Annotated in this window: 44 protein-coding genes (1 of these 44 cut by a window edge); 23 read left to right on the top strand and 21 right to left on the bottom strand. The window is 66.4% G+C overall.

From position 1 onward, the window contains the following. Positions 1-44 precede the first annotated feature (44 nt). Positions 45-1,730, bottom strand: a complete 1,686-nt coding sequence (gene purH, locus FHJ30_RS06235) for a bifunctional phosphoribosylaminoimidazolecarboxamide formyltransferase/IMP cyclohydrolase (RefSeq protein ID WP_139028437.1) — start codon at positions 1,728-1,730, stop codon at positions 45-47. A 142-nt stretch (positions 1,731-1,872) separates the two neighbouring features. On the opposite strand from purH, the gene FHJ30_RS06230 reads away from it, so the two are divergent. After that, positions 1,873-3,225 carry an MFS transporter gene (locus FHJ30_RS06230; RefSeq protein WP_139028436.1) on the top strand — a complete coding sequence of 451 codons (1,353 nt, stop codon included), beginning with the start codon at positions 1,873-1,875 and terminating at the stop codon, positions 3,223-3,225. An 85-nt stretch (positions 3,226-3,310) separates the two neighbouring features. Here the strand turns inward: FHJ30_RS06230 and FHJ30_RS06225 are convergent, their stop codons facing one another. Both FHJ30_RS06225 and purN read right to left on the bottom strand, forming a co-directional pair. Then, a complete protein-coding gene (locus FHJ30_RS06225) occupies positions 3,311-4,150 on the bottom strand; it encodes an endonuclease domain-containing protein (protein ID WP_240793615.1) in 840 nt (279 codons plus the stop codon). A 247-nt stretch (positions 4,151-4,397) separates the two neighbouring features. After that, on the bottom strand, positions 4,398-4,970 hold the full coding sequence (gene purN / locus FHJ30_RS06220) for a phosphoribosylglycinamide formyltransferase (RefSeq protein WP_139028434.1): 573 nt from the start codon (positions 4,968-4,970) through the stop codon (positions 4,398-4,400). A gap of 39 nt (positions 4,971-5,009) precedes the next feature. On the opposite strand from purN, the gene FHJ30_RS06215 reads away from it, so the two are divergent. Continuing rightward, entirely contained in the window at positions 5,010-5,441 is a 432-nt protein-coding gene (locus FHJ30_RS06215; RefSeq protein WP_139028433.1) for a hypothetical protein, read from the top strand. A 34-nt stretch (positions 5,442-5,475) separates the two neighbouring features. Here FHJ30_RS06215 and FHJ30_RS06210 read toward each other — a convergent pair whose 3' ends face one another. Next, entirely contained in the window at positions 5,476-6,789 is a 1,314-nt protein-coding gene (locus FHJ30_RS06210; protein WP_139028432.1) for a DUF6350 family protein, read from the bottom strand. Between the two features lie 156 nt (positions 6,790-6,945). Here FHJ30_RS06210 and FHJ30_RS06205 point away from each other — a divergent pair, with 156 nt between their 5' ends. Beyond that, complete coding sequence (locus FHJ30_RS06205) at positions 6,946-7,407, top strand: DUF4383 domain-containing protein (protein WP_139028431.1); 462 nt, start codon at positions 6,946-6,948, stop codon at positions 7,405-7,407. 258 nt (positions 7,408-7,665) lie between these two features. On the opposite strand, the gene FHJ30_RS06200 is transcribed toward FHJ30_RS06205, so the two are convergent. Continuing rightward, a complete protein-coding gene (locus tag FHJ30_RS06200; protein ID WP_139028430.1) occupies positions 7,666-8,508 on the bottom strand; it encodes a YsnF/AvaK domain-containing protein in 843 nt (280 codons plus the stop codon). A gap of 261 nt (positions 8,509-8,769) precedes the next feature. Here FHJ30_RS06200 and FHJ30_RS06195 point away from each other — a divergent pair, with 261 nt between their 5' ends. Then, positions 8,770-9,927, top strand: coding sequence for a glycosyltransferase family 1 protein (locus FHJ30_RS06195; protein WP_179997633.1), 1,158 nt, complete (start codon positions 8,770-8,772; stop codon positions 9,925-9,927). Further along, entirely contained in the window at positions 9,924-11,303 is a 1,380-nt protein-coding gene (locus FHJ30_RS06190; RefSeq protein WP_139028429.1) for a UDP-glucose/GDP-mannose dehydrogenase family protein, read from the top strand. The genes FHJ30_RS06195 and FHJ30_RS06190 overlap by 4 nt, the downstream gene beginning before the upstream one ends. Here the strand turns inward: FHJ30_RS06190 and FHJ30_RS06185 are convergent. Next, positions 11,300-12,166: an HAD family hydrolase gene (locus FHJ30_RS06185; protein WP_139028428.1), complete on the bottom strand. Its 867-nt coding sequence runs from the start codon at positions 12,164-12,166 to the stop codon at positions 11,300-11,302. The genes FHJ30_RS06190 and FHJ30_RS06185 overlap by 4 nt on opposite strands. Positions 12,167-12,331: 165 nt before the next feature. Here FHJ30_RS06185 and FHJ30_RS06180 point away from each other — a divergent pair, with 165 nt between their 5' ends. Continuing rightward, positions 12,332-12,601: a GlsB/YeaQ/YmgE family stress response membrane protein gene (locus FHJ30_RS06180; RefSeq protein ID WP_139028427.1), complete on the top strand. Its 270-nt coding sequence runs from the start codon at positions 12,332-12,334 to the stop codon at positions 12,599-12,601. Positions 12,602-12,784: 183 nt separating this feature from the next. Further along, on the top strand, positions 12,785-14,926 hold the full coding sequence (locus FHJ30_RS06175; protein WP_139028426.1) for a bifunctional diguanylate cyclase/phosphodiesterase: 2,142 nt from the start codon (positions 12,785-12,787) through the stop codon (positions 14,924-14,926). A 22-nt stretch (positions 14,927-14,948) separates the two neighbouring features. Here FHJ30_RS06175 and FHJ30_RS06170 read toward each other — a convergent pair whose 3' ends face one another. Beyond that, the gene (locus FHJ30_RS06170) at positions 14,949-15,434 is read right to left on the bottom strand and encodes a hypothetical protein (protein ID WP_139028425.1); all 486 of its coding nucleotides are present in this window, start codon (positions 15,432-15,434) and stop codon (positions 14,949-14,951) included. Positions 15,435-15,643: 209 nt separating this feature from the next. On the opposite strand from FHJ30_RS06170, the gene FHJ30_RS06165 reads away from it, so the two are divergent. Then, entirely contained in the window at positions 15,644-16,195 is a 552-nt protein-coding gene (locus FHJ30_RS06165) for a dihydrofolate reductase family protein (protein ID WP_139028424.1), read from the top strand. A 38-nt stretch (positions 16,196-16,233) separates the two neighbouring features. Continuing rightward, on the top strand, positions 16,234-16,455 hold the full coding sequence (locus tag FHJ30_RS06160; RefSeq protein ID WP_139028423.1) for a hypothetical protein: 222 nt from the start codon (positions 16,234-16,236) through the stop codon (positions 16,453-16,455). A gap of 9 nt (positions 16,456-16,464) precedes the next feature. Here the strand turns inward: FHJ30_RS06160 and FHJ30_RS06155 are convergent, their stop codons facing one another. Continuing rightward, complete coding sequence (locus FHJ30_RS06155; protein WP_139028422.1) at positions 16,465-19,428, bottom strand: BTAD domain-containing putative transcriptional regulator; 2,964 nt, start codon at positions 19,426-19,428, stop codon at positions 16,465-16,467. Between the two features lie 241 nt (positions 19,429-19,669). On the opposite strand from FHJ30_RS06155, the gene FHJ30_RS06150 reads away from it, so the two are divergent. Next, positions 19,670-20,161, top strand: coding sequence for a hypothetical protein (locus tag FHJ30_RS06150; protein ID WP_139028421.1), 492 nt, complete (start codon positions 19,670-19,672; stop codon positions 20,159-20,161). A 3-nt stretch (positions 20,162-20,164) separates the two neighbouring features. Here FHJ30_RS06150 and FHJ30_RS06145 read toward each other — a convergent pair whose 3' ends face one another. Beyond that, positions 20,165-21,577, bottom strand: a complete 1,413-nt coding sequence (locus tag FHJ30_RS06145) for a PLP-dependent aminotransferase family protein (protein ID WP_139028420.1) — start codon at positions 21,575-21,577, stop codon at positions 20,165-20,167. Here FHJ30_RS06145 and FHJ30_RS06140 point away from each other — a divergent pair. Continuing rightward, positions 21,576-22,565, top strand: a complete 990-nt coding sequence (locus tag FHJ30_RS06140; RefSeq protein WP_139028419.1) for a DMT family transporter — start codon at positions 21,576-21,578, stop codon at positions 22,563-22,565. The genes FHJ30_RS06145 and FHJ30_RS06140 overlap by 2 nt on opposite strands. A gap of 4 nt (positions 22,566-22,569) precedes the next feature. Continuing rightward, on the top strand, positions 22,570-23,187 hold the full coding sequence (locus FHJ30_RS06135) for an FMN-binding negative transcriptional regulator (RefSeq protein ID WP_139028418.1): 618 nt from the start codon (positions 22,570-22,572) through the stop codon (positions 23,185-23,187). Positions 23,188-23,293: 106 nt separating this feature from the next. Here FHJ30_RS06135 and FHJ30_RS06130 read toward each other — a convergent pair whose 3' ends face one another. Continuing rightward, positions 23,294-24,118 (bottom strand): SDR family NAD(P)-dependent oxidoreductase, encoded by an 825-nt coding sequence (locus FHJ30_RS06130; RefSeq protein WP_139028417.1) that lies wholly within the window; start codon positions 24,116-24,118, stop codon positions 23,294-23,296. Between the two features lie 195 nt (positions 24,119-24,313). Here FHJ30_RS06130 and FHJ30_RS06125 point away from each other — a divergent pair, with 195 nt between their 5' ends. Then, positions 24,314-24,700 (top strand): TfoX/Sxy family protein, encoded by a 387-nt coding sequence (locus FHJ30_RS06125; RefSeq protein ID WP_139028416.1) that lies wholly within the window; start codon positions 24,314-24,316, stop codon positions 24,698-24,700. 94 nt (positions 24,701-24,794) lie between these two features. Then, entirely contained in the window at positions 24,795-26,384 is a 1,590-nt protein-coding gene (locus FHJ30_RS06120; RefSeq protein ID WP_139028415.1) for an alkaline phosphatase, read from the top strand. 66 nt (positions 26,385-26,450) lie between these two features. Here the strand turns inward: FHJ30_RS06120 and FHJ30_RS06115 are convergent, their stop codons facing one another. From FHJ30_RS06115 to FHJ30_RS06105, 3 genes are all read right to left on the bottom strand, one after another. Further along, positions 26,451-27,188: a hypothetical protein gene (locus FHJ30_RS06115; RefSeq protein ID WP_139028414.1), complete on the bottom strand. Its 738-nt coding sequence runs from the start codon at positions 27,186-27,188 to the stop codon at positions 26,451-26,453. 261 nt (positions 27,189-27,449) lie between these two features. Next, positions 27,450-28,853, bottom strand: coding sequence for a GntP family permease (locus FHJ30_RS06110; RefSeq protein WP_139028413.1), 1,404 nt, complete (start codon positions 28,851-28,853; stop codon positions 27,450-27,452). Positions 28,854-28,894: 41 nt separating this feature from the next. Further along, positions 28,895-29,440, bottom strand: coding sequence for a gluconokinase (locus FHJ30_RS06105; protein ID WP_139028412.1), 546 nt, complete (start codon positions 29,438-29,440; stop codon positions 28,895-28,897). Positions 29,441-29,629: 189 nt separating this feature from the next. Here FHJ30_RS06105 and FHJ30_RS06100 point away from each other — a divergent pair, with 189 nt between their 5' ends. After that, positions 29,630-30,364, top strand: coding sequence for a FadR/GntR family transcriptional regulator (locus FHJ30_RS06100; protein WP_139028411.1), 735 nt, complete (start codon positions 29,630-29,632; stop codon positions 30,362-30,364). A 112-nt stretch (positions 30,365-30,476) separates the two neighbouring features. Beyond that, the gene (gene ctaD, locus FHJ30_RS06095; protein ID WP_139028410.1) at positions 30,477-32,231 is read left to right on the top strand and encodes a cytochrome c oxidase subunit I; all 1,755 of its coding nucleotides are present in this window, start codon (positions 30,477-30,479) and stop codon (positions 32,229-32,231) included. Between the two features lie 33 nt (positions 32,232-32,264). On the opposite strand, the gene FHJ30_RS06090 is transcribed toward ctaD, so the two are convergent. The 3 genes from FHJ30_RS06090 to FHJ30_RS06080 form a co-directional block, all read right to left on the bottom strand. Then, positions 32,265-33,113, bottom strand: coding sequence for a triacylglycerol lipase (locus FHJ30_RS06090; RefSeq protein WP_139028409.1), 849 nt, complete (start codon positions 33,111-33,113; stop codon positions 32,265-32,267). Between the two features lie 240 nt (positions 33,114-33,353). Further along, positions 33,354-33,551, bottom strand: a complete 198-nt coding sequence (locus FHJ30_RS21980; protein WP_171058943.1) for an IS1096 element passenger TnpR family protein — start codon at positions 33,549-33,551, stop codon at positions 33,354-33,356. An 88-nt stretch (positions 33,552-33,639) separates the two neighbouring features. Beyond that, a complete protein-coding gene (locus tag FHJ30_RS06080; protein WP_009372930.1) occupies positions 33,640-33,843 on the bottom strand; it encodes a cold-shock protein in 204 nt (67 codons plus the stop codon). A 243-nt stretch (positions 33,844-34,086) separates the two neighbouring features. On the opposite strand from FHJ30_RS06080, the gene FHJ30_RS06075 reads away from it, so the two are divergent. The 5 genes from FHJ30_RS06075 (at position 34,087) to FHJ30_RS06055 (ending at position 39,503) form a co-directional block, all read left to right on the top strand. Beyond that, on the top strand, positions 34,087-35,397 hold the full coding sequence (locus tag FHJ30_RS06075; protein ID WP_306669372.1) for an NAD(P)/FAD-dependent oxidoreductase: 1,311 nt from the start codon (positions 34,087-34,089) through the stop codon (positions 35,395-35,397). Beyond that, positions 35,394-36,194 (top strand): alpha/beta fold hydrolase, encoded by an 801-nt coding sequence (locus FHJ30_RS06070; RefSeq protein ID WP_139028408.1) that lies wholly within the window; start codon positions 35,394-35,396, stop codon positions 36,192-36,194. The genes FHJ30_RS06075 and FHJ30_RS06070 overlap by 4 nt, the downstream gene beginning before the upstream one ends. Before the next feature lie 351 nt (positions 36,195-36,545). Then, on the top strand, positions 36,546-37,622 hold the full coding sequence (locus FHJ30_RS06065) for a tellurite resistance/C4-dicarboxylate transporter family protein (protein WP_139028407.1): 1,077 nt from the start codon (positions 36,546-36,548) through the stop codon (positions 37,620-37,622). Positions 37,623-37,798: 176 nt separating this feature from the next. Next, entirely contained in the window at positions 37,799-38,704 is a 906-nt protein-coding gene (locus FHJ30_RS06060) for an SRPBCC family protein (protein WP_139028406.1), read from the top strand. Between the two features lie 61 nt (positions 38,705-38,765). Continuing rightward, positions 38,766-39,503: a hypothetical protein gene (locus tag FHJ30_RS06055; RefSeq protein ID WP_139028405.1), complete on the top strand. Its 738-nt coding sequence runs from the start codon at positions 38,766-38,768 to the stop codon at positions 39,501-39,503. Here the strand turns inward: FHJ30_RS06055 and mgtA are convergent. The 3 genes from mgtA to FHJ30_RS06040 all read right to left on the bottom strand — a co-directional run bounded on the left by mgtA (position 39,427) and on the right by FHJ30_RS06040 (position 44,179). Continuing rightward, entirely contained in the window at positions 39,427-42,126 is a 2,700-nt protein-coding gene (mgtA, locus tag FHJ30_RS06050) for a magnesium-translocating P-type ATPase (protein WP_139028404.1), read from the bottom strand. The genes FHJ30_RS06055 and mgtA overlap by 77 nt on opposite strands. A 23-nt stretch (positions 42,127-42,149) precedes the next feature. Beyond that, positions 42,150-42,833, bottom strand: a complete 684-nt coding sequence (locus FHJ30_RS06045; protein WP_139028403.1) for a hypothetical protein — start codon at positions 42,831-42,833, stop codon at positions 42,150-42,152. A gap of 92 nt (positions 42,834-42,925) precedes the next feature. Then, positions 42,926-44,179 carry a S8 family serine peptidase gene (locus tag FHJ30_RS06040; protein ID WP_139028402.1) on the bottom strand — a complete coding sequence of 418 codons (1,254 nt, stop codon included), beginning with the start codon at positions 44,177-44,179 and terminating at the stop codon, positions 42,926-42,928. A gap of 172 nt (positions 44,180-44,351) precedes the next feature. Here FHJ30_RS06040 and FHJ30_RS06035 point away from each other — a divergent pair, with 172 nt between their 5' ends. Continuing rightward, positions 44,352-44,804, top strand: a complete 453-nt coding sequence (locus FHJ30_RS06035; protein ID WP_139028401.1) for a DUF4383 domain-containing protein — start codon at positions 44,352-44,354, stop codon at positions 44,802-44,804. 102 nt (positions 44,805-44,906) lie between these two features. Here the strand turns inward: FHJ30_RS06035 and FHJ30_RS21640 are convergent, their stop codons facing one another. Then, the gene (locus FHJ30_RS21640; RefSeq protein ID WP_240793614.1) at positions 44,907-45,578 is read right to left on the bottom strand and encodes a hypothetical protein; all 672 of its coding nucleotides are present in this window, start codon (positions 45,576-45,578) and stop codon (positions 44,907-44,909) included. Positions 45,579-45,693: 115 nt separating this feature from the next. Then, positions 45,694-46,500, bottom strand: coding sequence for a CPBP family intramembrane glutamic endopeptidase (locus tag FHJ30_RS06025; RefSeq protein WP_171058942.1), 807 nt, complete (start codon positions 46,498-46,500; stop codon positions 45,694-45,696). 213 nt (positions 46,501-46,713) lie between these two features. Between FHJ30_RS06025 and FHJ30_RS06020 the strand changes: the two genes are divergently transcribed. Next, positions 46,714-47,067, top strand: partial view of a hemerythrin domain-containing protein gene (locus tag FHJ30_RS06020; RefSeq protein ID WP_139028399.1) — the start only. The gene runs 372 nt beyond the window's last position; the window shows 354 of its 726 coding nt (coding positions 1-354); its start codon is at positions 46,714-46,716; its stop codon lies off the right edge, out of view.

Raw genomic sequence — 47,067 nt, 5'->3', positions numbered from 1 at the left:
CTTCGCGGGGGCGGGCGCCGTCGTCGTTAATCCATCATCGGACCCTAGTGGAAGAAGTGGCGGGCTCCGGTGAAGTACATGGTGATTCCAGCGGCGTTGGCTGCTGCGATGACTTCCTCGTCCCGGACGGAACCGCCGGGCTGGACCACGGCGCGCACGCCGGCGTCGATCAGGATCTGCAGGCCGTCGGCAAACGGGAAGAAGGCGTCGGAAGCAGCCACTGCGCCGCGGGCCCGCTCGGGGGCGCCTGTTGCGTCGGCGTTCGAGGCGCCGCCGGCACCATCAACATCCGAGTCCACAGATACGCCCAGCGTGTTGGCCCGCTCCACTGCCAGGCGGCAGGAATCCAGTCGATTGACCTGGCCCATGCCGATGCCCACGGCGGCGCCGTCCTGGGCGAGGAGGATCGCGTTGGACTTGGCGGCGCGGCAGGCGGTCCAGGCGAAGTCGAGGTCCGCGAGCGTCTTCTCGTCCGCAGCCTCACCGGCAGCGAGCGTCCAGTTGGCGGGGTTGTCGCCGTCGGCATCAACCTTGTCCGCAACCTGCACCAGCATGCCGCCGGACACCTGGCGGAACTCCGTGGGGTAGCGGCCGTAGCCCTCAGGCAGGGCGAGCAGGCGAATGTTCTTCTTCTTGGACAGGATCTCCACGGCCTCCGGCTCGAAGCCCGGGGCGATGACCACCTCGGTGAAGATGTCCTTGACCGTGTTCGCCATGCCGGCAGTGACCGTGCGGTTGGACGCGATGACGCCGCCGAACGCGGACACCGGATCGCAGGCGTGGGCCTTGGCGTGGGCGTCGGCGATGGGGTCGGCCGCATCTGCGGAACCGACGGCCACGCCGCACGGGTTGGCGTGCTTGATGATCGCCACGGCCGGCTCGCTGAAGTCGTAGGCGGCGCGGAGTGCGGCGTCGGCGTCCACGAAGTTGTTGTAGCTCATGGCCTTGCCGTGCAGCTGGTCCGCCTGGGCGATGCCCACCGGCGCCGCCTTGTCCACGTACAGCGCAGCCTGCTGGTGCGGGTTCTCGCCGTAGCGCAGCACCTCCGAACGCTCCAGCGAAAGGCCTGCGTAGGCGGGCCAGTCGATGACGCCGTCGCCGTCTTCATCCAGGAACTGGCTGGCGGTCCAGGTGGCCACCGCGTTGTCGTAGGACGCCGTGTGGGCGAACGCCTTGGCAGCCAGCCGCCGTCGTGTCTTCAGATCAAAGCCGCCTTCCGCAGCTGCGGTGACCACCTGCCCGTAGAAGGACGGGTCCACCACAATGGCGACGGCGGCGTGGTTCTTCGCTGCGGAACGCACCATGGCGGGGCCTCCGATGTCGATCTGTTCAACGACGTCATCCTGGGCTGCGCCGGACTTGACGGTCTCCACGAACGGGTAGAGGTTCACCACCACCAGGTCGAACGGCTCGATTTCCATCTTGGTGAGGGTCTCCATGTGCGCCGGGACGCGGCGGTCGGCCAGGATACCGCCGTGGACACGGGGGTGCAGCGTCTTGACGCGGCCGTCCAGCATCTCCGGGGAGCCGGTGACTTCCTCGACCTCCTGAACGGGGATACCGGCGGCGGCGATCTTCTTGGCCGTGGAACCGGTGGAAACCAGCTTCACGCCCGCAGCGTGCAGGCCCTGGGCGAGCTCCTCCAGACCTGTCTTGTCGTAAACCGAGATCAGCGCCCGGCGGATGGGAACACGGTCAATGGATACGCGCTCATGCTGCGTGAAGCTCACAAATGTCTCCGTCTTATCTCGCGGAACAATGCCGCGGTTGGTGGGGATAGGGCCCAGTTTATCCCGAAGCGGAGGTTGCCCGGCGTGTCAGCGGGAGTGTGAACGCCGGCGGGCCCGGCTAGAGTTTTCCCAGGAGGCTGCGATGAATACTTACACCACTGTGCCAAGCGGCGAACAGGTGGTCCAGGAACTGCCCTGGCGATGGAAAGTCCAGGGCAGGATCTTTTTGATCGGCGGCCTCGGCTTTATGTTCGACGCCTGGGATGTGACCCTCAACGGGATCCTGATTCCCTTGCTTTCCACGCACTGGGCGCTGACGCCTGGCGAGGTGGCTTGGGTGGGCACGTCCAACCTGATCGGCATGGCGCTGGGCGCGTTCGTCTGGGGTACCATCGCGGACACCATCGGACGCAAGAAAGCCTTCACGGCCACGCTGCTGATCTTTTCCTTGTTCACCGTCCTGGGCGCCTTCTCCCCCGACTTCATCTGGTTCTGCGCGTTCCGGTTCATGGCCGGATTCGGCCTGGGCGGCTGTATCCCCGTGGACTATGCCCTGGTGGGCGAGTTCACGCCCCGCAAGCAGCGCGGCCGCGTCCTCACGGCGATGGACGGCTGGTGGCCAGTGGGCGCCGCCCTGGCGGGCTTCGTCTCCGCTGGGCTGGTAGCCGCTTTCGGCGACTGGCGGCTGACCATGCTGGTGATGGTCCTGCCTGCCCTGCTGGTGTTCTGGGTCCGGCGCAGCGTCCCGGAGTCCCCGCTGTTCCTGATCCGCAAGGGCAGGCGGGAGGAAGCCGCCAAGGTCATTGACGGGCTGGTGGCCGCCACCGGTGCGGAGCCGCGCGCCTACAGCCTGCCCGACGCCCAGGAAGTGCCCAGGTTGTCTGCCGGCAGCGCCTGGACCCAACTCCGCTCTGTGTGGCAGTTCAACTGGAAGATCACGGCGGCAGCGTGGGCACTGTTCTTCAGCATCCTTCTGGTCTACTACCTGTCCCTCACGTGGATGCCCCGGATCCTGATTGGGGCCGGCTTTGCCGAGTACAAGGCATTCGTCACCACGGCGTCCATGGCCGCCGTCGGGCTTCTCGGCGTCATCGTGGCCGCCCTGCTGGTGGAGCGCGTGGGCCGCAAATGGATCCTGGCCATTACCGGGCCGCTGTCCGCGCTGACCCTGGTAATTGTGGCGTTCGTGGTGGACATCCCCACGGCCGCGGTGTTCTGGCTGCTTGTGTTCGGGTTTGTGGTACAGGTGGCCATCCCGGTGCTCTACGCCTACGTATCAGAGCTCTACCCGACGGAGCTGCGCGGCACCGGCTTCGGCTGGGCGTCCACGTTCTCGCGGCTGGGGGCCGGCTTTGGCCCGCTCATTTTCGCGAACTACTTCTGGCCCGAGCTCGGCCTGGCCACGTCCTTCGCCCTGGCCGGCGGACTGGTGCTGCTGGCCGTGTTGTGGATGGCGTTCTTCTCCCCCGAAACCAAACAGCGCCGCCTCGAATAGCCCCGCCTCCCCTCCCAACCCTTCCCCTCCCAGCTAGGTAGCGCCAAGTGTCGTTTTGAGCCCTCGTAACGACACTTAGCGCTACCTAGGTTTCTTTGTTGGGGTACCAGCCCCGGCTCAGGAGCGCTGAACGTACCTTGGCCACCGCCGGCCGGGCATCCCTCTCCATGTGCCGCTTCGAAATCCTCACGAGCAGCCAGCCTGCACGGGCGAAATCCTCTTCCCGGGCGATGTCGCGGACGATCTGAACCGCCTCCGAGTGGCCCTCGCCGTCGTACTCCACCGCCACCTTCTGTTCCGGATAACTCAGGTCAGGTTGGCGAACGACGCCGGCGCCCAGTTCAGTAGGAACGTTCAGCAATGGTTCAGGCAGGCTTGCGTCCTCCAGTGCCAGCCGCAGCCTGGTTTCAGGGGCGGAATCGGACCCCACCCGTGCCCTGTCGAGGGCAACCCGGGCTTTCCTGATACCGGGAGTCCCCTTATGCCGGTCAAGCATGTCTTCGAGATCCTCCCGGGTTGCATAGGGCTCTGATCTGCCTTCGAAGTCGGGCCGCGGAATGCGAAGCAAGTGGTCTGCAACCACGGTCAGCTCTTCGATGCCCATCTTGCGGGAGCAGTCCAACCAGGTCCTCCCCCGCGAAGTGACCAGCAGTCCGGCATGATTCACGATCTCGTCAGCGAAAAACTGCCCGCGGTGTCCCTTCACACCGGGCCGGCGCATGATGGCAGCAGTGTCCGGCCGCGAGATGTGCAGCAGTGGCTCATCGCTGCCCGGGAGGAAGCCGGGAAATTCCCACAGGAGAAAGGCCGAGGCGTGCGAAGCGGCGGCAAACTCGGTGACCAATGTGTAGGGGCGGATGCGCGGGGCGAGGTGTGATATTTCGCCCGCATCCGGCACCCGGACGCCCCGGCTTGGCCACAGCAAGCCATGGTGACGCAGCCGCCGCCGGCTGATTCCGGCGTCGACCGCTTCCTGAAAAGTAAAAGGGAGGGACGCCAACTGGTCGGGTAACTGACTCGGTACCTTCATCCGCCCATCGTGCCAGGCGCGGCGGGATGCCGCAGAGGTTATCCACAGGCCTGCCCGCCCATGCCCAACTAGGTAGCGCTAAGTGTCGTTTTGAGGGTTCAAAACGACACTTAGCGCTACCTAGTTGGGTGGGGAGGGGGAGTCAGGAGGGGTGGGCCGCAGCCAGGGAGGCCAGGGTGGAGACGAGAAGGCGGCGCTCCACCACCTTGATGCGTTCGTGCAGGGTCTCCTCCGTGTCCGAGTCCTCGATGGCCACGGCTTCCTGGGCGATGATGGGGCCGGTGTCCACGCCGGCGTCTGCCCAGTGCACCGTGCAGCCAGTGACCTTAACGCCGTAGGCCATCGCGTCCCGTACGCCATGGGCGCCGGGGAAAGCCGGAAGCAGGGCGGGGTGCGTGTTCAGGTATTTCCCGCCAAAAGCTTCAATGAACTCCGGGCTGACAATCCGCATGAACCCCGAGGAAACCACCACGTCCGGCTCAAACCCTGCCACGGCCTCCGTCAGCGCTGCATTCCAGTGCGCCCGGTCCGGGTACGCCTTGAAGTCCACCACAAACGTGGGGATGCCGGCGGCAGCTGACCGCTCCACGCCGTACGTGCCCGGGCGGTCCGCCCCTACGGCAGCGATTTCCACGTCCAGGTCCCCTGCCTTGACCGCATCGATGACAGCCTGGAGGTTGGACCCGGTACCGGAAACGAGGACTACGATGCGCATGGCACTAGCTTATGGGCAGGCTCGCGTAGGCTGGAAAACATGAACACCACACCGGAACCGGCTGGGCGGCAGCGGACCAAACCGCAGCTCAGCGAGGCGGCCAAAGCCTCGCTCGCCAAGACCCACACCCTGTTCCGGATGTTCGTCGTCTCGGTGCTGGGCGCCTTCTTCGTCTACCAGCTGGACGTCACATACCTGTGGCTGACGGGCGTCCTGACGGCTGCCAGCATCGCCCTGGGAATCGTCCTGCTGGTGCGGGCGGTGCGCCTGAAGGAGTCCAAACTGGTCCTGGTGGGCACCATTTCCGGGCTGGTGGTTTCCGCGATCATGGTGCTGCTCATCCTGGTCACGGCAGTGTTCTTCGACGAAGTGCGCGAATACCAGGCATGTGTTGGCCGTGCGCTCACCGACAAGGCCCAGTCCGCCTGCCGGATCCAGCTGCAGGACTCACTGCCCCAGCAGATCCCCTAACGGCGGCAACAGCCGCGCCGGCAACGCCGGCAGCCTAGGAAACCAGCTCCATTTCCTGGTCCTTTTCCGCGTGCTCACGTTCCAGCCACGGTCCGGCTGCGTAACCGATGACGACGCCGGCACCCACCTCCGCGGCCAGCCAGACTCCCGTCCAGAACGGGTCCGGCCCGATCTCCGTCAGGCGTCCGATGCCGGCCGATCCGCGGGCCAGCCAGGCCAGCCCAAAGGCCAGCAGCCCCGCAGCCAGCCCAGCCAGCACTCCGAGCGCCAGGGTGGACAGGGTGGCCGTGAACCAGCGCGCGTGGATCTTGATGGCCAGCCATTCGTCAAAATGGTTTTCACCTTCGCGCAGGAACCACCAGCCGGCCAGGACTCCGGCGAGCACCGGGACGATCAGGGCAACAAAGGCGTAGTCGAGGGGCCCGGAGGGAATGGCGGCCAGCACCGGGATGGACGGCAGCGGTCCGACGGCGGTCCCCAGCGGGCCCACCTGGGAGCCGGCGCCCATGGCGAAGCCGGCCCCGGACGTCCAGGCCAGGGCGAAGACCGCGAGGTTGGGCAGGAACCCCAGCTGCGCGATGGTCAGGGCCGCCCCTCCGACGGCGCCGGCGTCGAGCGCTTCATAGACGGCGACCACCAGGTTCCAGTGAATGAACAGGTCAACGGCAAGCAACACCGCCGCCAGGGCTAGCGCGGAAACGGTGGCGACGAACCCGGCCTTCGCGGCGGAGCCGAGATAGGACCCGGCCCACCGCGAATGCTGGCTGGTGCGGGAGATCCAGTCCACCGCGTCGACGCCGATGAGCCGGCTCCAGGAGCCGGCCTCGCGCCGCGCGCCCACCACCATGCCCAGCGCGTAGGGAATCAGGGGTATGACCATGGCGTGCCAAGGATTGATGACGACGTCGGGCGTGCGGCAGACAAAGCCCGTGGCGGTGCCGAAAGCGGCGTAGACAACCCATGAGCCGAGCAGGGCCTGCCAGAGCTGGTCCGTGTAGGAGGCCCGGGCCAGCCGGCGTCCGGCCCGCCATGCCAGCAGGAACGGCAGCAGGGTCAGGCCCAGCGGAATGAGCGAGAGGACACCGGACTTCCCGTTCGCCGCGGCATTCGGACCGGCGGCAGTGAGTTCCAGCGGCACCCCGTGGACCAGCAGCCACGACTGTCCGGCCAGCCGGGCCAGGACATCGAAGGCACTGTCATGGAAGCCCGCGGTGGCCCAGACGGCAATGATCGGCGCAATCACAACCAACGCTGAAATGATGGCTGCCTGTGCCGTCTCGAGGGCACCCTGCAGCCACAAGGGCATGGGAAGGCCACGGTCTCCGGTCTGGTCAGCACGCAGTTTCATCGTGCCCCATGGTGTCACGGCCAGCCCGCCCGGGCCTGCAACGACAGGCTCAACAGCCTGATCAGGGGAAACTTCAGGAGTGCCTGCGGCGGCGCTTTTCGCTGTGGTCCGCCGTAAAATTTTAATTGTCCACAACGAGTGGATTGGAGGGAAAGAATGACTACCGCATCCCCACATGCACACGGCGTTCACTTTGGCCGGGCAGACGTCCAAAACGCTGGCATGGGAGTGGGAATTGTTTTGATGCTGGTGGGTATCCTGGGCTTCATCCCGGGTGTCACCACCCAATACAGCGAACTGATGTTCCTCGGACCGGCTTCACATGCCATGTTCCTGGGGCTGTTCCAGGTGTCCATGCTGCTCAACATCGTGCAGCTGGCCATCGGCGCAACCGGCTGGGCAATGTCCCGCACTGAACATGGAGCACGGAACTTTCTCCTGGGAGCGGGCGCACTGTACGTCGTCCTTGCCGTCTTCGGGCTGATTGTCGGCGTGGATTCTGCGGCCAACTTCCTGTCGCTGAACATGCTGGACAACTGGACCCACCTGGCCCTGGGCGCAGTGATGATTGTTGCCGGCTGGCTGTTCTCGAGGAACCTGGCGGCCGACAGGAGATAACCCGGAATCCGTAACCCGGGAAACAGGAGCCGCGAATGGGAGAAGAACCCTAAGTTCTGAAGATATTCGTCCTACTGGCCGGTGCGGTCGCCGCCGCGAGCGGGGGCTGCACCGGCATTTTTGCGAAGTTCCGCATGCACAACGACGCCGGGAGCCCCCAAGTGGACTCCCGGCGTCGTTCGCTGTGCTGCTGCCTCCGCGCCGGTCCGTTCAGCGGCGCGTCAGCCTCTGCACTGCATGTGCCTCACGGCAGAGTGCCTAGCGGCGAGCGTCCCGATCCACGCCGTCGGCATCAATGTGCTCCTTGCGGACTTCCTCGTTCACCGTCACGTCATCCTGGACCACTTCCTTGTCCAGGCGGACCCGCTCCACGGGGACTGCTTCCTTCTGCACCACGGGGCGTTCCTCGTGCAGGATCACCTCGTGCTCTTCCTCGCTGATGTCCGGACCGTTGAGGGCCGCGCCCCTGTTGGCATCCGTGATGGGCTCGCGTTCAAGGCGGACCTCTTCACGCTGCACGGGGACGGTCTTGGTGACGTTTTCCGTGGTGACGTACTTCCGCAGCCGGGCCCGGCCGGCGGCTTCCCGCTCCGTGCCGACATGGAGCTGTTCCTCGGAACGGGTCATGGCGTCATCCGTGGTGGGGCCGGAGGTGTCGTGGCCCACGGTGCCGCGGTCACGGTCGCCGTCAAAGTCGCGGTCAACGCCTGCCGTGGGAGTGCCGGCGTTCAGGTCGGCGTCACCTTGGAGGTCCACTTCATCGCGCGACTCGGAGTAGGTCCGGGCGCCGCGGTCATAGTACGTGTAGAGGCGGTCCTCTTCCTCAGGGGTGAGGTGGCCGTCAACGTCCACGCGAGGAGCGTCCTTGACGTGTTCCTTGCTGTAGGGAACCACCAGGTCGTCGCCCTGGTTGTGTGCCCCCTCGACGGGGACGAAAGACTGCGAGGTGCCAAAGAGGCCGGTCTTGACCGTGACCCACGTGGGCTCGCCGGTGTCGTCGTCCGCGTAAAGCTGGCCGATGGAGCCGATCTTCCCGCCATCTGAGCCGATGACGTTGCCGCCCTTGGTGAGCAGGTTTTCAATGTTTTCCCGGTTGAGCATGACGTCTCCTTGGATGTGTCGTTGCGCTGGGCTTAGCTAACAAAATGGATGTACCGGCGCCAGGGGATCCCGGCACTGGCCTCCGCCCCGGCTGCTTGAGGCTTCGCGTTAGCTGCCCCCATACCGTAAGCATGCTTAGCATCAAATGCCAAGCGTACTTAGTATTTTTTTTGAAATACGGCGGTTCCTGTTCACCCAGCCTTTTCCTCCGGGTAACGCTTTCTCCCCCGCCATTTCAAGCCTCCAGCACATCGTGGAGGGGTGAGGATCGCAATTGTTGCCGAATCATTCCTGCCACTGATGAACGGGGTCACCCATTCCATCCTGAGGGTGCTGGACCATCTCCAGGACCGGGGCGACGACGTCCTGGTCATCGCTCCCTCAGCGCAGGACGCCGAAGCGCCGGGCCACGTCAAGGGCGCCGAGATCCACCGGCTGCCGGCGGTTCCGCTGGCCGGGTACACGAACGTCCGCGTGGCGATGGGCGGTGTGTACCGGGTCAAGCGAATCCTTGCCGACTACGCACCGGACGTCGTCCACCTGGCCTCGCCGTTCGTCCTGGGCTGGCGCGCCGTGCAGGCGGCCCACCAGCTGGGCATTCCCACCGTTGCGATCTACCAGACCGAGGTTCCCAGCTACGCCGCGAAGTACGGGGTTCCGTTCCTGGAAAACTGGGCGTGGAACCGGGTGGAGAACATCCACCTGCTCGCCTCCCGCACCCTGGTGCCTTCCACGTTCGCGCTGAACCAGTTGCGCGGCCGCGGCATCCCAAGGGTTCGCATGTGGCGCCGCGGGGTGGATACCGCCAGGTTTTCCCCGGAAAAGCGCGACGACGGCTGGCGGGCCGAGGTGGCCCCCGGCGGCAGGCGGATCATCGGCTACGTGGGCCGGCTCGCGATGGAGAAGCAGGTGGAGGACCTGGCCGCGCTGGTCGGCGTCCCCAACGCCAGGCTTGTGATCGTGGGCGACGGGCCGCAGCGCGCGGCGCTGGAGGAAGCCCTCCCGGACGCGGTGTTCACCGGGTTCCTGGGCGGTGAGGAGCTGGCACGCGCCGTGGCGTCCTTCGATCTCTTCGTCCACCCGGGTGAGTTCGAAACCTTCTGCCAGACCATCCAGGAGGCCATGGCATCGGGCGTGCCGGTGGTGGCCACCGGCCGCGGCGGCCCACTGGACCTGGTGGAGAACTCCCGGACGGGATGGCTCTACGAACCCGGCGACCTGTCCGCCATGCGCAGCCAGGTGCTCGACCTGATGGGCGACGACGCCAAGCGCCGCGCATTCGCCGCCGCAGCACATGCCTCAGTGCAGGACAGGACCTGGCCTGCACTGTGCGCCGGGCTGGTGCGCCACTACGAAGACGTCATTGCCGGAGTCCCGGCTTCCCTGGGTTCAGGCAGCACCGAAGGAGCAGCATTATGAAAATCTCCGTGATTGGCTGCGGCTACCTGGGCGCAGTGCATGCGGCCACCCTCGCGTCCATGGGCCACACCGTGGTGGGCATCGACGTCGATCCCGGCAAAGTGGAGCAGCTGGCGCGCGGCGCGGCCCCCTTCCACGAACCCGGGCTGGACGAGCTGTTGCAGGACGGCCGGAATACCGGCAGGCTCACCTTCTCCACCAAAGCCGCCGATGCGAAGGGCGCGCAGGTGCACTTCCTGTGCGTGGGCACCCCGCAGGACAAAACGTCCGACGCCGCCGACCTCACCTTCCTGGTCTCCGCCACGGAAGCCCTGCTGCCGCACCTGGCGGCGGGCGCCGTCGTCGTCGGCAAATCCACTGTCCCCGTGGGCACCGTGGAAATGCTCCGCGGCGTGCTGGCCGCCCGGCCCGACGTGCTGCTGGGCTGGAACCCCGAATTCCTCCGGCAGGGAACCGCGGTAAAGGACTCGCTCGTCCCGGACCGTCTGGTGTACGGGGTGGAGGGCGGGCGCGCGGTTGCCTTCCATGCAGGCCCCGGCGCGCCGCGCGGGGTGACGGCGGCCCTGGACGCCGTCTACGAACCGCTTCTCCGGGCCGGGATTCCCCGGCTGGTGTGCAACTTCGCCACGGCAGAGCTCATCAAGTCGGCAGCCAACGCGTACCTGGCCACCAAAATCAGCTTCATCAATGCCGTCGCCGAACTGTGCGACGCCTCGGGCGCGGACGTGGCGGAATTGAGCGAGGCGATGGGCATGGACCCGCGGATCGGCGGCCGGTACCTGCACGCCGGGCTGGGCTTTGGCGGCGGCTGCCTGCCCAAGGACATCCGCAGCTTCCGGACCCAGGCCGCAGTCTTGGGCGTGACCGCGGTTGACGACTGGATGCGGCTGGTGGATTCGGTCAACCTGGGCCAGCGCGAACGCACAGTCAGCCTGACCGCCGGACTCTGCGGCGGCAACGTCGCCGGCCGCTCCATCACCGTGCTGGGCGCCTCCTTCAAACCCGACACAGACGACATCCGCGACTCCCCCGCCCTGGACGTGGCGGACCGGCTCGCCGCGGCCGGGGCTCACGTCACGGTCACTGATCCCAAGGCGGTGAACCACGCCTGGCGGCGCTACCCGCGCCTGCGGTTCGAGGCCGCCACCGGGAGGGCCCTGGAAGGCGCCGAGCTGGTCCTGCTGCTCACGGAGTGGGATGAATACCGGCGGCTGTCCCCCGCCGTTGCGGGTGCGGCCGTACGACGGCGGGTGCTGCTGGACGCGCGCAACGTGCTGGACGCGACGGAATGGCAGGCCCATGGCTGGGTGGTGCGCGGCCTGGGCACCGGGCACTCGGACGTGCAAGCTGTGGAGGGCGCCCTCCCCCGGCTTTAGCTCAGCAGGCCCAGTTCGGCGAAGGCGAGGGCCACACCGTTGCCTGCGGGGCCGGCTGTGAACCGGTCGGCAACAGCCAGCACGGCAGGGTGCCCGCCTTCCACGGCGATCCCCACCCCGGCGTACTCCAGCATCTCGATGTCGTTGGCGCTGTCGCCGATGGCCACGATGTCTGCCCGGTCAAGGCCCAGATGCTCCTCCACCACCTGGATGCCCACCGCCTTGTGGGTCCCTGCCATGAAGATCTCCCCGGCACGGTCTCCCAGGGCAGAGAGGGAACTGGGAATCAGACCCACCTGCGGACCAAGCCGGTCCACCAACTGCTTGAGCGGCACTGCCGAATCGAAACAGGAGATCTTGGCGTAGGACGTTCCCCGCAGGTCGTCGCTGTACTGCATGGGTCCCAGGATGTCCTCGAGGGGGTCCACGTCCGTGCCCAGGACCCCGTCATGCTGCGGGCGGCCTGCGAAGATGGGCCCAAGCACCTCCCTCAGCCGCTGGTCCACGCCCGTGCGTCCGTGAAGGGATTCCGGGGCTTCGAGGATGTAGGCCACGTCATGGGCATCCAGGGCGTCAACAATGCGGCCGGCCAGGTCCTGGTCGAAGCGCGTGTCCTTGAGGACCTCGCCGTCCAGCTCCACCCGGGCGCCGGCGCCGGTGATGGTGCCGTCAAAACCGGCCTCAAGGATGTGGGCGGGGACCATGGCCAGCGGCCTGCCGGTGCACACGAAGACGAGGTGCCCCAGCCGCCGCGCGGTCCGGACTGCCTCCACATGCGCGTCGGGCGCCAGCCCGTGGTCCGCGTACGTGCCGTCGATATCGAGGAAGACGGCACGCGGCCGGACGGTCTGCTGGCTGCACATGCCGGAGCTCCTTGGTTGGTGGCGGGAACACCCAATCCTATCCAAGCGGGAAAACTGACAGTCATCCCGTGACAATCAAACCCTTGCAGAGCAGTAAGCACGCTGATTGAATTATGGAACCGGAAATGGGGGCCCGGCACAACTTACTGATTAAGGAGTGGCAACATGGGTATTCTCGGATTTCTCATTTTGGGCCTGATCGCCGGAGCCATTGCAAAGGCCATCTTGCCTGGCCGCCAAGGCGGAGGCTGGGTGGTCACCTTGGTCCTCGGCGTTGTCGGAGCCCTATTGGGCGGCTGGATCGGCTCGCTGATTTTCGGCGGCGGACTGGCTGAGTTCTTCGATCTCCGCACCTGGCTGCTGGCAATTCTTGGTTCAGTCATCGTGCTCCTGATTTACGGTGCGGTCGCCAACCGCAGCGGCCGCCGGGTGTAGCAACCCCACATATTCGCTCAAACAAAAAAGCGCTGCCCTCCACCGGGGCGGCGCTTTTTGCGTTGCCTGGGAAGCTGGGTGATGGGGCCCCGCGCAGGCCGGGGGACAGCTCGCAGCCCATTCCTGCTGTTCCGCCACCAATTCAGCATCTTGCGCTTTATGATGTGCGAGGGGGGTGGTGCAATGACTGATTACTGGAGCCACAACAAAAATCCGGCAGCACAAATCTTCGGCACAGTCCTGGACGCCAGCCCGGACGCTCTCTTGGCTATTGCGGGCGATGGCACCATTACAACGGCCAACGCCGCCGCGGGGAGGATGTTCGGATACGCCAGCGGGGACCTGGCCGGGCGGGACCACCGGATGCTCCTGGCCGAGGGCTTCCGCGGCGAGGTGGAGCAGCTTTTCGCGACGCTCCTTGCCGGGCCCCGGGAGCATCTTCCCCCGCGCGAAATCTATGGGCTCCGCGGCGACGGGGCTGAGTTCCCCGCCGAAGCAGCCGGTTCCCTCATTCCAGGATCCGACGACGGCGTCCCCGCCGGGCCGCTGCTCCTCCTGTCCGTCCGGGGTACTTCCCACCGCCAGGCGGCGGATGCGGACCTGCGGGAGGCGATGTCCCTGCTGACCGCCACGCTGGAGTCAACCGCGGACGGCATCCTGGTGATGAGCTCCGAGGGCCGCGTGGCCGGTTTCAACGACCAGTTCCTTAGCATGTGGGGCATCCCGCCGGAGCTCATGAAGGGCGAGAGCGAGGAGCCGGTGATGGAGCTGGTCATGTCCCAGATCGCGGATCCGGTTGCCTTCAGCGCCCGGCTCGGCGAGCTGGAGGACAGCCCCTCCGCGGAGAGCCATGATGTTGTGGACCTGGCGGACGGCCGGACCTTCGAACGGTATTCGCGGCCGCAGCGGGTGGGCAATGACGTGGTTGGCAGGGTGTGGAGCTTCCGGGATGTTACCCCGCGCCGGAAGGCCCAGGAGCAGGCCCACCAGGCCATGATGGACCTCGCGGCGCAGGCGGAGAAGTTGCGCGCGATGGCATTCCAGGACCCCCTAACAGGGCTGGCCAACCGGGCGGTGTTCAACGACGCCCTGGCCGGATCCCTGGAGGAGCCCAGGCTGAAAGCCGTGGACGTCCTGCTCCTGGACCTGGACGATTTCAAGGAGGTCAATGACATACTGGGGCACCAGGCCGGCGACGACATGCTCATCGAAGTGGCCCGCAGGCTCCGCGGCTGCGCCCCTACTGCCGACGTCGTGGCGCGGCTCGGCGGTGACGAATTCGTTGTCCTCCTGACCGCCTGCCCGGATGCCGACGCCATTGCCGAATGCATCGTCCGGTGCCTGCACGTCCCGGTCACCATCCAGGGCACGGTCCTGCGGCCCAGCCTCAGCCTGGGGCTCGCGTCGCTGGCCCGGGACAATGTGGGCGCCTCCGAGCTGCTGCGCCAGGCCGATATCGCGATGTATGCCGCGAAGGCAGCCGGTAAGAACCGTTTCCTGCGGTTCCACCCGGATATGATGACGGCCCTGGTGCAGCGGACCCACATGGAGGGCGGGCTGCAGCTGGCCGTGGCTCGGGGCGAGATCTCGGTGGATTTCCAGCCCATCGTCTCCCACCGCATGGGGCAGGTGGTCACGTTCGAAGCGCTGGCAAGGTGGGACAGGGACGGCACCCGGGTTCCGCCGTCGGTCTTTATCCCGCTGGCGGAACGCACCGGACTGATCAACGAGATCGGTGCCGAAGTGATGGCGGGCGGCATGGCGGAACTGGCGCCGTGGCTGAGCCAGGACCCGTCACGCTCCCTCGCCGTAAACGTCTCAGGCGTCCAGCTGCAGGACCCGGATTTCGCCCAGACCGTCCTGCGGCTCGCGGAGGACAAAGGCGTGGCCGCCTACCAGCTGGTCCTGGAGGTCACCGAGAGCGTCTTCTTCGACGCCGACTGCAGCCTCATCAAACAGCTCAGCACCTTGCGGGACGCCGGCGCCAGGGTGGCCCTGGACGATTTCGGCACCGGCTATTCCTCGCTGGGCAGGCTCCAGGACCTGCCCGTGGACACGGTGAAAATCGACAGGACGTTTGTGTCCATGGTGCACACGGGCAATGAGCGGCTGCCCATCCTCAGCTCCATGATCAATATGGCCCACAGCCTGGGACTGACGGTCACGGCCGAAGGCGTGGAAACTGCGGCGCAGGCTGACTACCTCACGGCACTGGACTGCGACACGCTGCAGGGGTACCTGTTCTCGCTGCCCCAGCCTGCCCGGCGGCTGGACCAGGCGCTGCAGAATGCCGAGGAAGCCCTCAATACGCTGAAAGGACGGTAGGGCGGCCGACGGCGGTACGCAGCTAGGCGGCTTGCTTGCGGCCCGCCTGCTTTGGGCTTTTCTTCGGCTGGGATGCCTTGGCGGCGTGCGACGGCTGCGATGGGCGGGCAGGGTCCGCCTGCTCGGCGGCCGCTGCCGGTTCCACCTGTGCGGTTGGGGCGGCTGGCTGGGCCTCGTCCTTTTGGGCGTCGCCTTTTTGCGGTTCTTCCTCGTAAAGCTCTTCCTCCGGGACTGCCTGAGCATCGTACGTTGCCTGGGCTGCTGCGGCGGAGCGGTTGCGGCGCCAGCGCCGGATCAGGTCGGCGGCGGCGGCGGCCCCGGCAAGCGGGGTGAGCACCGCTGCCACGTAGACAAACAGCATCCACGTGAGCGTGGTCAGGGGCGGCTGGTTGTTGTTCAGGAGGGACAGCCCGCCCAGGAGTCCCACGGCCCAGAACAAAAGGACGGCCGTGAGCACGGCGCCGGCCGGGAAATACTGGTTGGTCACGATTTTTTTCAGGGTTTCCATGCACTTCCTCCTGCCTGGCCGGGGGCGCGGCAACGGCCGCTCACCACAAGTATGGGGCCCGGAATCGGCGAAACCGTGCAAGACGCCGCGGCGAGTGATGAACGTAACTGGCGCGGCCGCCGTCGTCCATTCCGGCAGGGATCTTCCGCTCGGCGGGAGGGCGCATTAGCGTGTTCCGTGTCCGCTCGAAAGCCCTTCTGGAGGTCCCCATGCGCAAAGTCACTGCCGGCCTGTTCCACTCCGTGGACGGGGTGGTTTCCGATCCCTTCAAGTTCCAGTTCGACAGCTTCGACGACGAGCTGGGAGTGGGCCTGACAAAGATGATGGAAACCGTGGACACGGTGGTGCTGGGCCGGGTGAGCTACCAGGAGTGGGCAGCATACTGGCCCAACGCGTCGGTGGACGAGGACTTCGCAGCCTTCATCAACCCGGTGGAGAAGTTTGTGGCGTCCCGGACGCTGGCGGAGCCGCTGGAATGGCAAAACTCACGGCTGATGGACGTGCCGCTGGAGGACTTCGTGGCGGGGTTGAAGGAGCGCGACGGCGGCGAGATCGCGGTGTGCGGCAGCATTTCGGTGACCCGGCAGCTGCTGTTCGCCGGGCTGCTCGACTCGCTAACCCTCATGACCCACCCGGTGATCGCGGGAACCGGCCGGCGCCTGTTCCAGGACGGCGACCCCACCACCAGACTGGTGCTGCAGGACGAGTCCCGGACCAGCAAGGGCAACGTGATCAGCACCTACGGGCGGCTCGAGGCGTAGGCCTACTCTCGGCGCCGGGACTGTGACAGGGTTTGAGTATGGGTGAAGAAACCAACAAACCTGACGACGAGGAAGTCCCCGGTACCGGCGTCAACGACCACGCGTGGGAACGGGAGCACCGGCATCCCACCCCTGAACAGGCCCGGTCCATCGGCTACCGGCGCCGGGATGCCGAAGCGAAACTTGAGCAGCACCAGCATGAGGCCCGGGAAAAGGCCGCGCACGCCGAGGAACACCACACCGGGGACAAGAAGGACTGAACCCACGGTTCAGGACCACGGGGCAGGGTCCACGACGCTCTCCGGGGTGGACGGCTCTGTTGGGCCTAGGGCAGCGCCCGGCGGCGATCCGGTGTGATGTGCGCCCTGCAGCACCTCATTAACCGCCTGACTGAGGGTAAGCCGTCTTCCGCCTTCCCAGGCGACACCGAACCGGATGGGACCTGCTTCCGCCCGGACCCGCGCGGTGATGGCTTGAACCCGTACAAGTTCTTCGCCGTAGAGGGGTGGTCCCTGTTCCGTGCGGTAAGAGTCAGCCGCAGCCAGCAGGCGCGCGGCCGGTTCCAGCCGCTTCTGCGCGGCATACACTCCGGCCAGCGATTCAAGGACTCCGACAAGGCTGCCTAGGGCCCCGAGCGGGACTACAACACTAATGGCTTCGAGCAGAAGACTTTCCGCCCGCTCCAGGTCGCCAGCTTGTTCTATGCTTTCGGCAAGGTTGGTGAGGACAGTACGCAATTGGTAGCTGTCGCGGAGGGGCTTGCTCAGTTCGACGCACTGCCGGGACAACTCCAGCGCGCGCTCGTGATCCCCAGCGTAGAACGCCAAGCGGGAGAGCAGAATCAGAGCGGACACGCGGGTAAGGTGGCTTGCATACGGGAGCGACAACACCTCCGCTGCGATCCGGTCCGCCGTACTCGTATCCCCGCGCTGCGCGGCCTGAACTGCAAGGCACATGGTTGTCCACGCGATGGCAGAATGATTTGCGCCCTCGCGGAACGCCTCAAGCGCCAAGCCGTGCAGGCGGGCCGCTTGGTCATAGCGTCCCGCAGCCCAGCTCAACGTGGCGGCCCCGCTCAGCGCTGGCCCTCGGAGCTCTGGTGAAGCGTCGAGTGCCGCCTCCACCAGCGCCGCGGCAGTCCGCTGCTGTTCGGCAAAGTCTCCGGTCAGCTCCCAGTAATGCCAGAGCTGCCCCACCAGGCGAAGTGCCAGTTCCGTCGAACCGCGCGGACCTGCCGCCCACAGCAGGGCCGCACGAAGGTCGAGTGCCTCTGAGTGCAGCGTCCGGAAAGCGTCCACCTGGCCCCGGCCCCACAGCAGCGGGCTTACGGCCTCGGCCAGGGCAACATAGTGCTCGGCATGCCGGCGGCGCACCTCCGGTTCCTCGGGAAACACCGCCAGCCGGTCACGGGCAAACTCACGGATGGACTGCAGGAGGGATACACGCCGCCGTCCTGCCTGGTCGGTGTAGCGCCGCAGCAGGCTGTGGTCCGCGAGCGCGGTCAGCAGTTCTTCAGTGGATGGCGCGCCGGAGGGGACCGGGCCGCGCACAGCGTCGATCGCTGCCACTGTGGGATCGTTGGCGAAAACACCGAGCTGGCACAAGAGCACGCGTTCAGGATCCGCAAGTAGTCGGTAACTCCATTCCATCGTGGCCGTGAGGGTACGCTGCCGGTCCGGAAGGTCCCTGAAATTCGAACGCAGCGCAGCCAGGCTGACCTCCAGGTCAGCGAGGAGATCGTGCTCGCTGACGTGGCGCAGTTGGGCGGCTGCCAGTTCGATGGCCAAGGGCAGGCCGTCCAGGCGGTGGCACAGCCGTGTTAAGACCGCGGCGTTTCCAGGGTCCACAGTGAAGTGCGGGCGGACGGCCGCGCCCCGGCTCAGGAGCAGCTTCATGGCGGGAACCTCCCGCAACTGCTGCGGCGGCAGGGGCGGGTCGAGGGGCGGCAGTTCAAGCGGCGCAAGCTCAAACTCGTGCTCGGGGCGCAACCCCAGCCGCCTCCGGCTGGTGGTAAGGATCCGCAGTTCAGGGGCTGCGGTGAGCAGGTCCAGCACCACGGGCCAGGCATTTTCCAGGTGCTCGAAGTTGTCCAGGACCAGGAGCAGGCGTCGGGCCTGCAGAAACTGGGTTGCAGTTTTCAAGGGGTCTTCGCCTGCTGGCGCTTCCAGTCCGAGTGCCGCCGTGATGGCACCCGGAACCTGCTCAACCTGGGTGAGCGGGGACAGACTCACCCAGCCCGCGCCGTCGGGCATGCGTTCCCCCAGGCGGGCGGCCGCAGCCATGGCAAGGCGGGTCTTCCCCGCCCCGCCGGCCCCCGTGACCGTGACAAGCCGGCATTCCTCCGAACGGTAAAGCGAGCAGACCTCCCCCAGTTCAGCGTCGCGGCCCACCAAAGGCGTGAGTGCGGCAGGCAGGTTGTTGAGCCGCGGCCTTGTTCGCTGGTGCCTGTCAGCGGTGGGCGGGGCAAGGGAAGGATCCTGCCGGAGCACCCGGGCTTCGAGCTCCCGCAGGCGCACCCCGGGATCAATGCCCAGCTCGGCAGCAAAGGTTTTCCGGGCCGTCCGGCAGGCGGCGAGGGCGTCCGCCTGCCGGTCGGAGCGGTACAGGGCGAGCACCAGGGACGCCCACAAGCGTTCCCGGAAGGGATGCTGCGATACCAGCCGCTGCAGCTCGGGCACCAAGGTGGCGTGGCGGCCTAGTGCAAGCTCGACGTCGAAGAGGTCCTGGTATGTACCCAGCCGGGCTTCCTCCAACTCTTCGAGGTCCGGGTCCAGCAACTCAACGTCGGCAAGGTCCGGGAAAGCGGGTCGCACGAACAAATCCAGGGCCTGACGCAGGCGGACTGCCCCGCTGGCAAGTTCACCGGCTTCTACCGCACGTTCGCCTGCGGCAACGTGGGCGCGGAACTGCAGCAGGTCGAGTTCGTCGTCGGCAGCAGCCAGAAGGTAGCCGCCCGGCTTGCTCGCCAGGCGGTGCGAGGCAACGCCCTTTGGACGGTTGGGCTCGAGCAGGTTCCTCAGATTTGCAGCGTAAACCTGCAACTGCGGGCCCGGGTGCGCAGGCGGGTGGCTGTCCCAGATAACTTCAGCCAGGAAGTCGGCTGCGACCACCGAGTTCGCCCGGAGCGCCAGGCATTCGAGGACAATACGCAGGTTGCGGCTGCTGACTGGAACCTGGGCGCCGTCAGCGATCACTTGCAAGGGACCCAGGACCCTGATCCACAGTGCGCTCATCGGCGAGCACCTCTCACTGACCTTCCACAGAGGCGGGCAACGCCCGTCCTGTGGAACTCACTCGACCAGCGACCCCCAAGCCCCCGCCCTGCCATTCAATGCGCCCTGTGGGGCGGCATCAAACCCCATCATGCTCCCGTGCACGCGGCGGGTCCAGAGTCTTACGACCGATTAAGGACCCGTTAAGTCCCCGGAGCCAGTCTTTAGTTGCCCAATGCGGTACTCCTGAAAGGAAGATCCAATGAAAACCACCATGACGCGCACGTTTGCCCCGGCCGCCCTTGCCGCGGCAGCGCTCCTCGCCCCGGCATCCGCCGCCGTTGGCGCGGCCGTCCCCGGCCCGATAGAAGGCACGTTCACACTCTCCTGCCCGGGCTTCAAGGTGGTGCTCAGCGCCGAAGGCAAGATCGGAGTCATCGGGCTGCCCGGCGACCGCGAAAAAATGATCTGGCCCGGCTTGAGCGTCACCGTCACAAACAAATCAGGAGAATCCGTCTCCTATACCGGCGCAGCCGGCGTAACCCACATCCAATACCTGGATGGTGGCGGCCAGTTCGTCACCGCGACCGGACCGAACCTCATCACCGTTCCACGGGCGAATGGACATCCTGTGGGGGTCTTCTTCACCACCGGCAACGTCAGCTGGACCCTTGACCCCAAGGGACGGGAAGTCGGGGACATGTTCTCCGGCAGCGGCACAGTGACCGACGTCTGCGCGGCACTGGCCGGCTGACTGCTAGCCCAGGTTCCGCTCCAGCGTCTGGCCGATGATCCGGGCGCCTTCAGGGAAGGCGCCCGGATTTGTCCCCGAGTAGTTGAGCCGGATGAAAGGACCCGCGGGTTCAGCCGGAAACCACTCGTCCCCTGGGGCGATGATGACGCCGGCCGCCTCGCAGTCCCGTGTCAGGCGCGCCAGGTCCGTCCCGTCAGGAAGCCGCAGCCACAGGTTGAGCCCGCCCTTCGGCACCTGCCCGATGTGTGCCTGCGGGACATGCTCACGCACGCTGGTGACCAGCAGGTCCCTCCGGGATTCAAGCTGGTGGCGGAGGCTGCGCAGGTGCGTCTGCCACCCTGGCTGCGTGACGACGTCGAGCGCTGCTGCCTGCAGCAGCCCGCTGACGTACATCGATTCGGCGGCCCGGTCCGCAAGGATGCGTTCCCGCGCCGGCCCGCGGGCAATGAGGGCTGCCACCCGGATGGCCGTGGACACACTCTTGGTCAGCGAGCGCAGGTAGATGACGTGCCCGGAATCGTCGCGGGAAGCCACGGGCACGGGGGTGGAGGTGATGCCAAAGTCATGTGCCCAGTCGTCCTCCACCAGGAACGCGCCCTTCGCCCGGAGCACGTCCAGGACCTCGTCGCGGCGTTCCGGACTCCATTGCGCGCCGGTTGGGTTTGCATAGTTGGGTTGCGCGTAGAAGACCCGGGCTCCGGACTCGTCAAAGGCGCGGGCAAGCTCCCCGGCACCCGGCCCTCCGGGACCACTGGGCACCGGGATCACACGGACGCCCGCCTGTGCAGCCGCGAGGATGGCGCCCCAGTAGGAGGGCGACTCCATCAGCAACGGCTGCCCCCTCCCCACCAGCGCACTGAAAATGGAGCTCAGCCCGCTCTGGCTGCCGGGGAGTACGACGACGTCGCTCGGGTTCGGCGGTGATATTCCGGCCGGCGTCGACGCGGCGAGCTCGTGGGCGAACCACGATTGCAGTTCCGGCAGGCCGGCCGCGGGCGGCCTGGACAGGGCCGCGTCGCCGCGGGCGGCGCGGGTAAGGGCTGCCCGCACCAGCCGCTCGGGCAGCAGCTCGCGGGCAGGGTAGCCGGAATGGAAGGTGATGGCGCCGAGCGGCACGTCCCGCATGGTGGACGAGGCCGGGGGCAGTGCCGCCAGCGGCGAGCGGAGTGCCGCCGTCTGCCAGCCGTAGTCGGACGGGCGCGCCATCCGGGCTGCCCGCACGAACGTCCCCACGCCCGGGCGGCTCTCAATCAGGCCTTGGGCCGTGAGGGCCTGCAGGGCCTTCTGGACAGTGACCGGGCTGGCCTGGTATTCGGCCACCAGGGTACGTGTGGACGGCAGTTTCGCTCCAGGGGCGGCTGCGGACAGCCAGGATTTCAGATGCGCCACTATGCGCGAACTGCTATCGTTGTTCATGAGAGACAATAGTAGCGCTACTCCTTCTGTGCGCACACCGATACTGCGGCCGCAACCGTCCGGACTTTGGCTCGGCCTGGTTGGCGTGGCAGCGTTTTCGTTGACCGTCCCCTTTACCAAGATTGCCGTGGCAGGCCTGTCCCCGCTGTTCATCGGTTCCGGCAGGGCTGTCCTGGCGGCAATTCTGGCGGCGTCCGCCCTGGCGCTCAGCAGGCAACCGCTCCCCCGAGGGACGCAGTGGCTGCGCCTGGCAGTGGTGGCGGGCGGCGTCGTCATTGGCTTTCCGCTGCTAACGTCCTTTGCCCTCACCAGCACCCCCGCCAGCCATGGCGCCGTGGTCATCGCCCTGCTTCCGGCCGCAACAGCCACAGCCGCGGTACTGCGCGGACGGGAACGGCCGCAGCGCGCCTTCTGGCTGGCCACAAGCGCGGGTGCGGTGGCGGCGATTGGCTTCGCGGCCGTGCAGTCGGGAGGATTCGGGCAGCTGCATGCGGCGGACCTGCTGCTCCTCGGGTCAGTGGCGGCCGCCGCCATAGGTTACGCAGAGGGCGGCCTGCTGGCCCGCGAGCTCGGCGCGTGGCAGACCGTCTCCTGGGCGCTGGTTATGGCAGCGCCGCTGATGGTTTTCCTGGCAGCGGTTTCCGTAACCCAGCAACCTCCGGTGGCCACCCCGGCGCAGTGGGCGGCGTTCGCCTACCTGGGCGTTGTGAGCATGTTCCTGGGCTTCTTCGCGTGGTACCGAGGACTGGCCATCGGCCCCATAGCCCGGGTAAGCCAGGTCCAGCTCATCCAGCCCGTACTCACCATCTGCTGGGCCGCGCTCCTGCTGGGAGAGGCCCTCACCTGGTCCACGGTCCTCGGCGGCCTGGCTGTCATTCTGTGCGCTGGCGCTGCGGTCCGCGTCCGGCTCCGGCCAGCGCCCGCCCAGGCAGCCGCCGTCCCCGGGTCCGCCCTCTCCAGCCCCGTCCTCCAGCCAGCAAAGGATTAGCAGCATGTACGTTCCAGCCCACTTCGCTGCCAGCCCCGAAACAGTCAAGGCCCTGCTCACCCGCCCGGGTTCGGCGAACCTGGTTACCATGACGGCGCAGGGCCTCCTCGCCACGCTCCTGCCTTTCGTCTACGATCCCGACGCCGGCGAGCATGGCGCGCTGCAGGGGCACCTTGCGCGGAACAACACGCAGTGGTCCCAACCCGCCGTCGGGGAGGCGCTGGCCATCATCCAGGGTGCGGACGCCTACATTTCGCCGTCCTGGTACGCGTCCAAGGCCGGGCACGGGCGCGTAGTCCCCACGTGGAACTACACCACCGCGCATGTGTATGGACGGCTGGTAATCCACGACGACCCCGCGTGGCTGGATCAGCAGGTCCGGCGCCTCACCGGGCTGCACGAGGCCGGCTTTGACCACCCTTGGGGCGTGGATGATGCGCCCGGCCGGTACATCGCCGGGCAGTTGCGGGCCATCGTGGGCGTCGAGCTGGTCATCACCCGGATCGAAGCCAAGGCAAAGCTGAGCCAGAACCGGCCCGGGGCCGACATTGACGGTGTGGTGGCAGGCCTGTCCGCGGCCGGACACGCGGCGGCGGCAGCAGATGTGCAGCAGGCGCGGTGACCGGATTGCGTGACTTACGGAGGCCGAAAGGGTCCCCGGGCCCGGAATGCGGCCGCCCGGGCAGCGAAGGCGGCTCAAAAGATACACATTCCGGCCCGGCACCACCCTAGGACGAAGCCTTCACCAGCTCCTCGCTGGCTTCCCACAGCCCCTGCGCCAGCCCGGCATCGTAGGCCTGGGGGTTGGCCTTGGCCAGGGCGCGCTTGTAGTAGTACGCGCCGGAGATCCAGTCCTTGCCCGCCGTGCCGTTGGCCAGCCAGAGCAGGGTGTCCGCACCCTCGTCCGGCGTCAGCATAAAGCGGTTCAGCAGCGTCTTGTAGACATGCCGCCACGGTGTTGTGGACTCTGCCGCGAAGTTGGTGCGGACCACGCCCGGGTGGAATGCCGCCGTCGTAATACCCTGTTCGCCGAAGCGGCGGTGCAGCTCGGAGGTGAAGAGGATGTTGGCGAGCTTGCCGGTGCCGTAAGCGCGGTTGGTGGAATACGTGTGTTCGGCGGTGAGGTCGAACAGGTCCAGCTTGCCGAAGTTGTTGGCTCCGCTGGAGGTGTTGATGACCTTGGCGTTGCTGGCAACCAGAGTGTCCATCAGCAGCGTGGTGAGCAGGAACGGCGCCAGGTGGTTGATCTGGAAAGTGGCCTCGTTGCCGTCCACCGTGAGGGCGCGCTTGCCCATGATGCCGCCGGCGTTGTTAGCCAGGACGTCGATGCGCGGGTAGTCGGACTCCAGCTGGGCGGCGAGGGTGCGGACCTGCGCGAGTTCCGAGAAATCGCTGACGAAGTAGTCGGCGTCCAGCTCCTTGGCGACGGCCCGGGTCTTCTCCGCGGAACGGCCGACGACGACCACCTGCTCCCCTGCCTTGGCCAGCGTCCGGGCGGCTGCTGCGCCGATGCCGTCGCTGGCGCCGGTGATCACGATGGTGCGAGGAGTCAAGGGGTGTCCTTTGGTTGGGGAAGTCGCGGCGCCCTGCCTGGGCGTGGTGGCACTATCGGAAACAACGACGGCGGCATGGCGGGTGTTCCCCGGCGCGGACAAGAGGGCATATCCTGCACAGACCGGCCGGCACGGCAGCAGGCCGCCACAGCTCAGCCAAGCACACACCAGCCAGCACAGCCCAGGGGGAAAGCCATGGAGATGCCCAAAGCGTCGGACGCGGACAAGGAGCGTTTCAGGTCCCTGGTGCCGGACGGCCCCGGCGTGGCGGTGAAGCCGATGTTCGGGAATTTGGGCGCGTTCGTGAACGGCAACATGTTCGCCGGGCTGTTCGGGCCCACCATCGGGATCAAGCTGTCGCCGGAGGACAAGGAGCAGCTCGAGGGAGCGGAGCGGACGGTCCCGTTCGGCCCCGCCGAGCGGCCCATGGGCGGTTACACCGGATTGCCGGAGGTCTGGAACGAGGAAGGCGACGGCGACGACGCCCGCGCCAGGGCGTGGATCCATAAGGCCTTCGAGTACGTGGCAGGGTTGCCGCCCAAGGAGCCGAAGGCCGCGAAACCCCGGGCGGCAGGCAAGTAGCACAGCCCTTGCGGGTCATTTTTTGTCACGCAGTTAACCAGTCATTCATACCGCCCTCAGCGGCTGTCCAACCGGGCTCCCTAGGGTCGGACGCATGGACAACATCTCGCGCAGATCCCTCATTTCCGCCGGCCTCGGGGCCGGCCTCGTCGCCGCCCTGCCAGGTGCCGCCGTCGCCACTTCCACCGCGGACGACGCCGGCCTCCGCACCGATCCCTTTATGCTCGGCATCGCGTCGGGCGAACCGTGGCCGGACGGCTTCGTAATCTGGACCCGCCTGGCGCTGGACCCCCTGGCCGAGGACGGCCTGGGCGGCATGCCCGCCCGCCAGGTCCCGGTGGCCTGGGAGGTGGCAGAGGACGAGGGCATGCGCACCGTAGTAGCCCGCGGCGTCGAACAGGCACGCATCGAAACCGCCCACTCAGTTCATGTGGAGCTGAAGGGCCTGAAGCCGGGCCGCGAATACTTCTACCGGTTCCGCAGCGGCCGCCACATCAGCGCAACCGGCCGCACGCTCACCGCCCCGGCGCTGCACGAGACGCCCGCGGCCCTGGCCATGGCGTTCGCGAGCTGCTCGCAGTACGAGCACGGTTACTTCACCGCCTACACGCGCCTCGCCGAGGACCACCCGGACCTGGTGCTGCACCTGGGTGACTACCTGTACGAGTACAAGAAGGACAGCTACGTGATCGGCGGCGGCAACCCGCGCGACCACCAGGGCCCCGAGACTGTGAGCCTCGCCGGCTACCGGCAGCGGCACGCCCAGTACAAGTCCGACGCCGACCTGCAGGCAGCGCACGCTATCGCGCCGTGGCTTGTGGTGTGGGATGACCACGAGGTGGACAACAACTGGGCGGACGAGGTCCCCGAGAACCGCGACCCCAACCAGATGAACGACACCACGGAGCGTTTCCGGCAGCGCCGCGCCGCTGCGTTCCAGGCGTACTACGAGAACATGCCGCTGCGCGCTTCCTCCGTTCCGGCCGGGTTCGACATGAAGATCTACCGGACCATCCAGTGGGGCCAGCTGGCCAACTTCCACATGATGGACACCCGGCAGTACCGTGACGACCAGCTCGCCGGCGACGGCTGGAAGAAGAACGTGGCCGAGCGCCTGGCCGAGAACCGCACCATCACCGGCGCGGAGCAGGAGAAGTGGCTGCTGGACGGGTTCAGGAACTCCACCCAGCGCTGGGACATCCTGGGCCAGCAGGTGTTCTTCGCCGAGCGTGACCGGGCCCAGGCCCTGGAGGTCGACGACGTCTCCATGGACGGCTGGGACGGCTACGCCTCCTCCCGCCGTCGCATCACCCAAGGCTGGGTGGACGCCAACGTGCGCAACGCCGTCGTGCTTACCGGCGACGTGCACCGCAACTGGGCGAACGACGTCAAGGTGGACTACAAGGACCCGGCCTCGCCTGTGGTGGGCTCGGAGCTGGTGTGCACGTCCATCACGTCCACCGGAAACGGCACCGGATCCACCACGGAGCCCACCATGGCGTGGAACCCGCACCTGAAGTTCTACAACGACAACCGCGGCTACGTGAACACACGCATCACCCGCGAGGCGATGACCGCGGACTTCCGGACGCTGGACTACGTCACGACGCCGGGCGCCCCCGTTTCAACGAAGGCCTCGTTTGCCATCCAGGACGGCGTTCCGGGGCTGCAGGCTCGCGGTTAGGCCCGAAAGCCCGTTCCAATGGAACGTCCGGCCGGCGCACCGGCCGGACGTTCCGTCGCTGGAAGGCTAGGGCTGGACAACACTCACGAGTTCTGACCGACTGCCTGTTTCCAGGTCCTCGGTAAGCACCAAGGCAGCGACTTGGGGGCAGTGGTACTTGTGCTCCCGCGCATTCTTTTCAAGCGGAGTCCAGTCGTACACCTTGACGCAGTCCGTGTAGGTGCCGGACTTCGTGGAGACAGTTTCGCCAACGGCGACGGTATCCCGCGTGTCCTCGGCATGACCCGCATAAAACTCCTGCTTGTAGGAGTCACCCACGCGCTGCTCCGCCTTCATCCAGATACCGGCCTTTGCCCCGTCCTTCCCGTGCAGGAAGCTGCCGGCATGGTTAACCAAAATCCCATTCCAGAAGTTGTTCACGTCCTCACCGAAATACCACACGTCGCCGTTTTTGTGCTGCGCCAGATAGTCTCGGGTTTCCTCCACAAGCTGCCCGTTCTTGTATTCCTTGTCCAGGTAGATCACCGTTTCAACACCCTCGACCATCTTGGTCTCCTGCAGGATTTCAATTTCGATCGTCTCGGTGACCTTTCCCTGTTGAACGGTTTCGTAGGTCAACTTCTTGCCGACCGGAAGGGCGAAGTATTTATTGGTGATTTGGGTGCTGAAATCTGCGGGGTTAATCTGCGGGGTGTACTCCGCGGCCCTGCTCCTCCTGGTGTTTTCGGTGATAAAGATTGTGGTGCCCACAGCTACCAGCAGCACAACGAGGACGGCTAGGAATATTTTGGTTGGTTGATTCATGACCTTTCCCACTCCTTCTGAGTAGAAATTCCTATTGGGGGTCAGAGCACCGTTGCTTGCCCATGGCCATAGGAGAAAGGTAGTGCAGTCCGTCGCCAACCTGAACCCCCTCGGCTACCCCTTTCCAAGGGGGCAGAACAGCCAAAGTCGGGTATTCGGGGCAACCCCTTAAAAGTAAGTAGCGCCAAGTGTCGTTTTGGGGGTTCAAAACGACACTTGGCGCTACCTAGTTGGGGAGGGGGGTGCCTTAAGTTGGGCAGGCTAACCCGCCAGGCCGGCCACCAGGAAGATTACGGCGGCGATGGCAAAGCCCATCACGCCGATAAGGGTTTCCATGACGGTCCAGGTCTTCAGCGTAGTCTTGACGTCCATGCCAAAGAAGCGGCCCACCAGCCAGAAGCCGGAGTCGTTCACGTGAGAAACCACCACGGAGCCGGCGGCCACGGCAATCACCAGGGCGGCCACCTGCATGCCGTTCAGCCCCGCCAGGGCGACAGCGGGAGCGATCAGGCCGGCAGTGGTGGTCAGCGCCACGGTGGCCGACCCCTGGGCGATGCGGAGGATGGCGGAGATCAGGAAGCCGGCCAGGATGAGCGGAATGCCCAGGTCGCCCAGGACGTCGGCCAGGGCCTGGCCGATGCCAGAGGTCCGCAGGACGCCGCCGAACATGCCGCCGGCGCCGGTGATCAGGATGACCGAGCAGACAGGCCCCAGGGATGATTCGAGCAGCTTCTCAAGCGCCCCTGCGTCCTTGCCCCGCTTGGCGCCCAGCACGAACAGGGCCACAAGCACGGCGATCAGCAGCGCCACCGGGGTCTCGCCGAGGGTGCGCAGGACCTGGTACCACTGCTCGTTCTTAACACCTGCGGGCAGGACGTTGGAGGACGCCAGGGTGTTCAGGCCGGTGTTCATGAAGATCAGGACCAGCGGCAGGAGCAGCAGGCTCACGATGGTGCGGAAGCGCGGCGGGTGGGACTCGGCTTCGGCGGTGGCGTGGCCCAGGATTTCCGGCACGGGCAGGACCAGCTTCTTGCCGGTGTAGAGGCCGTACAGGTAGGCCGTGACGTACCAGGTGGGGATGGCGACAATGAGGCCGGCGATGGTCACCAGGCCGATGTTGGCGTCGAAGAATGCCGCCGCGGACACCGGACCCGGGTGCGGCGGCAGGAAGATGTGCATGACGGAGAACGCGCCGGCGGCGGGCAGGCCGTAGCGGAGCACTCCCCCGCCCAGGCGGTGTGCCACGGCGAAGACGACGGGCAGCATGACCACCAGGCCGGCGTCAAAGAAGATGGGGAAGCCGAAGATCAGCGAGGCCAGGCCCAGCGCGAACGGGGCGCGCTTTTCCCCGAAGACGCCGATGAGGTAGTCGGCCAGCACCTTGGCGCCGCCGCTGGTTTCCACGATGCGGCCGAGCATCGCGCCCAGGCCCACCAGGAGTGCCACCGTGCCGAGCGTGGTGCCGAAGCCGTTGATCAGCACCGGGACCACCTGGTTGGCGGGGATGCCGGTGGCGAAGGCAGTGGCGAGGCTGATCAGGATCAGCGCGATCAGGGCGTGCATGCGCAGCTTGATGATCAGGAACAGCAGGACGAGGATCGCTGCCGCGGCGATGAGCAGCAGCGGGCCTGCGCCCAGTGTTTGGGTCCATCCTTCGATGGTCATGGTTCTCCTTTGAAGCAGGATTTGTTGGGGATCAGGGGCGGTCAGGACGCGCGGGGCGCCTGGCCGGAGGAAAGGTTGAGGGCCCGCACGACCGCGGCGACCAGCTGTTCGGGTGACTGCGAGATGTCGAGGCGGAGACTGCCGGCGTCGAGCTCTTCCTGGCTGAGCGCCTCGAGGGTGGCCAGCTGGCTGGGCAGCAGGGCGGGCGGCATGAAGTGGCCTTCGCGGCCCTGCATCCGCTCGCTGATCAGGTCCGCACCGCCGTCGAGGTGGAGGAAGATGACGCGGCCCTCCGCTTCGGACAGGAGCTGGCGGTAGCTTTTCTTCAGTGCCGAGCAAGTGATCACGGTGCTGCAGCCGGCCTGGGCCTGGCCGGTCATCCAGGCGCGGATTTCCTGGAGCCAGGGCCAGCGGTCCTCGTCCTGCAGCGGAATGCCCTCTGTCATCTTGGCGATGTTGGCGGCCGGATGGAACTCGTCCGCCTCGGCGCAGGCCCAGCCCAGCTGGCGGGACAGGCCCGCCGCAAGGGTGGTTTTGCCGGACCCGGCTACGCCCATGACCACAAGATGCGTGGGGGGATTCTGCATGTTCATACCTCCGGGGAAGACGTCTTTGGCTTTCGAAGAAGCTCGCTGCGTGCCCGTTCTTGCGTGGGCTACGCCATAAGGTATCACCTTTGGGGACAATAAATACTATCTTTGCGTGTCACAGGTCATACCTTTGGCGTTTCGTTCGCTATTCTGGAGATGCGCTTCTGCGCGGAGAGAGGCGGAAAGATGTCGACGGCGACAGTTGAGGGTGCGGATGAGGCGCACGACGGCGGGGCCTCCCCCGCGATGCATGAGCGCGTTCTGGAGGCGGTCGGCGTCGCCATCGCCTCCGCCAAGCTGGCCCCGGGCAGCAGGCTCACCCTGGAAGGCCTGCAGCACGAGTACGGAATTTCCCGGACCGTTGCGCGGGACACCATGAAGGTCCTGGAGTCGATGAACCTGGTCTATTCGAGGCGCCGGGTGGGCATCGTGGTGCAGGAGCGCCGGCTCTGGAATGTCTTCGATCCCAAACTGGTGCGCTGGCGCTTGGCCTCGGACCGGCGCGACGCCCAGTACAGCAGCCTCACGGAGCTGCGCATCGCCGTCGAACCCATTGCCGCCGCAGGCGCCGCCAGGCGCGCCAGTGCAGCGGAACGCGCACAGCTCGTTGCCCTGGCGGCGGAGCTCCGGCGGCTGGGTGAGGCCGGCGACCTGCAGGGGTTCCTGGCGGCCGATATCGAGTTCCACCGGCTGTTGCTGCGGAGCTGCGGAAATGAGATGTTCCGGGCGCTGGAGGGCATGGTGGCGGAGGTGCTCACCAGCCGCACCCAGCAGGGGCTGATGCCGTTCAAGCCTCGGAACGAGGCGCTGCAGGCGCATGAGGACGTGGCTGCAGCCGTGGCAGGCGGGGACACCGCGGTGGCGGAATCAGCGATGCACCACATTTTGGACGAGGTCCGGAACGCGATGGGGCTGCACTAGTCCCGGCGGCCCAACAAAGCACTTCCCGGACACCGCGATCCTGAGTAGCCTTCAAAGTAGGGCTCAGGCAAGGGGCCTCCAGCGCCATCCAGGAGATCTGCGAGGTGGAACGATGACCACGACCGGACGTTCAGGTGAAGGGCTCGCCGCTACCGCTGCGCCGGCCGTGGTACCCCGCCGCAAGGGCAGCATCGTGGTCAACTGGCTCACCACCACGGACCACAAGACCATCGGGTACATGTACCTGATCACGTCCTTCGCGTTCTTCTGCATGGGCGGGGTCATGGCGCTGCTCATCCGGGCCGAACTGTTCGAGCCGGGCATGCAGATCCTGCAGACCAAGGAGCAGTACAACCAGCTGTTCACCATGCACGGCATCATCATGCTGCTGATGTTCGCCACGCCCTTGTTCGCGGGCTTCGCGAACGTGATCATGCCATTGCAGATCGGCGCGCCGGACGTCGCGTTCCCGCGGCTGAACGCGCTGGCGTTCTGGTTCTTCCTGTTCGGTTCCACCATCGCCGTTTCCGGCTTCATCACCCCACAGGGTGCGGCGTCGTTCGGCTGGTTCGCCTACGCGCCGCTGTCCGATACAACCTTCAGTCCCGGCCTTGGCGGGGACCTGTGGGTCTTTGGCCTGGCACTGTCCGGCTTCGGCACCATCCTCGGTGCCGTCAACTTCATCACCACCATCATCTGCATGCGCGCCCCGGGCCTCACCATGTGGCGGATGCCGATCTTCACCTGGAACACCCTGGTGACGGCCATCCTGATCATCATGGCCTTCCCGCCGCTGGCGGCGGCACTGTTCGCCCTCGGAGCGGACCGCCGCTTCGGAGCCCACATCTACGATCCCGAAAACGGCGGCGCCATCCTCTGGCAGCACCTGTTCTGGTTCTTCGGCCACCCCGAGGTGTACATCATTGCGCTGCCGTTCTTCGGCATCGTCTCGGAGATCTTCCCGGTCTTCAGCCGCAAGCCGATCTTCGGCTACAAGGGCCTGGTCTACGCAACGATCGCCATCGCCGCGCTCTCCATGACGGTGTGGGCCCACCACATGTACGTCACCGGCGCCGTGCTCCTGCCGTTCTTCGCCTTCATGACCATGCTCATCGCGGTCCCCACCGGCGTGAAGTTCTTCAACTGGATCGGCACCATGTGGGGCGGCTCGCTGACGTTCGAGACTCCGATGCTCTGGAGCATCGGCTTCATGATCACGTTCCTGTTCGGCGGCCTGACCGGCATCATCCTGGCCTCCCCGCCGCTGGACTTCCACGTGTCCGACTCCTACTTTGTGGTGGCGCACTTCCACTACGTGGTGTTCGGCACCGTGGTGTTCGCCATGTTCGCCGGGTTCTACTTCTGGTGGCCCAAGTTCACCGGCACCATGCTCAATGAACGCCTGGGCAAGATCCACTTCTGGATGCTGCTCCTGGGCTTCCACGGGACGTTCCTCATCCAGCACTGGCTGGGCGTCGAGGGCATGCCCCGCCGGTACGCGGACTACCTGGTGGAGGACAACTTCACCTGGATGAACCAGTTCTCCACCATCAGTTCCTTCCTGCTGGGCGCCTCCCTGATCCCGTTCTTCTGGAACGTCTACATCACCTGGCGGGCCGGGAAGAAGGTTACCGTGGACGATCCGTGGGGCTTCGGCGCCTCACTGGAATGGGCCACGTCCTGCCCGCCGCCGCGGCACAACTTCACCTCGCTGCCCAGGATCCGCTCGGAGCGGCCGGCCCTGGATCTGCACCACCCCGAGATCCGGGTCCGCGAACACGAACCGGTCCACAGCACCGCAGCAGCTGCCCTGGGTGCCGCCGACATCGGCGAGAAGGACGTCCGGGAACCGAACCCGGACAAGTAGCGGGCCGGCCGGGCCTGCGTTCGTGGCTCCGGGCTAGATGCAGCGGGGCTGGTAGGCCGGGTCCGCCGGCCCGGAAGTCCTGCCCAGTGCATGGGCAACAATCTGGTGGACCACGGGGTCGTTCGGCGTCTGGTCGTGCTCAAACACATCCGCCGGGCACTTGTCTTGGATGGTGATGTTGGTGACCTGCCGCGCCGGGCCGGAGAGGAACTGGCTGTTGTAGGGAATCACCACTTCGTCGTAGACGGTGGAGATCACGGTGTAGGACGGCCCGGCCACGGTGTCTCCGATGGAGTTGAGTTCCTGCATGAACGGCGAGCCTGCCTGCTGGTCGGCGCAGGCAGCACAGCCCAGGGCCATGAAGTCCGGGTCCCCCACAGCGTCCGGCGGAGGAAGGATGACGCCTTCGGTGCCGTGGTTCGAGGGGGCAATTCCAACGAGCTGGTTGACGTTCTTCGCACCGCCCAGGAAGCCCATGTAGTAGCGGGGCATCATGCCGCCCTGGCTGTGGCCCACCAGGTCCACCTTCCTGGCACCGGTGGCTGCGCGGACCGCGTCCACGAACGGGGCCAGTTCCTGCGCGGAGTCGGCCACCGGCCCGGTGGCGTAGACGCCGTTCGTCTCTCCGTAGTTGAGTGCGAAGACGCAGTAGCCGGCGCTCTTGAGGTACGGCGAGAGGGTGGACCAGTTCTTGGCCATGCTTTCAAAGGTCCCCGGAACCAGGATGACCGGATAGGGGTGTTCGGCGGACGGCTTGCAGGACCAGTCGTTGGCGCCCGGCGGGGAAATTTCGACGACGTCCGCCTGCGCGGGTGCCGCGGTGAGGGAGCCGGCCAGGACGGCCGCCGCGGCCAGGGACAGTGCCTTTGTGAGCAGTGACATGGAAACCTCTTCGTTTGCGAGTCAGCGGGTGGGCGGGCCTGAACCGGAGCCTGCGCTGCGGCCCGGTTCCCGCCCGGGGCCCTTCAAATGCTAGGCAAAACAGGACAGTGGCGGCCGGTTCTGCACGGACGTGCAGCCAATAAAGCCCGATCCCCCAGACCTGCGCCGCGGCCGGGTCCCGGGGCGCTTTGCATCGTTGTTACTGGTCAGTAGCGTTTTCGCGCCTGGACCGGCGGCGCATCACCGTTCAGGCCCCGTGCACATTCGTTCACGGCAGCGGCGGTCCTCCCAGCCGAAGGCCGCCTGCACGGCGAGATGAAACTCCCCCACTGTCAGGGCAGCGGGAACCGACAGGTGGCGCCAGGTCTCTGGTTCGCTGTCCTCAATGCTGATGCGGAGTGCAAAGGCGGGAACGGCTCCGGCGGATTCCGGTGGCACACCCGGGTTAACCAAAAGCAGGGCCGGTCAGTGACCGGCCCTGCTTTTTCAAAATTCGAAACCCGAAGGCCCCAGATTCCCTAATGAATTAGAGGGCCTGGATGTTGGTGGCCTGGGGACCCTTGGGGCCCTGCTCGGTGTCGAAGGAAACCTTCTGGTTCTCTTCGAGGGAGCGGAAGCCGTTGGAGTTGATCGCAGAGTAGTGTGCGAACACGTCCTGTGAGGAGTCATCGGGGGAAATGAAGCCGAAGCCCTTTTCAGCGTTAAACCATTTGACGGTACCAGTAGCCATTATTTTTGTCCTTCGTGAAGGTAGAGGGAAAATCCCGACTTTCGGGCCCTCCGGCGTGGGGTGTTCAAAACCGCTACTTCAGAAGAACGCGGACTTTCGACCGCGCGTACTGCCTGAACTACCAACTGCATAAACACAACAACAGGATCAACACTACAGGAGATTTGGAGCAGCACTTACCACGGGGGCGCAGGAGGCATATCCTGCGAACATTCACACCCGTCCCGAGCACCGGGAGAAACCATGAACACGGCACAGAGCATCAACTCCCTGGTGATCGGGGCCGGGCAGGCCGGCCTGGCCACGAGCTACTGGCTTACCCGGCACGGCGTGGAGCACCAGGTGCTGGAGCGGCGGGAGGATCTGGGCGGGGCATGGCAGGACCGGTGGGACTCGTTCTACCTGAACACGCCCAACTTCTCATTCATGCTTCCGGCGCTGACCTACGACGGCCCCGAGCCGGACGCGTTCCTGCCGCGCGACGCCGTCATTGACCTGTTCCGCGATTATGCGCCGCGGATCTCGGCGCCGGTGCGTTTGGGCACTGAGGTTACGCGGATGCGCCGGGCCAACGGCGGATTCAGCGTGGAAACCACGGGCGGCCGGTTCGCGGCACAGAAGGTTGTGCTGGCGAACGGTGCCTTCCAGCTGCCGCGCATCCCAGCAGCGTCGGCCGGACTTTCCCCGCATGTGTTCCAGCTGCACAGCCACGGGTACCGCAACCCGCAGCAGCTGCCGGACGGCGCAGTGCTGGTGGTGGGCACCGGCCAATCCGGCGGGCAGATCACCGAGGACCTGCTGGCCGCCGGCCGTGAAGTCCACCTGGCGGTTTCAAGCTGCCCCGAGGCGCCGCGCCGGTACCGCGGCCAGGACGTCTTCCACTGGATCCTCCAGGTCAACCTCCACGGCCCTGAGTACGGCATCAACGGTTTCCAGGTGGAGCAGCTCCCCTCCCCCGCGGCACGTTTCATGTGCAGTCCGCTGGTTTCCGGGAACGATGGCGGGCACAGCATCCGCGTGCGGGAACTGGGCCGCCGCGGCGTCCGGCTGCATGGCCGCTTTGAGGGAACCGACGACGGCGTCCTCACCTTCAGCGACGACCTCCCCGAACGCCTGGCGATGGTTGAGGCAGGGTTCGGCCAGCGCCTGAAGCTAATGGCGGACGCCTACATTGCGGCGGCCGGCATTGATGCCCCGCCGCCGGAGACACCGACAGCCGACGCCTGGCTGCCCGCGGAGTCCGGCGCGGGTGGACCTGGACGCGGAGGGCATCACATCGGTCATCTGGGCCACCGGATACGGCCTGGACTTCAGCTTCCTGGACATTCCGGTGCTGGACGGGTGGAACTACCCCCGGCACTCCCGGGGCGTCACGGAGGTCACCGGCCTGTACGCCGTCGGGCTGCCCTGGCTGACGAGGCACGCCTCGGCCACCTTGGCACTGGTGGGGGACGACGCCAAATACGTGGCCGGGCACATCGCCGGCCTGGGAAGCTGACACCGGAAAAACGCACCCTTGCCAACGCCCCGCCCCGGCGTAGGGTTTTTCCATGAAACCGATTCGGGTCATCCTGCTTCCGGGCTCCGTCCTTCCCGCCGAACTGGCGTACGGCGCGCTGATTGAAGCCCTGGGGCCCGACGTGCAGGCGGTTGCCAAGGACCTGGAGCTCTACGCGGACGACGAGCCGCCGCCCGGCTGGAGCCTGGACACCGAGGTCGAGGGCGTGCTGCGGGAGGCTGACGCCCGCGGGTGGGAGACATTCCACCTTGTTGGCTACTCCGGCGGCGGCGCGGCCGCGCTGGCTTTCGCGGCCAAGCACCCGGACAGGCTGCTCAGCCTGGCCCTCCTTGAACCTGCCTGGGCCGGGAACTGGGACTGGAGCCCCGCCCACGCCGAACTCTGGAAGCAGTACGAGCCGCTGGAGGCTCTTCCGCCCGAGCAGTTCATGCCCGCCTTCATGAGGCTGGGAGTCAGGCCCGACGTCGTCCTTCCGCCGCCCCCACCGGGTCCCCCGCCGCCGTGGATGGCCAAGCGGCCCGCAGGGATCAAGGCGTTCCTGCGGACCTTCAGGACGTACAACCTGGACAGGGCACGTTTGGCTGCCTTTCAACCGCCCGTGTTCTACGCCCTGGGCGCACTGAGCAACCCGGATGAATATGGCGAGATTGCGAGCCGGCTGGCGAGGGTCTTCTTCCCTGACTTCCACTTGGAGGTGTTCCCCAAGCGCCACCACTTCGACCCTCCGCACCGGATTGAGCCCCAGCGGCTGGCCGAACTGCTGCGCCGGCACTGGGAGCAGGCGGAAAACGATGCCAGCACGGCAGAAACCGTGGATGACCTCCGCGGGTGACCGGTGATTGTCAGTGGCGACGTGCAGCTTAGGCGGGACGGGAATTTAGCACCGCTGGCCATCTCCTTGTTCATGAAGGCATTCACCGGCCCCAACCAGCGGGACGCTGGTGGATGAGGCCACCCTGCCGGCCCACCGGGAGGTGTGGGGCAGCGAGCCGTCGCCGTCCGCTGCGGCGCTCGGGCGCCTGTCCGGTGAAGAGGCCTAGCTGTATGACGCACTCCGCCATGACGTGCACGGTTCCTCCGTTCGGCTGGAGCAGGAACTGACCAGCTGGCACTGGGCGCTGGACCGTTTTTTCGGTGCCTGAAGCTCATGAATGCGGGAACCGGCAGCCCTAAGCTTGGTGCCATGAACACGGCCATCGGTGTCCCCAGGTCTTTCGGTTCCCGTGTCCTGGACGCCGTCAGGACCCTCACGCCCGGGTACTTCGCGCTCACCATGGCCAGCGGGATCATCTCCGTGGGGCTGGAACTGGAAGGCTTCCACGCACTCTCCGCCGCACTCCTGGTGGTCTGCGCATCCTCCTACGCTATGATCCTGCTGCTCAGCCTGGTGCGCCTCGCCAGGTATCCGGCGGACATGCGGCGGGATTTCATGGACCCCGCCCGCGCATTCGGCTTCTTCACCTTTATTGCCGGGACCAACGTGCTGGGCGTGCGTCTGGGGATGGCAGGCTGGACAGGCGCGACGGCGGCGCTGCTCGCCGTCGGCGTCCTCGCCTGGGTGGTGCTGGGTTACGTGGTGCCATGGACTGCCGTACTCGGCCGGGACGAGCGGCCCGTGGTCAGGGACGCGAACGGGACGTGGTTCATCTGGTGCGTGGCAAGCCAGTCCGTCGCGGTGGCCGCGGCATCCCTGGAACCCCTTGCCGGGCCGGACTGGCGCGCCGCCCTGGCGCTGACCGCCGTCGTCGCCTGGTCGGTGGGGCTCATCCTGTACGCCGCGGTGGGAATCTTCGTTTCGCTGCGGCTCATGATCTACCCCATCCGGCCGGAGGACCTCCGCCCGCAGTACTTCGTATCAATGGGCGCCATGGCCATCAGCGTCCTCGCCGGGGCGCGGATCGTCGAGATGGCCGGGGCGCCCATGGTCGATGCGACGCGGGGACTCGTTGCAGGATCCTCCGTAGTGTTCTGGGCCTTCGCGTCGTGGCTGTTCCCGGTGCTCCTTGCCGCAGGGTGGTGGCGGCACGTGATCCACCGCGTGCCGCTCTCCTTCGAGCCCGGCCTCTGGAGCGTCATCTTTCCCCTCGGCATGTATGCAGTAGCCGGCATCTATCTGGGCCAGGCAGACCATCTCCCCCTGGTCGCTGCGATCGGCCGCACCGAGCTGTGGCTGGCCCTGGCCGCGTTCCTGGTCACCTTCGCCGGAATGCTGTGGCACCTGTGGGCAACACTGGTGCAGTCCCGGGACCGCCGGTCCTAATGTCCTCGCAGGGAGTAATCCGAGTGATCCGGTCCACCCCGCGGGAGGGAGCGGCCCGGTAACTGCGGCGGAAGCATGCGGGCCTGCTGGGACCTTTTCCTCTGTTTCCGTTGCTCCGTTGGGACTGCACTGGAACCAGGAGCTGAGATGCACGCTCCTGCCCGAGAGGAGATGAAATGAGCAAGAACGTCGTTCGGAGCACCACGATCAACGTCCCGGTGGAAAGGGTGTTCTCCTTCCTGAGCGACCCCACGAACTGGATGACCGCCATGCCCGGCGAGTCCGAAGTGACTCACCTCGACGTCAAGCCCGACGGCGTGGGCACCTCCGCGCGGTGGTCTGCCAAGATGTGGGGCATCCACATGGGCGTGACCCACGAGTACCGGGAGGTGGTTCCCAACAAGCAGATCGTCTCCAAGGCGTCCGTGGGACCTGTGCTCACGTTCTCCCTGGAACCGGCCAACGGCGGCACGGAGCTGACCGTCGAGGAGCACCTGGACATCCCCGCGCCCGTCGTCCGGGTGCCGGTCCAGGCCATCTTCGCCCGGATCACCGAAAACGACGTCCAGGGCATGGTGGCCAACATCAAGAGCCTGCTGGAGACCGGGGAGAAGACAGCCCCTGAGCCCGGCGAGAAAAAGTTCACCCAGACGCTGACCTGGTCGGATGGGATCACCATCGCCGCGCCGGTGCAGGAGGTCTTTGACCTGGTCAAGGATCCTCGGGTCTGGCTGGGCCAGGACGTCCAGGTCTCCGACCTGAAAACCACGCCGGAGGGTGTGGGGACCACCTTCCAGGTTGCGTGGAAGGTCCTCGGCATCCCCCTTAAGACGACGCACGAGTACACCGAGTTCGTCCCAAACCAGTACTTCACGTCAAAGGCGGCCCTGGGTCCGGTGTTCAAGGTGGAGGTGGCTCCGGAGAACGGCGGAACCCGGCTGCACATGCGCTCAGATGTGGTCCCCCGGAACATGGCGGAGGCCGCGGTTGACTCGCTGGTCATCAAGATGTCCGAGCGCAGCCAGGCGGAACTCCTTGCCAGCATCAAGGCGTCGGCCGAAGCCCGCCCGGGTTCACGCTGAAACCTGGGCGACGGCGCGCTGCTGGGAAGTGGCCACTGGGCAGTAGGTGGAAGGCTGTGGGATGAAAGACCGCACGGCAATAGCGGTGCTCACCGGGTCATTTGTGCTCAAGCTTGCGTACCTCCTGTGGCGTCCGGCCATGCTGCGGTGGGGCACCCAGGGCGAGGAAGCGGTTGAGCCCCTGCCCGGGGATGACCGGGTGCCCCGCCCGGCGTTCCAGAGCACCCGGGCCATCACCATCGAGGCCCCGCCGGAGCAGGTGTGGCCCTGGATCGTGCAAATGGGGATCTACCGTGCCGGGTTCTACAGCCACGACCTCGTGGAACGGGCCATGGTCCGTGCCCGGTACGTCGAAGGCAAGCACTCGGCTGCGCGCATCCACCCGGAACTGCAGAATCTCAAGGTAGGCGACCAGGTGCCCTACGGCGGTGGCGCCTACGCAACCGTGACGGAGATCGAGCCCAACCGGCACCTCGTCGCGGGAGAGGCGTTCGTGCTGCGGCCCCTCCCCAACAACTGCACCCGCCTCATCGTCCGGTACCGGGGAACGGGGTACATCGGTGCCGCGCTCCAGGGCGCCGCGCCCGACGCCCCTGCGCTGACCAGGGCTGCCGCGTCGGCCGTGCGGCAGGTGCCCGGCGCGCTGCTGCTGGCCCGCGCCGTCGACATGTTCATCGGCGACCCGCTGCACCACTACATGGAGGTGGGGATGCTGCGCGGCATCAAGCAGCGGGCGGAAGGGAAGTACGGCGACGGCGGCGGCGCACCTCGAGCGGGCGCACCCTCACCGGTGCACTGAACCGGAAGGCGCGGCGGGAGAGGTGGTGCGTGTCCGGACGACGGCGGACGGTCACCGGCCCGGCAGGCAGCAGCTGGGCGCTGCGGGAGAAGAACCAGTGCTTGGCGAACTCCACCAGGACCAGGTAGACCACGATCATGCCGAGCAGGGCCAGGAAGAACGGGACCGGCAGCGGGTCGAAGCCCAGCACCCCTGCCAGCGGTGAGAGCGGGAGGAAGATGCCCAACGCCACCACGCCCAGGGATGCCCCGAGCAGCCCGGCGGAAGGGCGGCTGCGCAGGAACGGCACGCGCCGGGTCCGGATCGCGAAAATGATGAGTGTCTGGGTGGCGATGGATTCGATAAACCACCCCGCCCGGAACTCCCCCGGCACGGCATCGAACACCACCAGCATCAGGGCGAAGGTGGCGAAGTCGAAGAGCGAGCTGATGGGTCCGAAGAGCAGCATGAAGCGCCGGATGAACCCGATGTTCCAGTGGGACGGCGCGCGCAGCTGTTCCTTGTCCACCCGGTCCCCCGGGATGGCCAGCTGGCCGGTGTCGTAGAGCAGGTTGTTGAGCAGGATCTGGCCTGGCAGCATGGGCAGGAAGCTCAGCACCACGGATGCCGTGGCGGCGCTGAACATGTTGCCGAAGTTGCTGGACGTGCCCATCAGCACGTACTTGATGGTGTTGGCGAAGATCCGGCGGCCTTCCCGGACGCCTTCAGCCAGGACGCCGAGGTCCTTGTCCAGGAGCACGACGTCGGCGGCGTCCTTGGCCACGTCCGTGGCGCTGTCAACGGAAATGCCGATGTCCGCCTTGTGCAGGGCAAGGGCATCGTTGACGCCGTCCCCCATAAAGCCCACGGACCCGCCGCTTTGCCGCAGCAGCGTGATGATCCTCGCCTTCTGCTCGGGCGAAACGCGGGCGAAGATGGTGGCCCGGCCGGCGGCGGCAGCGAGTTCGTCGTCGGAGAGCGCATCGATATCGGCGCCGGACAACGTCCCCCCGGACTTCACGTCCAGGTCCGCGCAGACCTTTTCTGCAACCTTCGCGTTGTCCCCGGTGGCGATCTTCACCGTGATCCCCAGCTCCTCCAGCCGGTCCAGGGATTCCCTGGCGTTGGCCTTGGGCCGGTCCAGGAATACCAGGAATCCGGCAAGAGCCAGGCCGCGCTCGTCGCCGGGAGTGAGCTGGGCCAGCCCGGCAGCCGGGCGCGCGGCCACCGCCACAACCCGCGCACCGGCGTCGAACTGTTCCTCCAGCATGGCCCGCACCGGAGGCGGAGTGGGGCCGCACAATGCCAGGACGTCCTCCGGCGCGCCTTTGGTGACCAGGCGGGCGGGCCCGCCGTCCTCCCGGACCAGGACGGTGGTGCGGCGGCGCCGGTGGTCGAACGCCACCAGGTCAACCCGCTCGAAGCGTCCCGGGTCAAACCCCGCCGCGCCGCGGCTGTCCCAGAGTGCGGCGTCCAACGGGTTCTGCCCCGCGGAGGACAGTTTGGCCTCGGTATAGTCCGCCTCGGTGGCCAGCAGGCCCAAGGTGAGCAGGCCGGCGTCGGACACGTTCGGGGCGGCGGGAAGCGCGCCCGTGAAGCTGATCCGCCCCTCCGTGAGCGTCCCGGTCTTGTCCGTGACCAGGATGTCCATGTCCCCCAGGTCCTCGATGCAGACCAGCCGCTTCACCAGCACCTTCCGCTTCGCCAGGCGGCGGGTGCCGGTGGCCAGGCTGGTGCTGACGACGGCGGGGAGCAGCTGGGGCGTGATGCCCACCGCGATGGCCAGGGAGAACAGCAACGATTCGATGAGCGGTCGCTGCAGCAGCAGGTTGGCGATGAAGATCAGCGTGGTGAGCACCACGGCAACCTGCAGCAGCAGGAACGAGAACCGTTTGAGCCCCAGCTGGAACTCGGTCTGCGGCTGCCGCTCGCCCAGGCCCAGCGCTATCCGCCCGAATTCGGTGCGGCCGCCCGTGGCCACCACCACCCCTGTGCCGGCGCCGGACTGGATGACGGTGCCCATGAACGCGCAGGAGGCGAGGTCTCCCAGGGCCGCGCCGGCCGCCACCGGCCCAGGGTCCTTGGCAGCGGGCAGGGACTCCCCCGTCAGGATGCTCTCGTCGCAGAGGAGGTCGTTGGCCTCCAGCAGCCGGATGTCCGCCGGGATGATGGCACCGAGGGAAAGATGGACGACGTCGCCAGGTACCAGGACGGTGACGTCCACTTCACTGGTGGTTCCGCCGCGCAGCACCACGGCCCGGTGGGTGACCCGGGAGTGCAAAGCCTCGGACGCACGCTCGGCGCGGAACTCGTTGGTGAAGCCAAGCCCCACGCTGACCATCAGGATCACGCCGATCACCACAGAGTTGGTGGCATCGGCCAGGACGAGGGACAGGGCGGCCGTGACGATCAGCAGGATCAGGATGGGACTGGCGAACTGCCTGCCCAGCACGGCCCAGATGTTGGCGCGGTGGGTGCGGACGGCATTGGGCCCGAGGGCAGCGAGCCGGGCAGCCGCTTCCGGGACGGACAGCCCCTCCGGGCTGGAGCCCAAGTGCTGCAGCACCTGCTCGGCAGGCTGGGACGCGGCGGTGGCGATCGGCAGGTGGAGGAAGCCCCGCTCCTTGACGTTGAGGTCAGCCATGCGCTCGGCGGGAGCCTGGCCGGCTACCCTGGGAACCCGAAGCAGGGGAAGAACTCTTCCACTCCCGGCCGGGCAATTTCGATGCAGCGTGACTTCACCTGGGTCAGGGATGCCTCGGTGTCGGTGCCCGCAGCCGTCAGTCCGTTGACTGCAACTGAAACAGTGGCTGTGGCAGTACGACGCAGGTTGTTGCCCGTCGAGTTGACGTTGCCCACGCCCGGGAAGTTCTGGTGGTCATGGCCGGTGTCATGCTCAAGCGGCCCCGTGCCGGTCCACGATGCCGCGAGGCTGATGGTCACCGGGTTGCCGTCCCCGTCCGTCCCCGGCAACTGCGTGGCAACGGACGCGCTGGTCAGCCGGGGATCCACCACCAGCGGCGCCATGTTCTGGCCATCCGCCTGGAACAGCACCGCGCCGCCACCGGCCGCGGCACCGATCCCGCCGGGCGCCACCGCACAGATGTCCGTAATCCGCACCAACACGCCTGTCAGGCCCTGCTTGTTCACCGGACCCGGTTGACCCGCGTACATGGCCAGGCTTGAGGAGACGAAGATTTCTGTCTGCTCGCAGCCCGCTGTGGCCACCACCGCTGCTGAACCGTGGGTGCTCGAAATCGTGTGGTAAATGTTGGGAGGAGCGGCTGCAGCCGGTCCTGACCCCAGGGACAGCAGGGCCACCGTGCAGACGCCCAGGAGCAAGGGCTTCATCAGATTTCCTTTATCCGCTTACTCCCAAATTAAGCCTCCCAGGCAGGGGCGTCCAGAGGACTATGGACCCAACAATCCGGCGCCCCCGGCACTTACAAAAGTCCTTGCCGGACGGCCAGGTCTGCGTTCACGCGGCCGTACTTCCAGAAGGATTCCGTGCCCGCCTTCAGCTCGGCTGTTGATTCGACATTTGCGCGGACTGACTTGTTGTCGGCGCCTGCATGGGACCTCCATGCAAGGGCCGCCACCGCGGCAACAATGGGCGCGGCCATGGACGTTCCGCTGCCGATGTCGTAACCGAGGGAGCGGCCGTTCTGCCTCCCGATGACGAACTTGTGGTTGGGGAAGGTGGAGTAGACGCTGACTCCAGGTGCTGCTACATCCACCCAGCTGGCTCCGTAGGTGGAGAACGTGGCTTTGGCATCGTGGTTGTTGGTGGCCCCGACGGCAATGACGTTGGGGTAAGCGGCCGGGTACATCATGGTCTGGTTGTCCCCGTTGCCTGCTGCCGCCACGAGCACCACATTCCTGCTCCAGGCGTTGTTGACGGCAGTTTGAAGAGTGGTTGATGCTCCCACGACGAGGCTCATGTTGATGACCTTCGCGCCACTGTTGACCGCCCAGTTGATGCCGTTGGCAAGGCCGGAGCTTGAGCCCATTCCTGTGTCGCTGAGGACTTTGCCGGCCAGAATTTCACAGCCAGGGCAAACACCGGCGACGCCAATGGAGTTGCCGCCGATGGCGGCTACGATGCCGGCGACGTGAGTGCCGTGGCCGTAATTGTCCTCATTGTTTCGTGCAGTGGTGAAGTTTGCCCGCGCCACAACCTTCGGGTTGATGTCCGGGTTGTCGGTTGCGACGCCGGAATCGAGGACCGCAACTCCGATCTCACTCCCGGTGGTGACGCTCCACGCTTCAACGGCGTCCACGTCGGCGTCAGGCGTTCCCGCGTCAACAGTCACAGTGCCGGCGGTGTTGGTGAACGATTGGCCATCATTTTGCAGGGCGTACTGGTCCGGGAAGTACTGGTCATTTGTGGCGGGCCTGACGATCTTGTCCGGCTCGGCATACTCCACCACAGGGTTCCGGCTGAGGGCTTCAATAAGGTGAAGTTCCCGCCCCTCCGGCACCTTGATCAGCTGCGCACCGGTGCTGCCGATTTCAGGGCCCTCGCTGAGGCCGTGCCCGCGCAGCGCACCCGCGGCAGCGCGGTCGTCGCGGAATTTCACCATGATCTGGCCCGCGATGAATGACGGCTCAGCAGCAGCATTGCCCTGGGCCGCAAATGTAATTCCACTGAATCCCATGATTGCCGCCGCGAAACCGGCGATGGCTGCTTTTTTCATACGGTTATCTTGCTCGCATCATGAGTGGCTGGATAGAGCACTCGTATAAATCATTTTTAAGTGCGCACCCATCCGAAATGCGATATGGCCCGAATTGCTGGCGTAACCCTTGGGCCGGCAGGTAAAAACCTCCAGCTGAACCCATAGACGCATATCGCATTCAGGAGAAACCATGGCAACTCACACGAATACAGGCTTGGCAACCCGCACCAACGTGCAAAAGGCATCACTGGCTGTGGGTGCAGTATTCCTGCTGGTCGGCGTCCTCGGCTTCGTGCCGGGCATCACGGCCAACTTCGACCAGCTGCATTTCGCCGGCCACCACTCCGAAGCCATGCTGCTGGGCCTCTTCCAGGTCTCGGCCCTGCACAACATCGTCCACCTGCTCTTCGGCGCAGCCGGCATTGCCCTGGCCCGGACTGCGGGCGGAGCGCGTTCCTTCCTGCTCTACGGCGGCATCATCTACCTGGTCCTCTTTGTCTACGGCCTGGTGGTTCCGCAGGATTCGGCCGGCAACTTCGTCCCGTTGAACGGCTTCGACAACGTCCTGCACCTGCTGCTCGGCGTTGGAATGGTGGCCCTCGCCCTGGTCCTCACCAAGGGGCACAGCAAGGCGCACGCCTGAACCCTTTTCCGGACGACGTACCGGCGCCCCTTCGGGTTACGAAATGCTCCCGGCCGCAGCTCCCGCTGCTGCCGGGGGCATTTCGGTTCCTGCTCCCGTGCGCTACTTGAGGCTGAGCACCTCGTCGATCGGCCGTCCATTGACGAACACCCGGGCGCTTGTGGCCCCCGCGGCCGTCATGGCGGTGTACTCCAGCTGTGCCTTCGCGCGCGGAATGTCGCACACGCCGCCGAGCATGAACTGCCCCTCCAGATAAATGGTGATGGTGCTGCCGTCCAGCTCGCCGCCCACATACCGGAGGTCCGACTGGTACAGGACGTTCACCAGCCCCGACATGCCGACGTCGCGGCTCTTGTTCGCCAGCAGCGCGCCGACGCTGGGGCCCACCTGGTCCGTGAAGCGGACGGGTGCGGTGGTGGTGGCAACAAGGCTGTCGCCGCAGCCGATCCTGGGCCCGGAGATGCCGTTATCGTCGATGGCCACGTAGTAGACCGTCAGCGGGGCCACCTGCTCGGGAAGGCCGGGCGGGGCGGGTTCCGCCGTCGCCGGCGGACTCGCTGGAACGGACGACGGCGGCGCTGTCGCCGTGGGGGATGCAGTCACCGGTGCGCTGGCCTGCGAGGTGGGGGTCGCCGTCGTCGTGGCCGTCCCGGAGGAGCCCGGGGACGAGGCGCTGCCTGTGGGCGACGGGGACGGAGGGCCGAAACAGCCTGAGAGCGTGAACAGGGCGCAGAGCCCCAGAACGCTGAATGCCGAAACCCTGGGCTTGGTCATGATGCCCCCTCGCGCTGGCCCCGCTGTTCCGGGACTCTCCTTCAACCTACGCTTTAGACCGCCTCCCGGAACAGGGACTTAGGTCCGGCGCAGCGCAACGGCAGGTCCCGCTGCGCTAGTGGACAGGCTTGAGTTCACTCCTGGCAAGGTTGCGGCTGCCGGCATACGCCGTGACGGCCAGGGCCAGGACGGCGGTCACGCCGGCAAGGGCGTACCACGCCACAAGGTATGGGCCGCCTCCCTGCAGTTCGGAAAGGAAGAACCTCGCGTAGCTGTTGAGGGCGGCATGGAACAGGATGACCATCGGCAGGCTTGCGTGGGTGCTGTTGTAGAGCCAGGCGAGCACCACCGACTGTCCCAGGATGTAGATCGCGAATGGGGCAAGGGGCCGCTGGCCCGGATCCGACACGAATTCGGGAAGGTGCCACGGCAGCCACACCAGGCCTACCAACACTGCGGCCGCCAGCGCGCTCCGGCCGCGCTGCAGCCGCGGCAGGAGAAAGCCCCGCCAGCCCAGCTCCTCGAAGATCCCCACGATGACCACTGTGACAGCGATGGAGCCGGCAACCTGCAGAAGATCGGATGGTTCCCAGCGCGGGACCGGCGCTCCGGCCATGACGGCAGCCCCAAAGGCGATGCCCGCCACGGCCAAGGGCACACCCAGCGCAACGCCGTACCATCCCGGATGGACCCGCCACCGCCCCAGCTGGCGCAGAAGCCCGAACAACTCCCTGCGGCCACCCGCCGTGACGGCAACCAGGACGGCGGCCAGCCCCGGCCCAAACGGAACCAGCGGGCTGCTCACCGGGTTCAACAGGACCAGCGGCCAGATGGACCACGAGATAACGTATGCCAGCACAAGGTAAAGCAGGACGTCATGCCGGGCCGCCCACCCGCGCGGCCGATGGCTGTGGGTCGTCATGGCAGACCTTCTTTGAATGTCCACGGGTCGTTTTAAGTCTGGCACCGGCCACGGCGGCATTACAGGCAACGGCGCCCCCTAACGCACATTGGGTAGGCAGTTCCGGCGAGCCGAGGGACCCGTCCTGCAGGCCATTGTGCGGCCCGGAGGCGAGCGTTACGATGCTCCCGGGGAGAGGTCCTGGTCTCGATTCAGCGCCGTTAGGGGCCACCGATGACCGACTTCTTCACCATGCAGCCCGGCGAGACCGCGGCTCCACTTCCGTCCGGGCCGGTCCTGTGTACCGGGACGGCGGCCATGCGGCGCATCCACCGCTTTTTCCTGTGGGCCTACGACGAAGCACCCGGCCTGGTGCGTTCCGTAAGGCCCGGCGATACCGGCCGGGCCGCGTACGTGGGTGAGGTGCTCGGGAACTTCGACAAGGTGCTCCACGTCCACCACGAGGGCGAAGACCTGCTCATGTACCCGCAAATCGCGGAGCGCGCGCCGGCCTGCGCCCTGCACGTGGGCCTGATGCTTGAACAGCATAAGCAGGTCACGCAGCGGCTTGAAGCCATCGAGCCTGTC

Source organism: Arthrobacter sp. BB-1 (assembly GCF_006151685.1).
In the GTDB taxonomy this organism is placed as follows: Bacteria; Actinomycetota; Actinomycetes; order Actinomycetales; family Micrococcaceae; genus Arthrobacter.
This window is presented reverse-complemented; position numbering and strand designations above follow the sequence as displayed.

What these genes read in the sequence shown, in the direction of transcription:
- FHJ30_RS06230 (WP_139028436.1), top strand. Translation starts at nt 1,873, where the DNA reads ATGAATACTTACACCACTGTGCCAAGCGGCGAACAGGTGGTCCAGGAA.
- purN (WP_139028434.1), bottom strand. Translation starts at nt 4,970, where the DNA reads ATGCGCATCGTAGTCCTCGTTTCCGGTACCGGGTCCAACCTCCAGGCT.
- FHJ30_RS06215 (WP_139028433.1), top strand. Translation starts at nt 5,010, where the DNA reads ATGAACACCACACCGGAACCGGCTGGGCGGCAGCGGACCAAACCGCAG.
- FHJ30_RS06210 (WP_139028432.1), bottom strand. Translation starts at nt 6,789, where the DNA reads ATGAAACTGCGTGCTGACCAGACCGGAGACCGTGGCCTTCCCATGCCC.
- FHJ30_RS06205 (WP_139028431.1), top strand. Translation starts at nt 6,946, where the DNA reads ATGACTACCGCATCCCCACATGCACACGGCGTTCACTTTGGCCGGGCA.
- FHJ30_RS06200 (WP_139028430.1), bottom strand. Translation starts at nt 8,508, where the DNA reads ATGCTCAACCGGGAAAACATTGAAAACCTGCTCACCAAGGGCGGCAAC.
- FHJ30_RS06190 (WP_139028429.1), top strand. Translation starts at nt 9,924, where the DNA reads ATGAAAATCTCCGTGATTGGCTGCGGCTACCTGGGCGCAGTGCATGCG.
- FHJ30_RS06185 (WP_139028428.1), bottom strand. Translation starts at nt 12,166, where the DNA reads ATGTGCAGCCAGCAGACCGTCCGGCCGCGTGCCGTCTTCCTCGATATC.
- FHJ30_RS06180 (WP_139028427.1), top strand. Translation starts at nt 12,332, where the DNA reads ATGGGTATTCTCGGATTTCTCATTTTGGGCCTGATCGCCGGAGCCATT.
- FHJ30_RS06175 (WP_139028426.1), top strand. Translation starts at nt 12,785, where the DNA reads ATGACTGATTACTGGAGCCACAACAAAAATCCGGCAGCACAAATCTTC.
- FHJ30_RS06170 (WP_139028425.1), bottom strand. Translation starts at nt 15,434, where the DNA reads ATGGAAACCCTGAAAAAAATCGTGACCAACCAGTATTTCCCGGCCGGC.
- FHJ30_RS06165 (WP_139028424.1), top strand. Translation starts at nt 15,644, where the DNA reads ATGCGCAAAGTCACTGCCGGCCTGTTCCACTCCGTGGACGGGGTGGTT.
- FHJ30_RS06160 (WP_139028423.1), top strand. Translation starts at nt 16,234, where the DNA reads ATGGGTGAAGAAACCAACAAACCTGACGACGAGGAAGTCCCCGGTACC.
- FHJ30_RS06155 (WP_139028422.1), bottom strand. Translation starts at nt 19,428, where the DNA reads ATGAGCGCACTGTGGATCAGGGTCCTGGGTCCCTTGCAAGTGATCGCT.
- FHJ30_RS06150 (WP_139028421.1), top strand. Translation starts at nt 19,670, where the DNA reads ATGAAAACCACCATGACGCGCACGTTTGCCCCGGCCGCCCTTGCCGCG.
- FHJ30_RS06140 (WP_139028419.1), top strand. Translation starts at nt 21,576, where the DNA reads ATGAGAGACAATAGTAGCGCTACTCCTTCTGTGCGCACACCGATACTG.
- FHJ30_RS06145 (WP_139028420.1), bottom strand. Translation starts at nt 21,577, where the DNA reads ATGAACAACGATAGCAGTTCGCGCATAGTGGCGCATCTGAAATCCTGG.
- FHJ30_RS06135 (WP_139028418.1), top strand. Translation starts at nt 22,570, where the DNA reads ATGTACGTTCCAGCCCACTTCGCTGCCAGCCCCGAAACAGTCAAGGCC.
- FHJ30_RS06125 (WP_139028416.1), top strand. Translation starts at nt 24,314, where the DNA reads ATGGAGATGCCCAAAGCGTCGGACGCGGACAAGGAGCGTTTCAGGTCC.
- FHJ30_RS06120 (WP_139028415.1), top strand. Translation starts at nt 24,795, where the DNA reads ATGGACAACATCTCGCGCAGATCCCTCATTTCCGCCGGCCTCGGGGCC.
- FHJ30_RS06115 (WP_139028414.1), bottom strand. Translation starts at nt 27,188, where the DNA reads ATGAATCAACCAACCAAAATATTCCTAGCCGTCCTCGTTGTGCTGCTG.
- FHJ30_RS06110 (WP_139028413.1), bottom strand. Translation starts at nt 28,853, where the DNA reads ATGACCATCGAAGGATGGACCCAAACACTGGGCGCAGGCCCGCTGCTG.
- FHJ30_RS06105 (WP_139028412.1), bottom strand. Translation starts at nt 29,440, where the DNA reads ATGCAGAATCCCCCCACGCATCTTGTGGTCATGGGCGTAGCCGGGTCC.
- FHJ30_RS06100 (WP_139028411.1), top strand. Translation starts at nt 29,630, where the DNA reads ATGTCGACGGCGACAGTTGAGGGTGCGGATGAGGCGCACGACGGCGGG.
- ctaD (WP_139028410.1), top strand. Translation starts at nt 30,477, where the DNA reads ATGACCACGACCGGACGTTCAGGTGAAGGGCTCGCCGCTACCGCTGCG.
- FHJ30_RS06090 (WP_139028409.1), bottom strand. Translation starts at nt 33,113, where the DNA reads ATGTCACTGCTCACAAAGGCACTGTCCCTGGCCGCGGCGGCCGTCCTG.
- FHJ30_RS06080 (WP_009372930.1), bottom strand. Translation starts at nt 33,843, where the DNA reads ATGGCTACTGGTACCGTCAAATGGTTTAACGCTGAAAAGGGCTTCGGC.
- FHJ30_RS06075 (WP_306669372.1), top strand. Translation starts at nt 34,087, where the DNA reads ATGAACACGGCACAGAGCATCAACTCCCTGGTGATCGGGGCCGGGCAG.
- FHJ30_RS06070 (WP_139028408.1), top strand. Translation starts at nt 35,394, where the DNA reads ATGAAACCGATTCGGGTCATCCTGCTTCCGGGCTCCGTCCTTCCCGCC.
- FHJ30_RS06065 (WP_139028407.1), top strand. Translation starts at nt 36,546, where the DNA reads ATGAACACGGCCATCGGTGTCCCCAGGTCTTTCGGTTCCCGTGTCCTG.
- FHJ30_RS06060 (WP_139028406.1), top strand. Translation starts at nt 37,799, where the DNA reads ATGAGCAAGAACGTCGTTCGGAGCACCACGATCAACGTCCCGGTGGAA.
- FHJ30_RS06055 (WP_139028405.1), top strand. Translation starts at nt 38,766, where the DNA reads ATGAAAGACCGCACGGCAATAGCGGTGCTCACCGGGTCATTTGTGCTC.
- mgtA (WP_139028404.1), bottom strand. Translation starts at nt 42,126, where the DNA reads ATGGCTGACCTCAACGTCAAGGAGCGGGGCTTCCTCCACCTGCCGATC.
- FHJ30_RS06045 (WP_139028403.1), bottom strand. Translation starts at nt 42,833, where the DNA reads ATGAAGCCCTTGCTCCTGGGCGTCTGCACGGTGGCCCTGCTGTCCCTG.
- FHJ30_RS06040 (WP_139028402.1), bottom strand. Translation starts at nt 44,179, where the DNA reads ATGAAAAAAGCAGCCATCGCCGGTTTCGCGGCGGCAATCATGGGATTC.
- FHJ30_RS06035 (WP_139028401.1), top strand. Translation starts at nt 44,352, where the DNA reads ATGGCAACTCACACGAATACAGGCTTGGCAACCCGCACCAACGTGCAA.
- FHJ30_RS21640 (WP_240793614.1), bottom strand. Translation starts at nt 45,578, where the DNA reads ATGACCAAGCCCAGGGTTTCGGCATTCAGCGTTCTGGGGCTCTGCGCC.
- FHJ30_RS06025 (WP_171058942.1), bottom strand. Translation starts at nt 46,500, where the DNA reads ATGACGACCCACAGCCATCGGCCGCGCGGGTGGGCGGCCCGGCATGAC.